The 54,746-nt window shown below is 57.6% G+C and carries 57 protein-coding genes and 9 pseudogenes; 29 read left to right on the top strand and 37 right to left on the bottom strand.

The genetic code is table 11. The annotated features are described in order from the left end of the window. Positions 1-466: 466 nt before the first annotated feature. On the top strand, positions 467-862 hold the full coding sequence (locus tag EYW42_RS18095; protein ID WP_135536851.1) for a DUF7344 domain-containing protein: 396 nt from the start codon (positions 467-469) through the stop codon (positions 860-862). Between the two features lie 336 nt (positions 863-1,198). Here EYW42_RS18095 and EYW42_RS18090 read toward each other — a convergent pair whose 3' ends face one another. From EYW42_RS18090 to EYW42_RS18080, 3 genes and pseudogenes are all read right to left on the bottom strand, one after another. Then, positions 1,199-1,678 (bottom strand): NUDIX hydrolase, encoded by a 480-nt coding sequence (locus EYW42_RS18090; protein ID WP_237561372.1) that lies wholly within the window; start codon positions 1,676-1,678, stop codon positions 1,199-1,201. A gap of 280 nt (positions 1,679-1,958) precedes the next feature. Then, positions 1,959-2,650 (bottom strand): annotated as a pseudogene (locus EYW42_RS18085) (IS5 family transposase); the annotation flags it as partial. Positions 2,651-3,145: 495 nt separating this feature from the next. Then, positions 3,146-3,550 carry a carboxymuconolactone decarboxylase family protein gene (locus tag EYW42_RS18080; RefSeq protein WP_135536849.1) on the bottom strand — a complete coding sequence of 135 codons (405 nt, stop codon included), beginning with the start codon at positions 3,548-3,550 and terminating at the stop codon, positions 3,146-3,148. Between the two features lie 606 nt (positions 3,551-4,156). Between EYW42_RS18080 and EYW42_RS20230 the strand changes: the two are divergent. Beyond that, positions 4,157-4,291: pseudogene (locus EYW42_RS20230) on the top strand (ABC transporter ATP-binding protein); the annotation flags it as partial. Positions 4,292-4,880: 589 nt separating this feature from the next. On the opposite strand, the gene EYW42_RS18070 reads toward EYW42_RS20230, so the two are convergent. Continuing rightward, entirely contained in the window at positions 4,881-6,917 is a 2,037-nt protein-coding gene (locus tag EYW42_RS18070) for a PAS domain-containing sensor histidine kinase (protein ID WP_449271877.1), read from the bottom strand. 932 nt (positions 6,918-7,849) lie between these two features. Further along, on the bottom strand, positions 7,850-8,404 hold the full coding sequence (locus tag EYW42_RS18065; protein WP_135536847.1) for a twin-arginine translocation signal domain-containing protein: 555 nt from the start codon (positions 8,402-8,404) through the stop codon (positions 7,850-7,852). 619 nt (positions 8,405-9,023) lie between these two features. On the opposite strand from EYW42_RS18065, the gene EYW42_RS18060 reads away from it, so the two are divergent. Then, a complete protein-coding gene (locus EYW42_RS18060) occupies positions 9,024-11,612 on the top strand; it encodes a PAS domain-containing sensor histidine kinase (protein ID WP_202613963.1) in 2,589 nt (862 codons plus the stop codon). 210 nt (positions 11,613-11,822) lie between these two features. Here the strand turns inward: EYW42_RS18060 and EYW42_RS18055 are convergent, their stop codons facing one another. Continuing rightward, a complete protein-coding gene (locus tag EYW42_RS18055) occupies positions 11,823-12,257 on the bottom strand; it encodes a hypothetical protein (RefSeq protein ID WP_135536846.1) in 435 nt (144 codons plus the stop codon). A 64-nt stretch (positions 12,258-12,321) separates the two neighbouring features. Between EYW42_RS18055 and EYW42_RS18050 the strand changes: the two genes are divergently transcribed. After that, the gene (locus EYW42_RS18050) at positions 12,322-12,480 is read left to right on the top strand and encodes a copper-binding protein (protein WP_135536845.1); all 159 of its coding nucleotides are present in this window, start codon (positions 12,322-12,324) and stop codon (positions 12,478-12,480) included. 515 nt (positions 12,481-12,995) lie between these two features. On the opposite strand, the gene EYW42_RS18045 is transcribed toward EYW42_RS18050, so the two are convergent. From EYW42_RS18045 to EYW42_RS18025, 5 genes and pseudogenes are all read right to left on the bottom strand, one after another. Then, positions 12,996-13,661, bottom strand: coding sequence for an HD domain-containing protein (locus EYW42_RS18045; RefSeq protein ID WP_135536844.1), 666 nt, complete (start codon positions 13,659-13,661; stop codon positions 12,996-12,998). 1,061 nt (positions 13,662-14,722) lie between these two features. Then, a pseudogene (locus EYW42_RS18040) lies at positions 14,723-15,718 on the bottom strand (DUF6610 family protein). Positions 15,719-16,055: 337 nt separating this feature from the next. Beyond that, positions 16,056-17,471, bottom strand: a complete 1,416-nt coding sequence (locus tag EYW42_RS18035) for an ATP-binding protein (RefSeq protein ID WP_135536843.1) — start codon at positions 17,469-17,471, stop codon at positions 16,056-16,058. Between the two features lie 152 nt (positions 17,472-17,623). Further along, a pseudogene (locus EYW42_RS20225) lies at positions 17,624-17,823 on the bottom strand (hypothetical protein). A gap of 17 nt (positions 17,824-17,840) precedes the next feature. Then, the gene (locus EYW42_RS18025) at positions 17,841-18,656 is read right to left on the bottom strand and encodes a hypothetical protein (RefSeq protein ID WP_135536842.1); all 816 of its coding nucleotides are present in this window, start codon (positions 18,654-18,656) and stop codon (positions 17,841-17,843) included. A gap of 108 nt (positions 18,657-18,764) precedes the next feature. Between EYW42_RS18025 and EYW42_RS18020 the strand changes: the two genes are divergently transcribed. Further along, positions 18,765-19,160: a CopG family ribbon-helix-helix protein gene (locus EYW42_RS18020; protein ID WP_135536841.1), complete on the top strand. Its 396-nt coding sequence runs from the start codon at positions 18,765-18,767 to the stop codon at positions 19,158-19,160. 293 nt (positions 19,161-19,453) lie between these two features. On the opposite strand, the gene EYW42_RS18015 is transcribed toward EYW42_RS18020, so the two are convergent. From EYW42_RS18015 to EYW42_RS20625, 7 genes and pseudogenes are all read right to left on the bottom strand, one after another. After that, on the bottom strand, positions 19,454-19,999 hold the full coding sequence (locus EYW42_RS18015; protein WP_135536840.1) for an HD domain-containing protein: 546 nt from the start codon (positions 19,997-19,999) through the stop codon (positions 19,454-19,456). A 196-nt stretch (positions 20,000-20,195) separates the two neighbouring features. Further along, entirely contained in the window at positions 20,196-20,417 is a 222-nt protein-coding gene (locus EYW42_RS18010) for a DUF7389 domain-containing protein (protein ID WP_135536839.1), read from the bottom strand. Positions 20,418-20,440: 23 nt separating this feature from the next. Continuing rightward, on the bottom strand, positions 20,441-20,638 hold the full coding sequence (locus EYW42_RS20015) for a hypothetical protein (protein WP_135536838.1): 198 nt from the start codon (positions 20,636-20,638) through the stop codon (positions 20,441-20,443). An 89-nt stretch (positions 20,639-20,727) separates the two neighbouring features. Next, a complete protein-coding gene (locus EYW42_RS18000; protein ID WP_135536837.1) occupies positions 20,728-21,261 on the bottom strand; it encodes a hypothetical protein in 534 nt (177 codons plus the stop codon). Between the two features lie 25 nt (positions 21,262-21,286). After that, positions 21,287-22,030, bottom strand: coding sequence for a DsbA family protein (locus EYW42_RS17995; RefSeq protein ID WP_135536836.1), 744 nt, complete (start codon positions 22,028-22,030; stop codon positions 21,287-21,289). 69 nt (positions 22,031-22,099) lie between these two features. Continuing rightward, the gene (locus EYW42_RS17990) at positions 22,100-23,365 is read right to left on the bottom strand and encodes an MFS transporter (protein ID WP_135536835.1); all 1,266 of its coding nucleotides are present in this window, start codon (positions 23,363-23,365) and stop codon (positions 22,100-22,102) included. A 20-nt stretch (positions 23,366-23,385) separates the two neighbouring features. Beyond that, positions 23,386-24,215: pseudogene (locus tag EYW42_RS20625) on the bottom strand (MBL fold metallo-hydrolase); the annotation flags it as partial. A gap of 105 nt (positions 24,216-24,320) precedes the next feature. Here EYW42_RS20625 and EYW42_RS20620 point away from each other — a divergent pair. Further along, positions 24,321-24,770 (top strand): pyridoxamine 5'-phosphate oxidase family protein, encoded by a 450-nt coding sequence (locus EYW42_RS20620; RefSeq protein ID WP_135536834.1) that lies wholly within the window; start codon positions 24,321-24,323, stop codon positions 24,768-24,770. 73 nt (positions 24,771-24,843) lie between these two features. Here the strand turns inward: EYW42_RS20620 and EYW42_RS20615 are convergent, their stop codons facing one another. Beyond that, a complete protein-coding gene (locus EYW42_RS20615; protein WP_135536833.1) occupies positions 24,844-24,963 on the bottom strand; it encodes a universal stress protein in 120 nt (39 codons plus the stop codon). Positions 24,964-25,113: 150 nt separating this feature from the next. Here EYW42_RS20615 and EYW42_RS17970 point away from each other — a divergent pair, with 150 nt between their 5' ends. From EYW42_RS17970 to EYW42_RS17930, 9 genes and pseudogenes are all read left to right on the top strand, one after another. Then, the gene (locus EYW42_RS17970) at positions 25,114-25,881 is read left to right on the top strand and encodes an SDR family oxidoreductase (protein ID WP_135536832.1); all 768 of its coding nucleotides are present in this window, start codon (positions 25,114-25,116) and stop codon (positions 25,879-25,881) included. A gap of 236 nt (positions 25,882-26,117) precedes the next feature. Further along, positions 26,118-27,470 (top strand): FAD-dependent oxidoreductase, encoded by a 1,353-nt coding sequence (locus EYW42_RS17965; protein WP_135536831.1) that lies wholly within the window; start codon positions 26,118-26,120, stop codon positions 27,468-27,470. After that, positions 27,467-28,714: a M20 family metallopeptidase gene (locus EYW42_RS17960; protein WP_135536830.1), complete on the top strand. Its 1,248-nt coding sequence runs from the start codon at positions 27,467-27,469 to the stop codon at positions 28,712-28,714. Before EYW42_RS17965 ends, EYW42_RS17960 begins: the two co-directional genes overlap by 4 nt. Before the next feature lie 89 nt (positions 28,715-28,803). Continuing rightward, positions 28,804-29,028, top strand: coding sequence for a YgaP family membrane protein (locus EYW42_RS17955; protein WP_135536829.1), 225 nt, complete (start codon positions 28,804-28,806; stop codon positions 29,026-29,028). A gap of 2 nt (positions 29,029-29,030) precedes the next feature. Continuing rightward, positions 29,031-29,624, top strand: a complete 594-nt coding sequence (locus EYW42_RS17950; RefSeq protein ID WP_135536828.1) for a class I SAM-dependent methyltransferase — start codon at positions 29,031-29,033, stop codon at positions 29,622-29,624. 146 nt (positions 29,625-29,770) lie between these two features. After that, positions 29,771-30,049: pseudogene (locus tag EYW42_RS17945) on the top strand (NAD(P)/FAD-dependent oxidoreductase); the annotation flags it as partial. A 2-nt stretch (positions 30,050-30,051) separates the two neighbouring features. Then, a pseudogene (locus tag EYW42_RS20610) lies at positions 30,052-30,502 on the top strand (DUF1641 domain-containing protein). A gap of 64 nt (positions 30,503-30,566) precedes the next feature. Beyond that, entirely contained in the window at positions 30,567-30,905 is a 339-nt protein-coding gene (locus EYW42_RS17935; protein WP_202613961.1) for a thioredoxin family protein, read from the top strand. 15 nt (positions 30,906-30,920) lie between these two features. After that, positions 30,921-32,039: an aminotransferase class V-fold PLP-dependent enzyme gene (locus tag EYW42_RS17930; protein ID WP_135536827.1), complete on the top strand. Its 1,119-nt coding sequence runs from the start codon at positions 30,921-30,923 to the stop codon at positions 32,037-32,039. A 124-nt stretch (positions 32,040-32,163) separates the two neighbouring features. Here EYW42_RS17930 and EYW42_RS17925 read toward each other — a convergent pair whose 3' ends face one another. Genes EYW42_RS17925 through EYW42_RS17915 form a run of 3 tightly spaced genes read right to left on the bottom strand, consistent with a single transcriptional unit; the run spans position 32,164 to position 33,212 of the window. After that, the gene (locus EYW42_RS17925) at positions 32,164-32,385 is read right to left on the bottom strand and encodes a HalOD1 output domain-containing protein (RefSeq protein WP_135536826.1); all 222 of its coding nucleotides are present in this window, start codon (positions 32,383-32,385) and stop codon (positions 32,164-32,166) included. A 6-nt stretch (positions 32,386-32,391) separates the two neighbouring features. Continuing rightward, positions 32,392-32,964, bottom strand: a complete 573-nt coding sequence (locus EYW42_RS17920; protein ID WP_135536825.1) for a DsrE/DsrF/DrsH-like family protein — start codon at positions 32,962-32,964, stop codon at positions 32,392-32,394. A gap of 2 nt (positions 32,965-32,966) precedes the next feature. Then, complete coding sequence (locus tag EYW42_RS17915; RefSeq protein ID WP_135536824.1) at positions 32,967-33,212, bottom strand: sulfurtransferase TusA family protein; 246 nt, start codon at positions 33,210-33,212, stop codon at positions 32,967-32,969. 249 nt (positions 33,213-33,461) lie between these two features. Between EYW42_RS17915 and EYW42_RS17910 the strand changes: the two genes are divergently transcribed. From EYW42_RS17910 to EYW42_RS17895, 4 genes are read left to right on the top strand one after another with little or no spacing between them, the layout of a single operon-like run. Continuing rightward, positions 33,462-34,655, top strand: coding sequence for an MBL fold metallo-hydrolase (locus tag EYW42_RS17910; protein ID WP_135536823.1), 1,194 nt, complete (start codon positions 33,462-33,464; stop codon positions 34,653-34,655). 8 nt (positions 34,656-34,663) lie between these two features. Beyond that, on the top strand, positions 34,664-35,221 hold the full coding sequence (locus EYW42_RS17905; RefSeq protein WP_135536822.1) for a YeeE/YedE family protein: 558 nt from the start codon (positions 34,664-34,666) through the stop codon (positions 35,219-35,221). After that, positions 35,218-35,676 carry a YeeE/YedE family protein gene (locus EYW42_RS17900; protein WP_135536821.1) on the top strand — a complete coding sequence of 153 codons (459 nt, stop codon included), beginning with the start codon at positions 35,218-35,220 and terminating at the stop codon, positions 35,674-35,676. Before EYW42_RS17905 ends, EYW42_RS17900 begins: the two co-directional genes overlap by 4 nt. A gap of 9 nt (positions 35,677-35,685) precedes the next feature. After that, complete coding sequence (locus EYW42_RS17895) at positions 35,686-36,861, top strand: inorganic phosphate transporter (RefSeq protein WP_135536820.1); 1,176 nt, start codon at positions 35,686-35,688, stop codon at positions 36,859-36,861. Positions 36,862-37,023: 162 nt separating this feature from the next. Here EYW42_RS17895 and EYW42_RS17890 read toward each other — a convergent pair whose 3' ends face one another. Further along, complete coding sequence (locus tag EYW42_RS17890; RefSeq protein ID WP_135536819.1) at positions 37,024-37,869, bottom strand: universal stress protein; 846 nt, start codon at positions 37,867-37,869, stop codon at positions 37,024-37,026. 262 nt (positions 37,870-38,131) lie between these two features. Here EYW42_RS17890 and EYW42_RS20735 point away from each other — a divergent pair, with 262 nt between their 5' ends. From EYW42_RS20735 to EYW42_RS20470, 6 genes are all read left to right on the top strand, one after another. Continuing rightward, on the top strand, positions 38,132-38,296 hold the full coding sequence (locus EYW42_RS20735) for a DUF7512 family protein (protein WP_164471069.1): 165 nt from the start codon (positions 38,132-38,134) through the stop codon (positions 38,294-38,296). Then, the gene (locus tag EYW42_RS17885; RefSeq protein WP_135536818.1) at positions 38,286-39,341 is read left to right on the top strand and encodes a sulfite exporter TauE/SafE family protein; all 1,056 of its coding nucleotides are present in this window, start codon (positions 38,286-38,288) and stop codon (positions 39,339-39,341) included. The genes EYW42_RS20735 and EYW42_RS17885 overlap by 11 nt, the downstream gene beginning before the upstream one ends. A 182-nt stretch (positions 39,342-39,523) precedes the next feature. Then, complete coding sequence (locus EYW42_RS17880; protein WP_135536817.1) at positions 39,524-39,928, top strand: helix-turn-helix domain-containing protein; 405 nt, start codon at positions 39,524-39,526, stop codon at positions 39,926-39,928. Between the two features lie 158 nt (positions 39,929-40,086). Continuing rightward, positions 40,087-40,446 carry a thioredoxin gene (trxA, locus tag EYW42_RS17875; RefSeq protein WP_135536816.1) on the top strand — a complete coding sequence of 120 codons (360 nt, stop codon included), beginning with the start codon at positions 40,087-40,089 and terminating at the stop codon, positions 40,444-40,446. Next, positions 40,447-41,493 (top strand): NAD(P)/FAD-dependent oxidoreductase, encoded by a 1,047-nt coding sequence (locus EYW42_RS17870; protein ID WP_135536815.1) that lies wholly within the window; start codon positions 40,447-40,449, stop codon positions 41,491-41,493. Beyond that, complete coding sequence (locus EYW42_RS20470) at positions 41,490-41,834, top strand: SHOCT domain-containing protein (RefSeq protein WP_135536814.1); 345 nt, start codon at positions 41,490-41,492, stop codon at positions 41,832-41,834. The genes EYW42_RS17870 and EYW42_RS20470 overlap by 4 nt, the downstream gene beginning before the upstream one ends. Before the next feature lie 424 nt (positions 41,835-42,258). On the opposite strand, the gene EYW42_RS17860 is transcribed toward EYW42_RS20470, so the two are convergent. The 7 genes and pseudogenes from EYW42_RS17860 to EYW42_RS17830 form a co-directional block, all read right to left on the bottom strand. Then, positions 42,259-42,651: a winged helix-turn-helix transcriptional regulator gene (locus EYW42_RS17860; RefSeq protein WP_135536813.1), complete on the bottom strand. Its 393-nt coding sequence runs from the start codon at positions 42,649-42,651 to the stop codon at positions 42,259-42,261. A gap of 204 nt (positions 42,652-42,855) precedes the next feature. Next, positions 42,856-44,295, bottom strand: coding sequence for a pyridoxal phosphate-dependent decarboxylase family protein (locus tag EYW42_RS17855; RefSeq protein ID WP_135536812.1), 1,440 nt, complete (start codon positions 44,293-44,295; stop codon positions 42,856-42,858). 46 nt (positions 44,296-44,341) lie between these two features. Continuing rightward, positions 44,342-45,295 (bottom strand): glutathione S-transferase family protein, encoded by a 954-nt coding sequence (locus EYW42_RS17850; RefSeq protein WP_135536811.1) that lies wholly within the window; start codon positions 45,293-45,295, stop codon positions 44,342-44,344. A gap of 44 nt (positions 45,296-45,339) precedes the next feature. Further along, positions 45,340-45,744, bottom strand: a complete 405-nt coding sequence (locus EYW42_RS17845; RefSeq protein ID WP_135536810.1) for a VOC family protein — start codon at positions 45,742-45,744, stop codon at positions 45,340-45,342. A 206-nt stretch (positions 45,745-45,950) separates the two neighbouring features. Next, positions 45,951-46,104 (bottom strand): annotated as a pseudogene (locus EYW42_RS20605) (transcription initiation factor IIB family protein); the annotation flags it as partial. Between the two features lie 83 nt (positions 46,105-46,187). Next, positions 46,188-46,367, bottom strand: a pseudogene (locus EYW42_RS20730) (SPW repeat domain-containing protein); the annotation flags it as partial. A gap of 151 nt (positions 46,368-46,518) precedes the next feature. Next, positions 46,519-46,866 carry a four-helix bundle copper-binding protein gene (locus tag EYW42_RS17830; protein ID WP_135536809.1) on the bottom strand — a complete coding sequence of 116 codons (348 nt, stop codon included), beginning with the start codon at positions 46,864-46,866 and terminating at the stop codon, positions 46,519-46,521. A gap of 255 nt (positions 46,867-47,121) precedes the next feature. On the opposite strand from EYW42_RS17830, the gene EYW42_RS17825 reads away from it, so the two are divergent. Both EYW42_RS17825 and EYW42_RS20210 read left to right on the top strand, forming a co-directional pair. Next, the gene (locus EYW42_RS17825) at positions 47,122-47,424 is read left to right on the top strand and encodes a hypothetical protein (RefSeq protein ID WP_135536808.1); all 303 of its coding nucleotides are present in this window, start codon (positions 47,122-47,124) and stop codon (positions 47,422-47,424) included. A gap of 6 nt (positions 47,425-47,430) precedes the next feature. Further along, positions 47,431-48,003 (top strand): helix-turn-helix domain-containing protein, encoded by a 573-nt coding sequence (locus EYW42_RS20210; RefSeq protein ID WP_135536807.1) that lies wholly within the window; start codon positions 47,431-47,433, stop codon positions 48,001-48,003. Between the two features lie 14 nt (positions 48,004-48,017). On the opposite strand, the gene EYW42_RS17815 is transcribed toward EYW42_RS20210, so the two are convergent. Together EYW42_RS17815 and EYW42_RS17810 are read right to left on the bottom strand one after the other, a co-directional pair. Next, entirely contained in the window at positions 48,018-48,467 is a 450-nt protein-coding gene (locus tag EYW42_RS17815; RefSeq protein WP_135536806.1) for a universal stress protein, read from the bottom strand. A gap of 360 nt (positions 48,468-48,827) precedes the next feature. After that, positions 48,828-50,219: a permease gene (locus EYW42_RS17810; protein WP_135536805.1), complete on the bottom strand. Its 1,392-nt coding sequence runs from the start codon at positions 50,217-50,219 to the stop codon at positions 48,828-48,830. A gap of 180 nt (positions 50,220-50,399) precedes the next feature. Here EYW42_RS17810 and EYW42_RS17805 point away from each other — a divergent pair, with 180 nt between their 5' ends. Together EYW42_RS17805 and EYW42_RS17800 are read left to right on the top strand one after the other, a co-directional pair. Beyond that, on the top strand, positions 50,400-50,771 hold the full coding sequence (locus tag EYW42_RS17805) for an SHOCT domain-containing protein (protein WP_135536804.1): 372 nt from the start codon (positions 50,400-50,402) through the stop codon (positions 50,769-50,771). Between the two features lie 23 nt (positions 50,772-50,794). Next, positions 50,795-51,433: a hypothetical protein gene (locus EYW42_RS17800; protein ID WP_135536803.1), complete on the top strand. Its 639-nt coding sequence runs from the start codon at positions 50,795-50,797 to the stop codon at positions 51,431-51,433. Between the two features lie 10 nt (positions 51,434-51,443). Here the strand turns inward: EYW42_RS17800 and EYW42_RS17795 are convergent, their stop codons facing one another. The 5 genes from EYW42_RS17795 to EYW42_RS17775 form a co-directional block, all read right to left on the bottom strand. Next, positions 51,444-52,691 (bottom strand): tyrosine-type recombinase/integrase, encoded by a 1,248-nt coding sequence (locus EYW42_RS17795; protein ID WP_135536802.1) that lies wholly within the window; start codon positions 52,689-52,691, stop codon positions 51,444-51,446. Further along, a complete protein-coding gene (locus EYW42_RS17790) occupies positions 52,688-53,146 on the bottom strand; it encodes a hypothetical protein (RefSeq protein WP_135536801.1) in 459 nt (152 codons plus the stop codon). The genes EYW42_RS17795 and EYW42_RS17790 overlap by 4 nt, the downstream gene beginning before the upstream one ends. Before the next feature lie 3 nt (positions 53,147-53,149). Next, a complete protein-coding gene (locus tag EYW42_RS17785) occupies positions 53,150-53,689 on the bottom strand; it encodes a DUF7342 family protein (RefSeq protein WP_135536800.1) in 540 nt (179 codons plus the stop codon). Between the two features lie 481 nt (positions 53,690-54,170). Continuing rightward, positions 54,171-54,479: a hypothetical protein gene (locus EYW42_RS17780; protein ID WP_135536799.1), complete on the bottom strand. Its 309-nt coding sequence runs from the start codon at positions 54,477-54,479 to the stop codon at positions 54,171-54,173. Between the two features lie 148 nt (positions 54,480-54,627). Beyond that, positions 54,628-54,746: integrase core domain-containing protein (locus EYW42_RS17775; RefSeq protein WP_161972926.1), on the bottom strand; the 119-nt coding region annotated here is incomplete at its 5' end.

The following is a 54,746-nucleotide window of genomic DNA, read 5'->3' as shown; positions in this document are numbered from 1 at the left end:
TTGTAGAATCACACATAACGGTGGACAGAGGAGAAAGTGGTATCTCTCCTATTGTGAGTGTCGGGAGATTGACAAGGTAATCACCAAATCTGAAACTGTATAGGATATATGAATAGACAAATTTCCTGATGATACTGGTACTCAGTGAACAACGTCGGGCTCTATATTTTTCTACTTACTTCCACCAGTGCGAGAGTGGACGAACGACTCCTATCTCGTTTCAGTCGGAACTTCCGTCTCGTTTGGCCACGATACCGGTAATGATCAGCGTTTAATCCTGTGCAACCCGCCGAACGCAGTGAAGTCCCCCCTTGACGCACCAGCGTACTTGCGAACGATGTCTCGAGCGTGCAGTACGAATTCTAGGGGAACGAGATGTGCACTAGTAATCGGTGAAAATGACTTACAAAACGACTCAAGATAGTTTGGCAATGAGGTTATCCTCGTAACGCCCTTCTGGAGAATTATGTCGAAAGTACTCTCCAGTAAGGATAAAGAACAATCCAATACTGTCGCATACGGTCTTGATCCGGAGTTAGATGCCATTTTCCGTTTACTGTCGAGTCAGCGTCGTCGCTACGTCCTCCATAGCTTGAAGGAATATGAGGATCCTCTGACGCTGGCTGATCTCGCTAAAGAAGTCGGTATCCGAGAAACTGACGGAGCCAGCTCGGACGTGTCTGTTGAGGAAGTGAAGCGGATTTCGATTTCTCTCTACCACACGCACATCCCGAAATTGCGGGACGCAAACATCGTTCAATACGACCAAGAAACAGAGATTGTGACGCTTTCAGACAAGGGTGTACGGTGGGAGGAGTACGAGGAACGGCTTCAGGTCAAAAACCCGGACCCCGCTGAGTAACCAAGTGGTACGTCGCAGTTGACTCGACCAGCAGCGAGATCCATGTACGTAGTGATTACGCAGGAAGCCGTAGAGGGGGAACACGGGATGTTACCATCTGTTAGTTAGGCTCTGTTGAAATCCTATTTTCGGGATACTTTCCCGATGAATCAGCCGTTAGGTAGGACTGCGAACTGACCGCTGTAGTTTCTGTCAGTTTAAGGTAATTTTCATATCGTTGTGCAAGATACAGAGGCTCTATTTAGCACAGGAATTTACTATTCAGCTGGCAGATGGGTGTGCGTCTGGCTGCTGGTCTCGGAACAAGAATTCGACAGTGGGTGAACGTCCAAGGGGTCATCTCCGATATGGCCGTGTTCGCACCTCTTCGTAAAGGACATTTGCTGGCGGACTCGAAAACCAGTCTACTTGTGCGATTTCTCCTTCACGTGGTCGTGGATTTCCAGCCGTATATTCACCGGAAAAAATAACGATTGGTTCAAAGACTGGAGGGTTGTCCCCTGTCCCAGAGCGGATCTCGACGACATGAACCTCCAGAACGTCGGTTAGTCGGCATTCGACACCGGCCTCTTCTCTCACTTCCCGCATCGCCGCCTCCTCAAACGATTCGCCGATTTCCGCCTTTCCCCCAGGATCTCCCCACCCTTCGTCACCCTCGTTACGAACTAGTAAGACCTCTCCATTATTATTCTGGAGCCATACGCCCGCGCCACCAATACTTCCGTCTTCCGCCCGTTCAACAGTGGCTTGGTACTGTGACGGCGAGACGGTCCATGTCTTCTCAACAACCTCAAACTCACCGTACTCGTCTTTCAACGAACGTATAGTAGCGTCTGCACCACTTCTACTCCGGTCACTAAGTGATGTCATCGGTCACCATGCAAAAGACACAGAACGGTGCCCGTTACAAGCATTTCCCTTTGCAGAGAATATCGCTACAGAGGTTGGAAGCAAAGACGCTGAACTGAGCGAATTAAGCGATGTGGCTTTCCTTATAATTTTGACCGGCTTGCGCCCTGTATTTAGCACGCTGTTCTTGACAGGTGTTGGGAAGATCGTTGATCGATGTGATATCTCAGTACTCTGTATCTAACGTTCAGAGTGTCTTGTCGATGTTATAGGTGAGACAGCCAACAGCGAGTTCACGGAACTGTTTCCACCAGTGTCGTGAGCGGACGAATGCGCCGTATTTTCGTTTGAGCCGTGAGTTCACGGTCTCATTCTGACTACGTTGACCGTAGAGATCGACGTCCAGTCGAGCGTTCCACGCCTTGTGAAGCGACGAAAACTCGCGGTGTTTGATGAGCGGACGAACACCTAACCACGAGCTAACGCACGAACCTTCTGGTCGTCGTATCCTTTCTCGCCAAGGAGAACCGCTACTTCGCCGGTATTCCGCTTGATGAGCGACGGCGCAATCTTTGAGTCGTGCTTTCGTGTCGTCGTTACGTGTACGTCGATAATCGCGTTCGACCTCGTGTCCACCAGAAGTATCACCTTCAACTGCTGAATAGTTAGCTTCGTTCGCTTCGTGTAGTGTTTCGAGGCGTGACTCCGGTCAAACCCTGAAGCGTCGATCCCAACGATACCGTTAGTCGGGAGAAGCGTGTCCGAGAGGTTAAGAAGAACACGCCAGACAGCCATATCGAGTCGGTTGAACACTTTGCACAACGTTGAGGGTAACGGGAGTTCGTCCAAGTTGATGGCTCTCCGAACGCGGGGCATCTCGATGAGTTCGTCGAGAAGCGTCCGATACGTCGTGTTCTTCCGAACTTTGAGACAGAGTATGGTGATGTACCTGAAAGACATACGCGGGAAGAGCCGAGCAGCGCGGACTGCAACCCTGTGAAGCGTGTGTAAACCGACTCCATGATAGATGAGACGGTGTGTAGAAGGACTGGTATAGACAGTAATTATAAATACTGCTCATAGCCGCATTTCGGACAATACATGATCTCCTGCTTGATCAGGAGGTGACCTAGATTACATTCACCACAGGGGCCTCCAATCGAGATCCCAGTCTCTCGTGCGAGCGCGTTTACGGTGTTTTCTAACCTGTCTATCTGTAGTTCATTTCTCTCGAGACGGTCTGCCATCTCTTGAAGTCGCAGTACTTCTTGGCACCGCCGATCCTCTTCTGGTGATGAAGGATATGGGTTCACACAAGAGATAGCCGGTCATGGAGAATAAACACGAGTTCGAATTCACTGATGTACTTACACGATTTAGACCGTGATAGAACCTCAACGGGATTCGATACAATAAAAAAATGAAACGGTACGATCAGTCAGCGCCAGCTGCTGCCGCCTCCTGTTCTTCGATGTAGTCAACGATCTCGGTCGTTTCCTCCCTGAACTCGTCGAGGTCGGTTTCTGCACCGTGGAGAATCGTCGAGAAGTACCGAACGGTAGCAGCGACGTTCATGGCTTCGGTAAGACCGTCCTCTGTCACCCCTTCTAGTCTCGCCTCTTCCTTATGGAAGTGTATACAGTAGGGACATCCCATTGCAGTTGCGGCTGCAACCGAAGCAAGCGCTTTCTCTCGGTTTGGTAGTTCTGTCTCTCCGAACTCAAGGTCACGTACGATTCCCCAACTGTGGTCAGCGGTGGGCTCCGAGAGCGCCTCGAGCCAGTTTGGAACTTGCCCGAGGTACTCTTCTATCTCTCCTTTTGTTTTGTCTGATACCATTGTCGACTCCCGGATTTCCTGAACGTGTCCGCAATACCCCGTGTGCACCACAGAACGACTGAAATCCACCTACAGATACATCATGAACAATGATAGTAGTATCTCATGTAGTCGCGAATAAGGTGGCGTGGGATTAGCAGAACCCGGACTGAAGAAAACTGATCGTGCAACTCTGGCAAGTTGGCATACATATGAAAGATCACTATAATGTCATATGCTTTGGGGTGTGTATACTATTTGACTGCCGTCCGGGGATCGTACAGGTGTCACGGATTACGAGAAAGTCCCCGTGCAGCGACATCCATGCAAAGCATATAATTGGGGCGAGTGGTACTCAGTAGAAGATGTCAAGCCCTCTGCTCCGACGCACGATACGCCGGTGCTCAGCAGTACTCGTGATTTCCAGTACGCTATTTCTTCTCCTCTTTGAACATTATCTCTCTATCCAAGGGATCCCTACGAATCCGGCTATTCACTATATCGCACTGTTCCTTTTCAGTGGGGCAGCATTCTACCCCCTGGGGAGTGTCGGACGATCTATTCTTCCCACTGACTGACTTTCGTTTCCGGAAAAGGGTTCTCAGTATCCATTCACCGCTTTGCTGAATTTCAACGCTTTCTATTGAGACGAACGACCTGACCAAACGCTTCGGCGACGACATCGCCGCCGTCAAAGACCTCGATCTCACGGTCACGTCCGGCGAGGTATTCAGCTTCCTTTGCCCGAGCGGTGCTGGGAAGTTGAACCCTACAGTTCGGACCGTCAAGGAGAGATCACACGCACAGGGGTGGGTATCGAACGACTAGCAAACACTAGCCTGCCGCCGGCTAGTGAACCTATCAAGGCGGTCGAGTACGTCCAAGAACGGGAGGAAGAGCGCGAGACAGAGAGTGGACCGTCCACCGACCAGTGACGACAGCAGATCGCATGGTAGGATCTGATGCGGACGTTGACCGATACCCCACCGCTGACAACCGAGCCGGGTCTCGTTCGGCATCCTGCGGCCATCAGAGGTGTTCTTGCTATCGGAGCTGGCGGTTATCTGCGGTCGAAACCCTGCGTCTTCTTAGGTGCCCAACCATCAAACGAATGGAGTAGAAGCAAACAGAACGCGACCGTGAGGCGAGGCATACTCATCGGCTTATGTGATAGCAGTGATTAAAGAAGCGGAGTAGCTCGGTTCATACAGGAGATAAGCGTATCGGCAGGAGTGTCGATCTATTTGAACTCTGTTAAGAATGGGATGCTGAATATAGAGGACGTGGTAAGCATGTTAGCTTTGCTTCTTTCGTCCTGTATAATTATAAGTAAAATATTTGGTTGTTCTCCTCACGTGTTTGGTTGGGTTGCAGCGGGAAGCGTGAAGTAAAACGTCGAACCATCGCCGGGCTCAGAATCGACCCAGATTTCGCCACCGTGGCGCTCGATGATCCGCTGACTAAGTGCGAGTCCGATACCCGTTCCCTCATACTCGTCGTAGGTATGGAGACGCTGGAACACTTCGAACACGCGGTCGGTGTCGTCCGGGTCGATACCAATGCCCTCGTCGCTGACTGAGACGATCCACTCCTCGCCGTCACGTTCGGCTTCGACGCGGATGCGCGGACGATCGTCGCCCGAGTACTCGATAGCGTTGTCTAAGAGGTTCTGAAACACTTGCCGTAGCTGAGCGATGTCTCCCTCAACCTGGGGGAGAGATTCCGACATGATCTCGGTGTCAGTCTCCGCGATTTTCACCTGCAAATTGTCACAGACCTCGGTGAGCACTTCGTCGAGATCGGTCGATTCCAACGGCTTCCCCTGCGTCTCTACCCGTGAATACGCGAGCAGCCCCTCGATCATGTTTCGCATCCGATCGGCACCGTCGACCGCGAACTCGATGAACTCCTCCGCGTCCTCGTCAAGTTCATCGGCGTAGCGTTGTTCGAGCAGTTGCAGGTAACTTGTGACCATCCGCAGGGGTTCCTCCAGGTCGTGGGACGCAGCATACGCGAACTGCTCCAGACGCTCGTTCGATTCCTCGAGTTTCTGCTGATACTCTTTGCGATCGGTGATCTCGTGTACGTAGATCGATAGCCCTGACTCAGAGGGATACACGTTGTAATTGAGCCACGCATCGACTTCTTCATCGTACAACTCGAAGCTGGTTGGTTCTTGTCTCTCCACCGCCTCACGGAACTCGTTCGAGAGCTGCCCGTCGTTTCGATCGGGGAAGACCTCCCAGAAAGACCGTTCCGCTAATTCGTCCTCCGACTTCTGAAATAGTTCCGCTGCAAACTCGTTGTAGTGCGTGAACTTCCAGTCTTCGTCGAGCGCAAAGAACGCATCAGAGATGCGCCCGAGGATATTCCCTAATTCAGTCTCCAGTTCCGTCTTGCGTTGTTCGAGTTGTTGTTGACGCTGTTTTTGATCGGTGATATCCTCGATAGAGATAACGATTCGGTCAGTCTCAGAGAGACCGTCCTCAAGCGGGACCGCGTTTATCGAGAGCCATTCGTGATCAACCCCAGCCTGATCGATACGACACTGGAAGTCGTAGACCGACTGTCCGGTCTTGAAGACCTCTTTCCATGGTCTGTCGTCGCCGGGAATGGGAGTGTCCTCTGAGTCGTACAGGTCCCTGGATGTTATCGATAGGTCGCCAAGGTCGGTCTCATTGATCTTGAGGAGGTCGAGTGCCTCTTTGTTGGCTCGCGTGAACACTTCGTTCGCGTCGAGCACGCAGATGCCGACCGGGATCGTTTCGAAGATCTGCTCGATGAGGTCTCGTTCTCGCTGGAGTTGGAGTTCGTACTCCCGCTGTTCGGTCATGTCACGGGTCACTTTCGTGAAGCCCTGGAGTGTGCCATCGATGTCCCGGATGGCAGTGATTACGACGTTCGCCCAGAACCGCGAACCGTCCGCGCGGACCCGCCACCCCTCGTCCTCGACGCGGCCCCGCTCGGTGGCCTTCTCGAGGTTCGTCTCCGGGACTCCCTCTGCCCTGTCTTCCTCGGTGTAGAACGTTGAGAAGTGCTGGCCGACGATCTCGTCTTCGGAATATCCTTTGATTCGCTTGGCACCCTGGTTCCAACTGCCGATGGTACCGTCGGGATCGAGCATAAAAATCGCGTAGTCCTTGACTGCACTCACGAACGCGCCGAACTCCTGCAATTTGGCCTGTTGATCATCTTCCTGAGTCCCGTCAGATGGCTGCCACCAAATGCGAGTTCCGCTCTCAGGTTCCTTGGTCTGTAACTTCCCACGGTCTGCGAATGCTGTCAACTGCTGCTCTGCAATCTGTTCTGGACACTCCCACCTCTCGGCAACCTCAGCTGTAGTGAACGGCGTACCCGATGTATCTCCGTTCGAGAATAGACGATTAATATCCTCTATAGAAATATCTGACTCTGATCGATTAGGGTCCATAGTGTCCGTGTCGACGTTGACTCGTAAACGGGTGACGGTCGGTGACCTGTTCTGTTAGAATAGCCGGGTATGGCATTGTCTTCGTGTGACGATGTGTAGCTCGGCTATACCTATCGGCTTATTCGAGACAGCAGTGACTGAAGAAATGGAGTGGATCGGTTCATACAGGGGAATTAGCAATCATACCACGGTTCAATCGTGTTATCTGGGTGCAGCGTGAGTCCGATATCTTTCAGTTCGCATTCGAAATCGGCCGGCAAATCAGGATCGTACTGCCACGTCTGGGAGACGCCATCTGCGGTGAACGCATGCACTCTCGAGGGGGTCGTTTCGATAGTACCGCGTGACATCATCTTTCTGGAACCGAGAGTGAACACGCGACTGAAAAGCGTCCCGTCCTCACTATCTATCACACGGACCGCGATCTCCGCCGTCGAAGAAGTCCTATTCTCGACAATCACCTCGCTGGATTCCTTGGCCTTATTGGAATCGTTCCCGGGGAGAACGTCACTACAGCCAGCAGTCGAAACGGAAGTCACGGCCCCAAGAGTAGCAAGAAACCGTCGTCGAGACGGTCGTTTGTCTTGGAGAGAAGCTAGTAGGCGATCGGAGGCCATGCTAACTGAGTATGTAATCGCCGGAATAATATTATCGAACCACGCACGCTGAGCGTTAGCTACGAAGACATACTAACCAGTTAACAAACTCCGTTATAGTTACGCGCAGTCTAGGAATAATCAATAGGAACAGTGCAACATGCAGCATGAAAAGCTTCTGAAATACCTCTCAGCCGATCGGGAGTACTGGAACTCTTTCCCCTTCTAAATCACACAAGAACTGCAGAGGCGAATTCCCAGAGAAGAGAAAATAGGTCTCCTCAGGGATACCGACTAGTCTATCGTCATATCATCATCATTATTCCACCAGTCATCGACGTCGAGGATACCGTCCTCCTCCTCCTCGTTCACTGGGCTGACTTGGACGGTGATCAGTTCCGGATTATCGCCGAACGGCGTCCACTCCTTGTTCATCTCGAAGAGTTGGGGCTGATTCTGATCGTCATCGGCGTCGGTGACGAATCCTCGGTTACCATCGAAGCTCCCGAGGTTTGCCTCGTGGGCGGCCCAAAGCGGCACTACTTCACCCGTGTTCTGCCACCGAATCATCCGGGTGTTATACTCTGAGAAGAAACTATCCTGGATGTCGCCATAATTTGGCGTCCAATTGACAACGTCGGACACTATCGCGAACTTCGCTTCCGGATGGAAGTTACTTGCCTGTATCAGGGCTTTCCAATTATCGTCGAGACCACCACTACCTTCTTGGGCGCTTACGGTGCCAGACGCGGCCAGACCTGCGCCGGCCGTTGCCACTGCGCTCTTTTTCATAAACGAACGCCGCGTTTCGTCATCTACTATCCGCTCAAGCAGATTGTCATTGGTCATACTGAGTTCCCCCTCCGCAGGCGTTTGTTGCAAAGATACGCAGAAAAAGGGATCGTCCGTTTCGGCGGAAATAGTATATATTCCATCACTAGAACAGAAGGTAGAGCGGATTTCCTCCTCGGTTTCTCCTCCATTGTCCGCTTTAACTGTACATTAACTGATTGAGACACCCGTTACGGCAGTGAGTTCCGGGAAACGTGATGCCACGACCCCTTTGCTGTCCAACAAAGGATCTGGTCTGCAAGCGGAAGGAAATGCATTTTTCTCATATTACCATATTCCTTTCGCCCTGCAACACACGTAAGGCAATTCTATCAGCGATACTGGTGCCTAAGACGAGGGCACTGAATCCTGACATGCTCGTCCCGTTCTCAGTTCCGTTTCATTCACATCCGACTCTCCCTCACCGGTAGGACCGCCTCCACTCAACTCCTCGCCGCGGCCGACCTGTGGGGGTCGGAGCGGTCCAGAACAGGAGACTATTTGACACGACCTCCCGAAGCGCCGCCGGACTATAAACACCGTCACGTTTCTCGAGTCGATTCTCAGACGCTTTCATTGAATCCTCTTGAACCCTGTTGGCGCTGGTAGATCCCCGCCACTTTGATCAGGACAGGGAATGCCGATAATTACGTGGATATACTATTATGATAAAATATTCAACCGGGATTCACCGTATGTGTCTTGTTTGGAAGCCAGGGAAATATACCTGGTATTACATTACTTCCACCAAGTGCTTAATAGCTCGTGGTTTAAAGGGAGACCAATGGAACCATCGGATCCGTCCCCAGATATCACTGTAGATGATATTCGGGGATTTTTTAGCCAATTAAACCAGCCGACATCCCCGATATCGATCACGGAGGTCACCGAGTTCCTTGATTGTACACCGCAGACGGCACAGCAGTACCTAGAGGAACTCACGGAACGGGATGAATTACGAACCAAACAAATCGATGGGTCAACCCGAGTTTGGTGGGCTGCTGGGGAAAGTAGTATTGGTCGTGAAGATGCAGACAACAAGCAGTTCGGAGAATTCGTGAGAGCGGTCAAGGATTACGCTATCTTCATGCTTGACCCCGACGGCAGCGTCGCCAGCTGGAACCAGGGGGCAAAGCGAATCAAAGGCTATTCAGAGGACGAGATCGTCGGCGAGCACTTCTCCACGTTTTACACTGAGGACGATATCGAAAACGATGTCCCAGAGACGAACCTCGAAACCGCCGCAGAGGAGGGACGCATCGAAGACGAAGGCTGGCGGATTAAGAAAGATGGTTCGCGGTTCTGGGCGAACGTCGTAATCACCGCCATCCGCGACGCCGACGGCACGCTCCAGGGATTCACCAAAGTCACGCGGGATATGACCGAACGACGTGAGTACGAGCAACAACTTGAAGAACAGGCTGAGTGGCTCGAACGCCAGCGGGACGAACTCGAAAAGGAACTCGACGACATCTTCGAGCGAATTGACGATGCCTTCTACGCCCTCGACGACGAATTCCGCTACGAATACGTTAACGAGCACGCCGAAGAGCACCTCGGCGAGCAGGCGGGGAACCTCATCGGGCAGAAGCCGTGGGAAGTGCTTGACGTCGACGAGTCGGACCCGATTTTCGAGCGGTTCGAAGAGGCATTCGCAACGCAGGGACCGATTCGGTTCGAACGCTACTCGGAGCCGCTCGGCATGTGGGCGATGGTCAGGATCTATCCCTCTGAGTCCGGTCTCTCAGTGTACTTCGAGGATATCACCCAGCGCAAAGAGCGCAAACGGGAACTCGAACGGGTGTACGATCTCCTGGAGCAGGCGGAACGCATTGCGGGCCTTGGCGGGTGGGAGATTGATCCGGACACGCGCGACGTGTTCTGGACTGACCACCTCTTCGATATTTTGGAGGTCACCTCCGACGAAGAACCGCATCTGAACGAAGCCCTTGAAGTGTACCACGACGAGGACCAACCGATCGTCGAACGTGCTGTCGAAGCGGCGCTTCGATCCGGCGAGTCTTTCGACATTGAAAGCCGGTTCCAAACGACCAGCGGTGAGGTGCGCTGGCTCCGAATCATCGGTGAGCCCGACATCGAGGACGGAGAGGTCGTTTCGCTCCGCGGAGCCGTCCAAGACATCACCGAGCAGAAAGAGCGCGAAGAGGAACTCCAACGTGTCCGGAATCGGATGGAGTTTGCCCTCAACGCCACGGATGCGATCGTCTGGGACTGGAACGTCGACGAGGATCAGACGTCGTTCTATCCCTCGGCTGAGTCGTTATATGGGACCGCAATCGAGGACTGGGATGATTTCCTCGAAATCGTCCATCCCGACGATCGAGAACAGGTCGAAGAGGGGATCAAGGAATCACTGGAAACTGACGAGCCGAATTCCGATGAGATCCGCATCGATCGGAACGGGGAAAAGCGGTGGATCGAAGCCCCGGGTCGGCCAATCCAAGACGAGGACGGATCGACGAGGATGGTCGGCGTGGCTCGGGACATCACTGAACGGAAGACATTCGAGCGCAAGTTACAGGAGTCGAACGAGCGCCTCGAACAGTTCGCGTATGCGGCCTCTCATGATCTCCAAGAGCCACTCCGGATGGTGTCGAGCTATTTGCAGTTGCTCGAAGACCGCTACGGTGACGAACTCGACGACGACGGTCGAGAGTTCATCGAATTCGCTGTGGATGGTGCCGACAGAATGCGAGAGATGATCGATGCTTTGCTCGAATACTCCCGGGTTGAAACTGAGGGTGACCCCTTCGAACCAGTTATTCTAGATACCGTCCTTGAAGAGGTCTTAGCTGATCTCCAGTTACAGATCGAAGAATGTGATGCTGAAATTACGGTTGAGGAGTTGCCTACAGTCGAGGGCGACGATAGCCAACTCCGACAAGTGTTTCAGAACCTACTGAAGAATGCGATCGAATATAGCGGTGATGCTCCGCCTCGAATTCACGTCTCGGCCGAACGATCGGGCGAAGAGTGGATCGTATCGGTTAGCGACGAGGGAATCGGAATCGACCCCGATGACCAAGACCGTATTTTCGAGATCTTCCAATCCCTTCACACTCGTGACGAGCACGCCGGAATGGGCATTGGGCTCGCACTGTGCAAGCGAATCGTAGAGCGGCATGACGGCGAGATTTGGGTCGACTCGGAGCCGGATGCTGGGACGACGTTTTGGTTCTCACTACCCGCAACGGACACTACGTGACCTGCTACATCGCACCATTGCGAATCAACCACCCCGCGAGAACGATATTCGTCCACGCATCAAACCGTGTGTCTCGACTCGATCGAAAATACGGTCCATTCACGAAGCTGGTGGCAGCAGTTTCGTGAACTCGCTCTCGAGTGTATTGTAAGAACCTCTACCAGTTACTCTGACGTGGAGTTCAAAGAACGTCGAGATCAGCCCAATCAGTTACTCATCAGTGCAGTGGTATTCGATTTCCATCGAGTCGATTGCGTCGCTTTGGTCGTTTTCAGCGAGTAGTGTGAGGCGGCCATGGTGTGGTGGTGAGCCAATAGTGAGACGGTATTCACGAGCATCGGTTGTGGGGATTTCGTTTAGGAGATCGCCTTCAGAGTTCTCGAGTAGAACTGACTCGATAGGGGATGTATCACCAGATTCCTGCAACGAAATTAGCAGCACAACTGAATCATCGGATATCATAGCACTCGCTTGCTGTAAGACATCTCCGTCACCGTGTTCGAGAGCGGTCGTCGTACAGTCGGGGGAATCAGAATTGGCATCACCTGAACACCCTGCAAGCCCAATCGCTCCAATCACTGCACTGGATGTGAGGATTTTTCGACGTGACAACGCTTCGCTGGAGGGCGTATGGTCGGGGACCATACTGCGACGTTGACAATTTAAAATGATAAAGTTTCTGATTGACTTGTTTGTACTCGTCGTGAGTATGGCCTTTCTCTTTACACAGAGAATGCGCCTCGACGGGGTGAGTCGCATTGAAACCGACCACGAGGGCGACACGGTCGACGTGGTCGTTGACGATGACGTGTCCGACGGGGCCCTGACTGCTGCGGTCGAAGCGACCGGCTACGACGTCGCGGCATAATCGGCTTCCGTCTGTCTATCTCCGTTTCCACTCCCCACGTTTTCAACGGCGAACTCTGAGTTAACGGCCTTGCCCGAGCGGAGTTGTCCGGAACTTCGTGTTTTGTATCCTCATACATTTTTCAGCGTACTCGATAGGATCTCACATACACCCGGGCCCCCGGGGTTGTCCGCAATCCGTTATCGGTAGGTGATTTCATCGACGATGTCATGCCAGTGACAGGCGTTGCTGTAGTTCTAGCATTAACGAGGATGAATGGTTGCTTAGACATCTGCTGGAAGGATAGCAGACTTACCCAACAGATTGAGTGGATCGGGGATATATTGGTTAAGCGCCGTTAGAAATCCATCTCTTGAGGAAGCTCGCCGGTGGAGTCATGGTCTCGCTCCGTTGAATGAATCGGAGTTGGCTTCGTGTCGACATCGATCACCGCGGCGCAGAAACAACTTTTCCGGCTCTGATGAAATACTCACCAGATGACAAGTCTTCACCCGGTTGTAGTCAATACAGCTATTTTACTGCTCTGCATCCGCGTTGGTTTCGAGAGCAAACTGTTCAAAGAAGGATTCCATAAAGTTCCACCGGGATTCTCCAAGACGTCGGCCTTGTTCGGTATATAGCGCATCAAGTCGCTCGCGTGCCCAGTCACGTAAGAGCTCGATGTCCGGTAATTCAGTGCGGTATTCGCCGAGCGTGGTTGGGTCATCGATAACGGCATACTGATCGCCAGTACGCTCCGAGCGTTCACCGACGATACAGGCGAGTCGGATGAGTCCGACTGCACCAGTCGCATCAAGCTTATCAGCATCGAAGAGAAGCTTTGCTTCGATCGTTTCAGGGTCAGGAGAGCTTGCGCGGATGCTGTGTGCTCGGAGACAGTGCTCAATTGCGGTGATCTGGTCAGGCCTCACGTCTTCAGCCTCAAGCAGGCTTATGGCTTCGTTAGCTGCCCATTTGTCGTGGTCATCAATCTCCCCGACACGTTCGAGTGGCCGTCCGATATCGTGAAACCACGCAGCTGCGGCTAGTACGTTTCGGTCAACATCCTTGGGATGCTTGTCCGCAAGATGTTGCGAAATATCGTGTACTCGTTTTGCATGGAAAATATCGTGTGCAGGGAAGGCGGCCTCGTAATACGAGCGCGATAATTCTCGAGCAAGTGGACCTAGTTCGGAGGGCATATTCTCAAAACTCACTGCAGCCCGCTTATCCATTATGGACTACACGTCTGTCCGAACAGCAGGTTCAGTGCTAACCGAGGTTCTATCTGTTCAAAAAGCGAGCGACCAGCGGATCGACATCCACTCCAGAACTTGGAGCGTCCGCTCGCTGGTGTCACGTCGACATCACGGCGGCACCTTGCCGGACTTTACACTATTCGTTGGGAGCCACCGCGATCTCGTGGAGGAATCAATGGAAGACTCCATCGATAACCTTGCAGACCTACCTAACGGCTGTTACAGCGCCAGAAGTATCGAACTAATATGATTTCAACAGAGCCAGTGCGAGTGACTTCCTCGATAAAATTTGTGAGCTAATTAGAAACATCAATATCTAATTATAGCCAAAAGAATTAATTGGCCATTCTTCCAAGATTTATTCGTGAATCGAAGGTCGCTAATATTAGGGGGTGCAGCCGCGGGTGCCTCAATAGTAACTGCGATGGCCCTTGATCCCGGTTGGAACGACACTTCCAATACTCAATCCTCTAACGACGAATTGAAGATCAAGAATATTCTCGCCGTAAATGACCACCATCAACCTCATGAGCTAACCTTACAAGTCCATTTTGACGGTACAGAGACAATTGACGAGCAACGCTCCCTTGGAACTTCTCAAGACGATCAATCCGTTGTATTTGAGAATTTGCCAACTCAGCCTAGAAGATATCGGATAGCGGCCTCCCTCCCAGACGGTCAGTCATCACAACTAGTTCCGAAATACTATCCCGATTATGACTGCGTTGGATCGGCGGTGCTGCTGATCGACTCTGGGGGTGATCTTTCCCCATTCCTCGCACACCCCTGTCAGTCCGATTCTACTTCGACCTCAGAGAAGTGACATCTTCTCTCCTCGGGAACGTCTGCTGGGTCTCCCCCGGACGTCTGGGTGTTCGGTAGGTGGATTGGAATCTGATCGATTGAGATGTCTCTCGGATGCTGCTTTGACTCATGTAGAATCACTCTCTTGTAGGCTCTCTTTCGAGCCCTCACCCCTTCCGGGACGAAAAACGACTCGCTGCTTAGGCTGTCGGGAAGTAGACGCTTTGTTCGCCGACTAGCCTTTTCGAGTTGGTTTCGATGCCGATGCGTGAAGTAGCAGTCGTTGCTACAATATCCACAGTTATCTCCCGTATCGTACTCTGCTACGTAGGGCCCTCGTTCGGTTGTCCAGACGTTCACGCCACACTCAGCACACGCTGCACTCTCGATATCACTCGGTGACGGGCCGCGATACTCGAACTCGACGCCGTCTTCCTTCGTCGTCGATTCGGGCCAAACGCCTCGTGCCTGCCAGAATTCTCGAACCTTCGCGAGGCTGCACCGGACGGTTTTTCCGATCGTCATGTGCTCGGCGTCGCGACCACTGTCGTCCCACTCACTAGCCGTCCAGAACTCGCCGAACTGTGCGCCACGGTGAAGCCCATTCCAGTCGAGGCCGATGATATCTGCGGGTGGATCACCCGTTAGCGTGGGACGGGTGAGCTGCTTAATGACGTCCAGTTGTTTCGGCGGACTTCCTCCAAGTATGTGGACGCGACGACCACGCCAATCGCTCAGCTCTGAGAACTTGTGAGCAAGTCGGTCGGCGTATCCCCGGGAGTACCCGACGACGAGGTCATCAGGGATCGCGTGAATCGCGCCACGGCATTTCGGGACGAGGTTCGATTCTGGGTAGCTTCCTTTGATCTCGCGAGCAGCAGCGACGTATCGGTCTACCTCGTCGACTCCGTAGGTATCACCAATCACCCCGACCTGGGGCTCGTGCTAAAAAAGCGCTCGACGTACCGATCAAGGTCTGGATTTCGAAAAGCGTTATCGAGCATCCCGATAGGCAACTCTAACGCTTTGAACGGCTGCTGGTGGTAGGTACAGTCCTCTCGAAACCCGGTGAGGAACCCGAGGCTGAATGCATCTAATGCGAACGGAACTCGATGGAGGAACGCCACGTGGTCAGCCTGCCGAGCAATCGCAATTTCGCTAGCTGCGTTGCTGGTCGTACTCGCAGTGAGTACCATAATGAATCAACGCAGGAACTCGCCCCGCGCCCTCTTCTGGGGGAGAAAAACTGCTACCTGCGGCTAGCCGTTAACCAACACCGGTTGCTACCGTATGGGGTTATGTTGGTTAATCAGGCTGGTTCCCTGTGGGGGTTGCTACGTTGTCGGCTCAGCACGGATACCTCGCAGATCTCACTTCAGTACGGGTGGTAGCTCGGCGCTATCGAGAGTGATCATTATTCGATATGCTGTCGTCTTGTTGGAGTCTTTCATCTGGTTCACCTCTGGGGGTACGTTCGATTTTCCCGCACCCCTTTGGGGGCGAACAACTATCCCCAGCTGTTACCCTCCGGCGTTAATGGGTGGTTCTACTCTCGAGTACAGCAACGATATCGGAGAGATCGAATAGGCGGAGATCATCACGCTCGCCTGCAGCTTCCTCGACGGAGCGTTTGAACCCAGAGCGGCTGAACAAGGCGAATTCATACGTCGGCTCACCACCTCCGGTGGGTGTCCAATCGATTTGCTCCACGTCGTCTTCGAGGTCCGCGAGCACGTCATAGCCGAGGGGAGTGTTGGTGAATTTCGCTTCGCCAGCGATCAGCGTTGACTCGTCAGTTGGTGCGACGACATCTACCTCCTGGCCCTTGTACCACCACTGGCTTGGCATCTGTGTGAGCTGGTAGTCTGCATAGAGCGCCGGCACCGCCTGGTGACAGAGCGATTCGAACGTTTCACTGACGAAGTCGGGCAATTCCGGTTCGATGAGATCCGCGTAGGCGTTCTCGCCGTAGAGTTCGTACTGTCCCCCGCGGCCGTAGAGATACCGGAAGTAAAACCGGAATACGGGATCTCGAATCTGGTACCGAGTCCGCTTGCTACGCGCCGGATCGGCGAGTGCCGGATAATGTTTCTCGATGATCTGGAGGGTGTCTAGCCGGTCGAAGTAGTACGACGTGTTGGTGCTCTCGATGCCGGCTCCCTGAGCGATCTCGTTTCGACTGCGGTTCCCGCTGGCTATCGACTCCAGAACCGAAAAATACGTGTTCACCTCGTTGAGTTCCATCTGGAGGACGGTTTCGGGTTCATCGTGGAGTGGGCCATCCGGGTCACACAGCAGCCGCGTGATGTTTGCTCCGAGGCTCTGTGATGGATCGAGAGGGCTGAGATATCGGGGTGTGCCGCCGAAGACGCCATAGACGAACACCCGTTCTTCGGGATCGTACGTCGGCACGAACTCTTGGATGGAGCGAAACGGCAACTGGGTGAGTTCGAGGCGGCCATTCGGTGTCTGGGATACCCGGCCGTAGAGTGGCGCACCGCCATCGAGGACGTGGGTATGAATCATGCCGATTGCAGAGCCTGTGAGTACGACTGTTGCCTGACTCTCGCCGACAGCTGTATCCCACAGGTGTTGGATGACCGAGGGAAGCCCCTCGTTCGATTCGATGAGGTACGGGAATTCGTCGATGACGATGACGGCGTTTCTGTCGGTGAGGTACGTTAAGAGCGGTTCCCACTCTTCTTTGACGGCCGTGATGTCTGGATAGGTCGTCGCTGCGGCCTCGACGAACCGCCTGAGCTGTGTCGTCGCTGTTCCTTGGACTGCCTGATAGTACACGGCATCGTCGCGGTCGGCAATCGATCGGCGGACGAGTTCGCTCTTGCCGATCTGGCGGCGGCCATAGATGATTGCGAGTTCTGCAGTGTCACTCTCATAGAGGGTCTGCAACCGATCGAGTTCCTCGATACGATCGACGAACTGGTCCATACCTCCAGGTCGTGCGGGAGATACATATGTGCTCCGAAGTTAGGAACCAGACTATAATAGTCTGAACTATAATATTCTACTCCCTAATACGACGGATCTCTAATTCGATCCTTCATCTACTAAGGCTCCGACAGACATCCCCGAATGTTCCGTCAGACGTCCTGTGAGCGGATTTCGCTGGCCCGCTTTCAAGCGGGTGGAGGATCTGGATGCACTGCTGATTCGCGTTCTCGTAGGCGACGCAGGCTCGGAGCGTCTCCATGTCGTGAATCGTCGCAATACCAGCGTTGATGAGTTGGGTGTTTGGTGGTTTCGAGGGAGCAGACTGAATGTCTGCCTGCGGAATAGCGATCTTCTTACCGGGAACGGTCAGAACAATCCGATGATAAATCCGAGGCCCATAATGATGAGTACGGCCGCAGAGAACGCCGGCAGGTACGGGGTGTACCGTTCGAGTTTCTCTTCGTAATGCTGATAGCCGGTGATCAACAGCATCGTCAGCCCGACGATGCCGATGATGACGGTGATTGCGTAGGCACTCATCAGTTCGAGACAGTAGTTCGACCCGGTACACAGCGCGATGATCTCGAACTCTTCCTCGTGGGCGAACCCAAGTACGAACGCGAACCATGCGATGCCGAAGAGCCCACGTTCCGCAGCCTGATTTGCGTCGTCGGGTGAATGAGAGTGACCTCCCACGAACGGAACCACGCCCTTCACTCGGGTGAGAAGGCCACTTTCTCCGTGGGTATGCGAATGATCGTGCTCGTGCGAGTGGTCGTGATCGTGGTCGTGGTTATGTTCGTGGTCCTCACCGTGGGTGCCGTGTGAGTGACCGTGGACGTATTCGCGGATTCCGAGCGCGATCAGCAACACGCCAGCGACGAGACTAACCGGCCCACCAATGAAGATCGTCGTCAAGAACAGATCGATCGGGATCGGTTCGTTGACCTGTGTGAGATTGAAGTATCCCTTCGCATAGAAAAACACCGCCACCATCGCTATACTACTGATGAGGTGGCCCAGGCCGAGAATGAAACTCGCCGCAAACCCGTAGACCCACTTGTTCGTCTGATCGAGAGCATACGATGCGGCCACGGGCCAGCCGTGGCCCGGCTCGATTCCGTGGACTGCACCGAGGAGAACTGCCCCGATTAGGAGCCCGAGCGCTTCACCGTGTAACATCGTAGAAGATACTCGACTAACGAGGTGCATAACGGTTGTTAATACCGAACCCGGGGATTCGTCATACGGGTCGGGGGACTATTGTGGACTGGCGGCGAGGTAGAACGTATGCGAACAAGTTTCAACATTCCTGACGAGGTCGTCGCAGAGTTCGATCGCGTCTGGCAGGACGAGGGACTCGAGAATCGCTCCCGAGCCGTTCGGGAGGCGATGCTCGAATATATCGAGGCCCACTCTCGGCTCGAGAACACGTCTGGCGAGATCGTCGCACTCGTTGGATTCGATTATCGACACCACAACGTTATCCAGGAACTCCACGCCGTCCAACACGACTACCAAGACGTGATTCTCAACACGAGCCACACACACCAAGGGGAGTGGTGTCTCGAGTCGCTCTTCTGTCGCGGATCAGCTGAGCGGGTTCGTGACCTCACCTACCGACTCCGGGACTTCGACGGCGTCCGGCGTGTGAAGGTTATGGTCATTCGAGACGAAACGGCGTAGCAGCCGGCACATGCTTCTCACGACTGTATCGCTACGTCCGATTGCCTGGCATTACCGCCGACTACGCGCTCGTTTCCCTGCATTGTCTGCGGGTTTATCTCGACACGTCCTAGCGGATGACGATTGACCTGCTCAAGGAGATCAACCACGCCAGACTGAGAATGTCAGAGAGTCGTTCGTGCACCCTCGTTTTGCGTCGTGTGGCGAATAGGCTGAACGCTCAGTACAGAACAGCAACTCAACACTCCTGACTCGATTGTCAGCCGGAACACATTCCGGAGTTAAGCCAAACATCAACTTTCAATGCTTTTCTCCACCCGTTCCTTCACAATGGGGAACTTGTCATTGAGTTCCTGATAGATGTCTTCCTCTCCGATATATGGTTCAGATTTATCGATGAAATATTCCATTTTTTCGATCAGGTTCTTTTGTAGTTCTTCCGAGTCTCCCAAACCGTAGTAATCACTGTTATCTAGGATATCCGCAGCTTTTACAGCCACCCCACTTCTTCCCAGTTCAAAGCATCTTTCATAGATATCGTAGTGTTTTTCGAGATAGTCGTCAATATTCTCGTCGAAACTAGTGGCTTCCACGATATTTGCAACGTCTTTTCCGAACTGCGAACGAATCTCATCAGAAGTCGCATCTGTATCCTCTAATAGGTCATGGAGAAAGCCAGAAATGACGATGTGCTTTTCGTAATCTCTGTCGTAAAGATCCATTCCTACTCTTGTACTGTGGAGTATCACCGGTTTCGGATTATCTCCCGAAGATTCGAACGAATGCACTAGATATTGAATAGCTCGTTCGATCTCTTCATCTTCTGTTGGATCTCTCATTGTTATATTCAGAGAGCGGATCGCTATAAATTCATTTTGACTCGACCTGCCTGAAATACCTTTGCTGACCGACCCGACAACCTCGGGTTCACTCTTTGTCCTCGTGAGATTCGCACATATACTGAACAGATGAGCCAGTCAAAACGAGTCGAAATTTATGTCCTGGCAAATCGTTCTCTGGCACCTTCTAGACTGCTTACTTGTCTTCCTCCTCGGGTTGGATTTGGCGGGTGTCCTCGGCGAGTACATGGATGTCTGTTCGAAGTGTCTCCATGTCTTCCCGGGCGTCTTCGCTTTCACCTTGGCCTTGATCTTCATCTCGTGTCCCGGTTCCGCGTTTGAGCTTCACGGTCAGCGAGACACCGAGGTCAGTGTGCTCGACGAACTCCGTTGATGACGGCTGCTTGTGTTCGGACATGTATGGCTCTCGGTGATTGTTACTCAGCTGGACGATTCAACCGCTTCCTCGGCCGGTTCACGAAGGGCGGCGTCGATGTCACTGCCGGTGAGTCGCCAGCGCCGATCGGGACCCGTGCAGTCCAGTTGACTCACGATCTCATTCTTGAACTCGGTGTACTGAGCTAGAGCCCCGACGGCAACGCCCACACTCTTGAGCAATCGGCTTCGGAACGTGCTCATCACTCACACCTCTCTCGTTAGTCTGTCGCCAGGAGCTGTTCTGCGCGGTTCGTACGCATTCATGGTCCGTGGCGTGATATTGTGCATGGTTAGATAGTGCAGGTTCGCGGGTCACCGGTTTGCCCGAGGAAGTATGCGAGCAGGACGATACCGCCGAGACGGAGGAGGTTCCCATCGAAAGGAAGCATCGCCATCGCACTGACGAAGCCGAGCGCGCCGAGGACGCCCGCGCCACAGCTCGCACAGCCCGCGGCGAGCAGGCCGGGGATGATGCCGACGATTGTGGACGCACTCTGACGGCGGGCACGTCGAACGAGTGTGACGGTACTGACCAGTGCAACGCCGGTCAGGAGCGCGTACGCGGTGACGAGTCCGAGGCCGAGCCACCCCGTACTCAGGTACGTCTCTCGGGTGAGCGTCGCGACGGCGAACCCGAGATCGGTGACGTCTCTCGACAGCACCTGCATCGAGAACTGCGGGAACGTGCTCAACACCAGAACGACGTAGGTGAGACTTGTGGCTATTCCAGCCATCAGCAGTCGCCGATTCGACGTGAGCGGGTACGCGAGTGCGTCGCGGAGGTCACGGCTCCACGCACGCACGTCGGATAGTCGATCGTTCATCGTTGTCCCCGGTTTCGTGGGTCGGTCACGCTTCACGCACCTGGTCGAGTGCGTCCGCGAAGTTCTCGTACGGGTGGGCGCCGATCAACTTCCCGGCCGCACCGCTCTCTCGGTTATAGATGACGAATCCGGGCGTCCCCTGGATACCGGCCGAGAGTGCGACATCGACGTCGGCGTCGAGGTTCCTCCGAATTGCCTCACCCCGGGACTCCCTGCACTCCTCGACGCTATCCAGGTTGACCCCTGACGTCTGTTCGGTGATCTCCCGGAACGTCTCCTCGTCGGCCCAGTCGTTGCCGCCGGCTACCTGTGCATCGAAGGCGGCGCCGTTCCAGTTCCAGAACGCCATCGGGTCGGACTCGGCGACCTGCGCCCAGACGCAGCGCCCCCACACAGCCGCTGGTTCGGAGTACTCGCCGATGTTAGGGTAGCCAAGCATCACGAGCCTAGCGTCCCCGGTGTCGAGGTAGTTACGTCCGATCTCCGGGAGCGTTTTCGTCTCGAACTCCTTACAGAACGGACAGAGATAGTCCGTCCAGTAGTAGATGTCGAGGGGCGCGTCGCGCTCGCCAACGATCGGCCGGCCGGTGAGGTCGACGCCGTTGCCGAAGTCAGTTGTCTTATCGCTCGTGTAGAACGACGCGGGCCGGTAGTCATCCTCGGAGCCACCTGAATCGGTCGCCAGATAGGCGACGCCGCCTCCGAACGCGAGTGTCACGCTACCGGCAAGGAGTGCTCGCCGTGTTACGCTCTTGTCCTCTTCATCCATTGGTATACAATAGTACCTGTAGTCGTCTGAAGGATGTTTTGGTCATCACCCGACGTGTCCCTTCTCGGCTCAGCCGTCGCGGGACGGCGCCGTCACCTGCGGGTCATCCCTCGCGTTCGCCCTGAGTTCGAGGTGGGTCTCTCGCATCCAGACGAGCGTGATGGTGCCCGAGACGAACATCGCCGCGGCCACGACGTAGAACGCGGCGGTCGTCGAGATGAGGGTGGCGGTCACGCCGATGAGGATGGCGCCGAAGCCGTAGCCGGCATCGCGCCACATCCGGTAGACGCCGAGTCCGGTTGCCCGCCATGATGGGTGGGCAGCGTCGCCGACGACCGTGATGAGGTTCGGGTAGAGCAGCGCCATGCCGACGCCTGTGATGCCTGCGGTCAGGAGCCAGTCCGAGTAGCCGTCGGCCAGCACCGTCGCGAACACGCTTGCTCCGGCGACGAACATCCCCACGGCAATGGGTGGCCGCCGGCCGATGTCGTCCGCGAGTTTCCCGGTGTAGAGCTGTAGGATGCCCCAGACGCTGCCGTAGACGCAGACCACGGCACCCACTTGGGCAACCGACAGACCGACGCTCGTCAGGTAGAGCGGGTATGCGATCCAAACGAGTGCATCGACGAACTTTTCGACGCTCCCTGCCTGCGCTGCGGCGAACAGCGTTCTATCGCCCCACGTCGCGCGTTTCAGGACCGACCGGAACGGCAGATCGGCGTCTGCGTCCTCGGCCTCTGCTTCCACGTACGGGAGTGTCTCCTCGACGAGGAGAATCGAGGCGACGAGTGCGAACACGATGACGGCTGCGAGGAAGTAGAACGGCGCTGGACGGAGGCCGTACTGTGCGGCGATGATGTCGGTGACCCACGCGCCGACCGCGACGCCACCGTAGCCGAAGGCTTCGTCGAGACCGACGGCGAAACCCCGCGTGTCGCTACCCGCGAGGTCGATCTTCGCGTTCACGCTCATGCTCCACGCCAATCCTTGGTGAATACCGAGGAGCACGTTTCCGGCGGTCACCCACCACCAATTCGGCGCGTAGATAAGCACGATGGGAATCGGGAGCGCGGCGAGCCATCCGGCGATGAGAATCGGTTTACGGCCGTAGGTCTCCGACCATTTCCCGCCATAGAGGTTGAGCAACGCTTTGACGAAGCCGAAGCTGACCACGAACGATCCGATGACCAGCCTCGACTCGACGCCGAGTACATCCCGTCCCAGGACGGGGACAACGTTTCGCTCGGCTCCGATGGTCAACCCGACCGCGAATACAGTGAGTAGTTGAAGTGCAAACTGCGGCCAATTCCGTCGAATGCCCTGCGCGTACGCCATCGGGAAAACGTCCTCGGTCGTTAGTTGGCCGCGCAGTTGTTCGGCCCGAGTTCAAGCGACTCAACGTCTTCGCCGGGCTGTTCTTTGCCCCAATTGATCTGCTTGATCTCGTTGTAGTTTGCGGGTTCGTCGGCGAGGCTCTCCACGATGGTTTCGACGAATGCGTCTTCGTCGCCGTCTTCGACGTAGCTGAGGAGTTCGTTGGTCGTCTCCGCCTTCAGATCGCCGAGTTCCGTCGCGAGCGGTCGAACCTCCTCGTCGCTGAAGCGCTCGGGAAGGACGACCGTCCCGCCGTCGAGGTCGATCAGATCCTCGAGGCTATCAAACAGTTGGCTCGCAGCCTCGCGACGGCAGCCTCTGAACTGTCTTCGAGGTCTGGACGGCCGACACTTCGGAGGAACAGCGTATCCCCGGAAAGGAGGGCGTCGCTATACTCGAAGGAGACACTGCCTGGCGTGTGGCCGGGCGTGTTCCGGATGTCGAGTTCGCGGTCGCCGACCGGGATCGTGTCGCCGTCCGTGATCTCGCTCATGCGGTCCAATTCACCGGCGTCCTCTCCGTGGAGATAGTAGGGAACGTCGAGGTCGCCGGCGAGACGCCGGGCTCCAGAGACGTGATCGGCGTGTGCGTGCGTGTCAGCGACGCCGATGATCTCGAGATCGCGCTCGTCAGCGGCGTTCAAGTACTAGTCAACGTACTGTGTCGGGTCGACGACGATGGCTTCGCCGCCGCCGTGAACGAGATAGGAGATACAGCCCGTACCGGGACGGACGATCTAGATGACGCCGTCGACCGCGTTGATGTTGTACTGGCAGTGGACGCGACCCCAGCCGTTCATTCCGTTATCGATGGTTTTTCGTTCTCGGCGAATACGCAACGAGTTGTACGTCGAAGATCCACTGGTCCGTATTATTTCAGGGGGGAACTTATCCCGACGTCCCTCGTAGTATCCACCATGAGTGATACAGAACCGACAGCGATGGACGCCGAAGAGCGCAACGCGTTCCTCGGTACCGGCGGTACCGGCGTCATCTCCTTTCCAAGTTCGGACGACGAATCGCCGCGTTCCGTCCCCGTCTCCTACGGCTACGATAAGTCCGATACGACCTTTTACTTCAGGCTCGCCGTCGGCCCCGATAGTGACAAGGGAGATGTAGCCGGCAGTCACGTTACGTTCGTGGTCTACGGACAACAAGACGAGAACTGGCAGAGCGTCATCGCCAAAGGGCAATTGAAAGAGACCACCGAAGCGTCGGTCGCAACGGATTCGCTCGAAGGCCTTCGACAGGTCCATATCCCGCTCGTGGACATCTTCGGTCGCCCCGTGAAGGACGTTCCATTCGAGTTCTATCGACTTGTCCCCGACGAGATGACCACCAGAAAGGAGTCTAGCACTGCAATGTGACCTACCTGGCCTACTTCGTTCCACCCAGGAGGGTGTCCTCTTGAATCAATAAATCGTCATTCGTCCAACGAAATCATGTCTTTTGATCGGCTGTTGGTTCAACGTGAACAGGGACAGCAGCGTGCGTGACGACGTAGTTCGTGACGCTCCCCAGCAGACGTTGGGGGAGACCACCACAACCGCGAGTCCTCATAACGACAAAACGGATAGAACCCCTCGACGACGGTGAACGGTCACTCTCGACCCGGGAGAACCCCGAAGACAGGAAATTTATGTGAGTACTCGGGAACCGGCCGCCTGAATTTAACCTCTCTCGTCGCCAATTGTACTACGGTGTTCCAACATGGCGTTACTCGACGGCCAGACAGACGTCATAACCGGCGGAAGTTCAGGGATCGGCCGCGGCATCGCCCGTGAGTTCGCTAACCACGGGGCGCACTCCATCATTGTCGCAGACATTCAACAAGAGCCAAAGGAAGGGGGGACCCCTACGCACGAACAGATCGAACAGGAGACAGACACGCGGTCGACGTTCGTAAACTGTGACGTCACGAACAGAACGGACCTCGAAACGGCAGTAGACACCGCCGACGAGTTCGGTGGTATCGACGTAATGGTCAACAACGCCGGGATCTGGCACCCCGATGACTTCCTCGAAGTCACCGAAGAGGACTATGGACAGTTGATGACTGTCAATCTCGAAGGAGCCTACTTCGGCTCCCAGATCGCCGCTCAACGAATGGTCGAACACGACGGGGGAACCATCATCAACATCTCGAGCATCGCTGGCCTCTTCGGAAACGGGAACTGGCCGACCTATTCTGCGTCAAAGGGTGGGTTGACTATGCTCACCTACTCGCTAGCACACAGGCTGGCTGACGATGGGGTCAGGGTGAATGCTATCCACCCGGGCAGTATCGAGACGAAAATCACCGGCGATCAGGATATCAGTCCGGAACAGGTCGAAGCAATGCTCGAGGAGATCCCTCTCGGACGATACGGACAGCCCGAGGAGATCGGCGGGGCCGCAGTATTTCTCGCGAGTGAACTGGCGAGTTACGTGACTGGTGAGTCACTTGTCGTCGACGGGGGCTGGACCAGCTGGCGGTAAAACCGCTCTAACGAGAGAATGAAGAGGCCGTGACTCGCGTTTCATTCTTCATCACCCCAGTTCTCGCTCCAGGTGCTCGCGAACGACCCAGCGGATATCGGCTACGCGGTCACCGCTCTCACGCGTGAAGTGTACTCTCTCTCTCCGAGTAATATCGCTCTGAGCAACCGGAGAGAATATAGCAATATTGTGAATCCCACAAAATACTTTTGACGCTACCGCATCAACTCTGAGATATGAGCGACACGTTCGTGGTCGTCGGTGGTGACGCCGCGGGGATGAGCGCCGCAAGTAAGGCCAAGCGCGAAGACCCGGAGCTGGATGTCGTCGTCTTCGAGAAGGGAGAGTGGGTATCCTACGCTGCCTGCGGGATGCCTTACCACGTCAAAGGCGAGGTCGAGGACCTGGAGGCTCTCGTTGCCGTGACGCCCGAGGAGTTCCGCGAGGAGCGCGATATCGACCTCCGAACCGGCCACGAGGTAGTCGGCATCGACCCCGAGGGCGAAACCATCACCGTCGAGGGGGACGGCGAGACGCTCGACCAGCCCTACGACCACCTCCTCGTCGCGACGGGTGCGACCGCCATCGAACCGCCGTTCGACGGGCTCGGCCTCGACGGCGTGTTCACGATCCACGACATGGACGAGGCCGACGCCATTGAGAACTACATCACCGAACACTCGCCGGACTCCGCAGCCATCGTCGGCGGCGGGTACGTCGGCATCGAGATGGCCGAAGCTCTGTCCACGCGCGGTGTCGACGTCCACCTCTACGAGATGCTGCCACACGTCCTCCAACCGTTCGGTGTCGCGGTGGCCGAGGTCGTCGAGGACCACCTCCGCGAGCAGGGAGTTGAACTACACCTCGACACTGCCGTGTCAGGCTTCGAGGGTGCCGACCGGGTCGAGCGCGTCACGCTCGACGACGAGTCCTATCCCGCCGACGTCGCCATCGTCGGCGTCGGTGTCGAACCGAACACCGACTTGGCGGAAGATGCCGGCATCGAACTGGGCAAGACCGGAGCCATCGCGACCGACGAGTACGGTCGGACGAACTACGAGAACATCTACGCCGCGGGCGACTGCGCGGAGGCACGCCACGTCGTAACCGGCGAGCCGGACCACGTGCCGCTGGCGCTGACCGCCAACCGCGCCGGCCGCGCAATCGGCCAGACTGTCGTCGGCGAGCCGGAGCCGGTCGGCGAGATCGCCGGAACGGCCATCGTCAAGGCGTTCGACCTGGGTGCCGCTCGAACCGGAATCGTCGACGAGCAGCGGGCGCGGGATGCCGGCTTCGACCCGGTCCTGATCACGATATCGGCACCGACGCGGGCCCACTACTACCCCGGTGGTTCGGAACTTACCGTCACGCTGCTGGCCGACCGGGAGTCCGGCCGGCTGCTGGGCGGGAGCGTCGTCGGCCGGGAAGGCGCAAAGCGTATCGACACGGTCGCGACGGCGCTCACGGCCGGTATGACGGTGACCGAGCTTCGGAACGCCGACCTGGCGTACGCGCCACCGTTCAGCCCCGTCTGGGACCCGATACTCACGGCGGCGAAAGTCCTCGACGGGAAGATAGCGGGCGAATGAGCGACGCTACGCCACCCGAGTACGTGCGAGCACACCGAGAGGAACTGGTCGCGCTCACCCTCGACCTCCTCGCAATAGATACGTCGAACCCGCCCGGCGACACGCGTGAAATGGTCGCCGCAATCGACCAATTCCTTGACCCGCTTCCGGTCGACGTGGAGCGTTTTGCAGTCGATCCAGCAAAGCCGAATCTGCTCGTTCGACTACCGGGTGAGTCTGACCACACACTGCTATATAATGGCCACCTCGATACGGTCCCCTTCGACGCAGATGCCTGGTCCCACGATCCACTTGGCAAGCGCGTCGATGAACACGTCTACGGACGCGGTGCAACCGACATGAAAGGTGCCGTGGCGTCGATGCTGTTCGCAATTCAGGCTTTCGCTGCCACCGACACTGATCCACCAGTCGACCTCCAATTCGCGTTCGTGAGCGACGAGGAAGTGGGTGGTGACGCTGGCTTGCCAGCGTTACTTGACGCTGGAAAGCTCGACGCTGACGCATGCGTGATTGGCGAGCCGACCTGCGAGGAAGGCCGCCACTCCGTCACAATCGCGGACCGGGGCAGCATTTGGCTGACGCTCGAAGCCAGCGGTGAGGGGGCCCACGGCTCCCGGCCGGTACTCGGCGTCAACGCCATCGACCGGCTCTACGACGCCATTGGGACTATGCGCGAACGGTTTGGCACCCAGCGACTCGAGATCAACGCCGACGTGGCACCGATCGTCGAGGAGTCAGTCGAATACTACGCCCCCTCTATGGGTGAGGCCGCCGCTCGAGAGCTGTTCTGGTACCCATCGATCAATCTCGGCGTCCTCGAGGGTGGGGATGCGATAAATACTGTCCCGCAGTCTGCGCACGCCGAAGTTGACGTACGACTGACCGCAGGTGTCCACACGCCCGATGTGCTCGCGAAGATTCGGGAGTGCGTCGCCGACTGCGAAGGTATCACGATAGCCGACGTCTCCTGGAGCGTCGGTACCGCCGAAGCACCCGCCAGCCCCCTCGTCGAAGCCGTCGCGTCGACCGCGGAGGAGGCCACGGGTGATCGCGTCTTCAGGCGGAGCGCTACGGGTGGTGGTGACGCCAAGAAACTCCGGAATGCGGACATCCCGACCGTCGAGTTCGCGCTAGGAACCGACACCGTCCACGCGCCGGATGAGTACGTTCCGGTAGACGTACTCGTCGACAACGCCGTCGTCTATGCTCAGCTACCAGGACAGTGGCAGTTCCAGTTCGGTTAGTAACGCCTCCAGGCTGGCGCTTGTGCCAGACTGCTTGGGCGGTGAGAGGAAGCCATTGGGAAAGACTTAGGCATTAGTATAGTGTATTTGTGGGTATGAAGAACAATATTGGTGCGGCAGACAGACGAATCCGGATCGGTATCGGGCTGGGTTTGGCTGCTGTCGGAGTGGCCTCACTCGCGGGGCTGCTTGGAGTTGGGACGGTGGTCGGCACAGTGCTGACGCTGCTGGGTCTCGTTCTCGCCGGGACTGGGTTCGTTCGAGTCTGTCTCCTGTACCGCCTGCTGGGAGTGGACACGTCGGGGTCCCGCTAGGGATGGAACGCTTCCAGAATACCGGCCAGCCCGACTGGGACTGGTGGAGCAAACTCTGGCCGACACCCGGCGCGACACTCCGGGAACTCGGCGTCGAGTCCGGCGAGTCGGTCGCCGAAGTCGGCTGTGGAAGCGGCTACTTTGCGCTTCCAGCCGCTCGAATTGTCGACCCTGAGCCCGTTTACGCTATCGACTTGGATGCGTCACTGCTCGATGAACTCGACGACTTAGCCGAACAGCAAGACATCGAGAACGTGGTTCCGATTCCCGGTGACGCCCGGAACCTGACTGGCGTCCTCCCCGACTCAGTCAGCACGCTCGTCGTGGCAAACACGTTCCACGGCGTCGACGACCAGTCGGGGTTGGTCGAGCAAGCGTTCCGGGTGATCGAACCTGGCGGAAGCCTGGTCATCGTCAACTGGCATGATCGCCCGCGTGAAACGACGACTGTCGGGACTGAACCTCGGGGACCCCCGACGGAACTTCGGATGACGCCGAGAGAAACTGAATATGCCGTACTTCCAGCCGCACCGTTCACGCTCGACCGGCAGGTCGAGTTGCCGCCGTACCACTACGCGCTAGTATTCGAGCGGTAAACGCCCTACTCTACGATTTCAATATCACTCCTTTGTCGCCCATTCTCGATCCACATATTTTTACAATCTTGCAATTCACATACAATACTATAATTAGACAGTTCTAACTGCCGCCTGTGAGCTCTATGACTGACATCGAGCATAACGACACCACCGACACCGGCGTCCCCAATGCGGGCAGCGTCGCCCATTACTAGGCCGGCATCGTCGGACAGCGCCTCACCAGCGAGATTCGCGGCCGTCCGGCGACGGCGACCTACGACGGGAAGACGCTGTGCTTCATCGAAACGGAAATGGATGCGGCGTCGTTCGTCGAGTTCGACTACGAGAATCCCCCGTCGCCCGCGCCGCCTTCGGAGAAACTCCACTGGTCGAAACTGGCGTACAACGAGTCCTACTGGCTGACTGCACGAGGATTGCTCTGACCATGTCTGAACCGCAGAACCCTGAGCCGTTCGAGTTGGAGGCGGCGATTGAACGAAACTCCGAGGCGGTCGCCGAGTTCGACAGCACCTCGACGCCATCAACGAACTACTGGATGTGCTCTCGCTTGGCGAGAGCGCGCTCGACGACGAAATGGTCACGTCGCTGGCCGGCACCGGTACCGCACTCGGTGAGGTCGCGCAGACGGCATCCGACGACGACACCCGTGATGGCATCGAGACGCTGCTGGAGAGTATCGGTGAAGCGGAGCGGACATCACCCGAACAGGTCGGACCGTCGGCCTGCTTCGCGGATTACGTGATCAAGATGTCAAGCACGGGCTGGGCTACCTGCTAGCGCTTGCCGGCGCGATCGGTCGTGAGCATATCGCCGGAGAAACGCTTGCTAGCGGCCTCCGATTCGCTCTCTCCTCACTTGGGCCGACGGAAAAATGACCGCCTCATTTATATTGTATAGTGGTCCCAAGACTATTAAACATTCAATGCGTAGTGTCTGGTAATGGCAACACAGACAACAAAGACGGACGGTGTGGTTTCGCTCGGCGATGACGACATTGAAACAGTCGTCGAAGACAGCAGCGTCGCGCTCGTGGAGTTCTACACGGAGTGGTGTGGCACCTGCAAACGAATGAAGCCGGTTCTCGAAGCACTCGCAGAAGACACTGACGCGACGATCCTAACGATCGACATCGAATCGAATCTCGAAACGGCGATCGAATTCGGTGCCCAGAGCACGCCCACGTTCGTCCTGTTCGTCGACGGGCAACCGGTGAAACAGCTCCGCGGCGGACAGAACGAGCAGACACTCCGCGACCTGATCGCGGAGTATAGTGACTAACTCACCGAGAACGAGATGAACTCGAGAGACCTTCGCGCCGACACGCCCGCCCTGCACGAGGACGTCTACCTGAATTTCGGCGCTCACGGGCCGAGTCCGCAGTACGTCGTCGAGGCGGCCGACGAGTTCGTACGATCACACGAGTTCGAGACGAGCACGCGAAACGACCCCTACGAGGTGGCGTTCGACACCTATGACCGCGTGCGGGAGCGCGTCGCCACCTTTGTTGGTGCGGACGCCGACGAGATCGCGCTCACGGAGAGCACGACGGCGGGCATCAACGCCGTCGCGACCGCGATCGACTGGGAGCCCGGTGACGTCGTCGTTCGAACCGACCTCGAGCACCCAGCAGGAACGCTTCCGTGGCAACGTTTGGAACAGGAGGGCGTCGAAGTTCGTGTCGTCGAGACTGAGGACGGCCGCGTCGATCTCGATGCCTTCGCCGAGGCCGTCGATGACGCACAGGTGGCGTGTTTCAGTGCAGTGACGTGGACCCACGGCACCCAGTTGCCCGTCGCCGACCTCGTTGACATCGCTCACGAGGCTGGCGCGTTCGCGCTCGTCGACGCTGTGCAGGTGCCGGGACAGCTCCCGATGGACGTTGGTGAGTGGGATGCGGACGCCGTCGCGGCGGCCGGACACAAGTGGCTGCTGGGGCTGTGGGGCGGCGGCTTCCTCTACGTCGACGGCCAGGCCGCTGACTCCCTCCAGCCCACCACAGTTGGGTACCGAAGCGTCGAAATGCCGACTGCAGATCCCTACGAGTTCGCAGCCGGTGCCCGGCGCTTCGAGGTCGGATCAGCAAACCCGGCTCCACACGTCGCCCTGGCCGAGGCCATGGAGGTGATCGACGAGGTCGGCGTCAAGCGTATCGCCGACCGGAGTCAGGAATTGGCCGGCCAGCTGATTGATGGTATCCCCGAGGAGCGGCTTCTCAGCCCCGAAGATCCCGAGTCGGGACTCGTGACGATCGACGTGGACGACCCCGAAGCGACGGTCGACCGACTCGCGTCAGAGGGAATCGTCGTTCGCGCTCTGCCGAAACCGAACGCCGTCCGCGCGTCGGTCCACGCGGTCAACACCCGTGAGGAGGTTGAACGGCTGCTGGATGCCCTGGAACCGGAGTGGACCTGACGTGACCACCGTTCTCCGCTTCTCTCGCTACGATTGTCTCTCAGAGTCTACTCGTAGAAATCGGACGGAGCTGCTGGCGTGGCCGTCGGCGGGATAGCGCTATCGGAGAGAAATTTTGTCTGCTTCAGTTGACCTGTACGCGACCGCTGTCGTCGACGACGACGTCGTGACCACGATACGCGAATCGAACTTCGAGGTCAGACGCCGTCGAATCCTCGACCACCCTTTCTACTGCATCCGGATCGACGACCTCGGCTAGCGGCGGATCGAGTGTGACCGGCTCGACGCCCTCCTCCTCCGCGACGGCATTGACAATCTGGGGAATCAGGTTCTCGAATTTGTTCATTGGAGTTTAGACGAGGAGCTGGATGTCGGCATCGGCCATGTCTTGGAGGGCGGTCGCCGCGCCGACGCCCGTGGTGACACCGTCATAGAAGTCGTCCTCATCGTAGTCCATCAGGTCGATGGTCATCTGGCACGCCTGGAACTCCACGCCCATGTCCAGGCTCGTCTCCAGCAGTTCCTCGATGGTCGCGGTGTCGTTGTCCGCGATTTTTCGCTCCATCATCTTCGTCGTCACGCGGTCCATGCCCGGGAGCGCGGCGACGGCGTTCGGCACGGGCATGTTGGGGTTGCCGATGGAGCTGAGCTTGAGGCTCTTCGAGCGCTCCTCGTGGAGGATATCCAGTCCCCAGAAGGTGTGGAAGACGGTCACGTCGTAGCCGAATGCGGCCGCGGTGCTGGCGAGGATGAGCGGCGGGTACGCCATGTCGAGCGTGCCTTTCGTCGCGATGATGCTCATCTTCTTGGGGCCGTCGTCGTCGGTGGCCTCGGCGAGCGCGTCCTCGAGTTCGTCGACGCGCGCGGCCAGTTCCGCACGCGAGGGCGCGTCGTCGGCCGACGCGTCGGGTGTGTCCGTACTCATCGTTACTCCGTCTTGCGGACGTAGTGTTTGTACACGTCGTCGCCTTCCTCTTGGTCGACAAGTTCGACGCCCTCGGTGCCGGACGCCCAGCCGTCGATGTCGCTCATGCTTCCGGGGTCGGTCGCCAGCACTTCGAGGATCTCACCTTCCGCGAGGTCGTCGATGGCGGACTTCGTCTTCACAACTGGCATGGGACACGATGCGCCTTTCACGTCGAGCGTCTCCGTGATGTCGAATTCAGCACTCATTGGTTATCTGCTCCGTGAGTCTGTATTGGAGCTACCGCACAATACCTCCTACCCGAGTAAAAGGTTGTCGATCTTTGTGGATACTACCAACTACTACTAGTCCTAATTCAGGCGTTGAACTGGATTTATGACCTATTCAGACGGTGTAATTCCGTTACGGTGCAGAGGCACCCATAATAGTATTGTTCGTAGAAGGAACTACTATGCAAATGCTTTTGTGCGTCTACCCGGTAGAAGCGACTGCACAACATGAACGCCGACGACTTCCCGACTCCGGACGTCGACGTGGAATCCGTCGACCCGGAAACGCTGAAAGACCGTATCGACGCCGGCGAGGACGTCTTGCTCCTCGACGCGCGTATGCAATCGGACTACGAGGAGTGGCACATCGACGGCGAGAACGTCACGTCGATCAACGTCCCGTACTTCGAGTTCCTTGAGGACGACATCGACGAGGACGTCCTCGCCAAGGTCCCCGACGACCGCGAAGTGACTGTCCTGTGTGCGAAGGGCGGCGCCAGCGAGTTCGTCGCTGGCACGCTCGCCGAGCATGGCTACGACGTGAACCATCTCGAGGACGGCATGAACGGCTGGGCCAGCATCTATGAGGCCGTCGAGGTCGAGCGCTACGACGGCGCCGGCACGCTGCTGCAGTACCAGCGGCCCTCCTCGGGCTGTCTCGGTTACCTGCTGTACGATGATGGCGAGGCGGCGATCATCGACCCGCTGCGGGCGTTTACCGACCGGTACCTCGACGACGCTGACGATCTCGGTGTCGGCCTGAAGTACGCTCTCGACACGCACGTCCACGCCGACCACATCTCTGGCGTCCGCGACCTCGACGACGAGGACGTCGAGGGTATCATCCCTGAGGCCGCTGTCGACCGCGGTGTCACCTACGCTGACGAACTGACCACGGCCGCGGACGGCGACACCTTCCAGGTCGGCGACGCCACCATCGAAGCAGTCTACACGCCGGGGCACACGACTGGGATGACCTCGTACCTCGTCGACGACAGCCTGCTCGCGACCGGCGACGGGCTGTTCGTCGAGAGCGTCGCCCGACCCGACCTCGAGGAAGGCGACGAGGGCGCGCCCGAGGCAGCCAGCATGCTCTACGAGTCCCTGCAAGAGCGCGTGCTGACGCTGCCCGACGACACGCTCGTCGGTGGCGCTCACTTCAGCGACGCTGCGGAGCCGGCCGACGACGGCACCTACACCGCACCCGTCGGCGAACTCGTCGCGGAGATGGACGCGCTCACGATGGACGAGGACGAGTTCGTCGACCTGATCCTCTCGGACATGCCGCCGCGGCCGGCCAACTACGAGGACATCATCGCGACGAACCTCGGCCAGAACGCCGTCGGCGACGAGGAGGCGTTCACGCTGGAACTCGGGCCGAACAACTGCGCAGCCAGCCAGGACTCCCTCGCGGGTGACTAACGACGGCGATGGTCACTGACCCAGTACTGCTCCAAGCGACTGCCGACCTGTTCCCCAATGGGATCAGTCGGTACGCCGTTGGCGGGCTACTCGTCGGCCTCGGGACCGTCCTGATCTACATCGGGACGGGAATCCCAGCCGGGGCGAGTACGTTCCTGGAGTCGACGCTGTCGTACGCCTCGGACCAATCTCGCTTCCAGCAGTACGTCGGCTCGCGCGACTGGCGGCTCGTGTTCACAGCCGGCATCATCTTGGGCGGGCTGGCGTTCGCGGCGACGTTCCAGTCCGGTCTGGTCACGAGCCCGCTGTACCAGCCCGGAACGACCGGCAAGCTGTACGATATCGGCGGCGTGACGCTCTGGATCACCGACGTCCAGCCGTGGCGGCTGTTCGTCGGCGGCATCCTGGTCGGAATCGGCACCCGAATCGGCAAGGGCTGTACGTCAGGGCACGGCGTCTGTGGCGTCGGATCGGCGTCGAAGACGTCGCTGGTCGGCGTGTTAACGTTCCTGACCGTCGCAATCGGAACCGCGCAGGTCGTCGCCGCGCTGGGTGTGAGCCCATGAGCGACCGCCACCCGCTGTTCAAGCCGCTGATCTTCGTCGGCGGCATCGTGTTCGGGTTCGGGCTCGGGTTCAGCCACATGGCGCGACCGGAAGTGGTGCTGAACTTCCTCCAGTTTGAGGACCTCGGGCTCCCGTTCGTGATGTTCGGGGCGGCAATCGTCTCAGGCATCGCCTTCGCGGTGATGCCGCGACTCCTCGACCGCGCCCCCCTCACGGGCGACCCCTACGAACGCCGTCTGAAGCCGTTCGACCGGAACGTCCTGGTCGGCGGCGCCGTCTTCGGCGTCGGCTGGGGGCTGTCCGGCATCTGTCCGGGCGCCGCCTACGCCAGCCTCGGTGTCGGCAACGTCACCATCCTTTGGGCGCTCGCGGGGATGTTCGTCGGCGCGTACGCCCAAGGGTACTGGCGGAGCCGCAGCCAGGCACGTGACACCGCCGCGACGGGCACAGACTAACCCACGTCTATGGACCCCGCTCTCATCTCCCTCTTCGCCGGCGCAGCGCTCGCGAGCCTCTTCATGGCCTGGGTCATCGGTGCCGGGTCCAGCGGCGCCACGCCGTTCGCGCCCGCCGTCGGCGCGAACGCAGTCTCGACGATGCGGGCGGCGTTCGTCGTCGGCATCTTCGGGTTCGCTGGCGCCGTCACGCAGGGCGGAAACGTCTCCGAAGCCATCGGGAGCGGCCTCATCGGCGGTATCAGTCTCCCGGTCGCCGGCGTCATCCTCGTGCTCGTGTTGGGCGCGGGACTGATGGCGGTCGGCATCACGACCGGCTACCCGATAGCGACCGCGTTCACCGTGACCGGTGCCGTCATCGGCGTCGGACTCGCGCTTGGCGGGACGCCGGTCTGGTCGAAGTACCGGCAAATCGCCGCCGTCTGGGTGTTGACGCCGTTCGTCGGTGGTGGTATCGCGTTCACCATCGCGAGCCTCCTCCCGCGTCCCGACGTCCCCGAACGGTACAGCATCCCCGTCCTCGCTGGCCTTGTCGGGGCCGTCCTCATGAACGTCCAGTTCAGCTTCCTCGGTGAGGGGAACACGGCAGGAACTGTCCGCGACCTCGGACAGCAAGTGCTGTCAGCCGACGGATTCGTGTCGGCGTTTGGGATTACCGGTTTCGCAGCACTGGCGGTCGCGGCCGTCGTCTGGTGGGACGTTAGTCGCGACGAGCGCGGCGGCCTGCGGCGCGTGCTGTTCGCGCTCGGGTCGCTCGTGGCGTTCTCCGCGGGCGGCAGCCAGGTCGGGCTCGCTGTCGGGCCGCTGCTCCCACTGCTCGACGAGGTGGGGATGGTGTCGACGCTCGCCGTGCTCGTCGGCGGCGGCCTCGGAATGCTCGTCGGCTCTTGGACGGGCGCGCCGCGGATGATTAAATCGCTCGCGCAGGACTACTCGTCGCTCGGGCCGCGGCGCTCCATCTCGGCGCTCGTTCCGTCGTTCCTGATCGCACAGCTGGCAGTCCTGCTCGGTGTCCCGGTCTCGTTCAACGAGATCGTCGTCAGCGCCATCATCGGAAGCGGTGCCGCCGTTGGTGGTCGGGAAGCTGTGGATACCAGAAAGATTCTCCTGACAGTCGGGGCGTGGGCAGGATCGTTCCTTCTCTCGTTCGCGCTCGCGTACGGAGCCGCGTTCCTCCTACTGTAACCCACAACTGAATCTGCTGAGCGCAAGCACCAATGACTACGACAACTGAACTCGAAGACTGAATGCTCCGTGGGAGCCCTGTCTCGTGGGACTCCCATGCGACCTAAGAGCTAGCATGGGCTGCCAACGCCCAACGATATCGCAGCTCTGGTGCTGTCCCTCTCAGACTGCCCGGGGTGGCGGAACGAGGAAGACGTTTCCCGTCGCCTGTGCGACGATCTCCTCCGAAACGCTGCCCAACAGGAGCCGCCGGATACGGCTTCTCCCTTTCGATCCGACGAGGACCGTCGACGGCGTTACCTCTGCTTCGACGGCGAGGATTTCGTTGGCTGGATCGCCTTGCCGGACCTCGATCCGCGTCTCGATACCCCAGTTTTCGAGCGTGCTCGCCCGCTCGGCCAGTCGTTCCCGTGGGCCGCCATCGGCGTCGGCGCCCTCGTCTTTTGGCGACCGAACGTGAACGAGTGTTGCCTCCTCGGTCGCGTGACGGAGGTACGAGAAGGCGTCGAACGCTCGGTTGGCGTTCTCAGAAAAGTCCGTCGCGAAGAGAACACGCTGAAAGAGGTGTTCCCGGAGAACGTTGGGGTCGTCGGTCCCCCGCTCGACGCGGTTGACCAACAACGGAACGACAGTCGTCCGCGCGAGGTTGCGGGCGGTCGAGCCGATGATCCGGTTCTCGAGCGGGCTCTGGCCCCGAGAGCTGACGACCGCGAGGTCAGCGTGGACGGTTTCAGCGATGCCGTTGATACGGCGATAGGGGGTTCCACGGACGACGTGGGTCTCGACGTCGAATCCGGCGGCCTCGATCACCGTCTGATACTGGTCGAGTGCTCGTCGACGTTGCTCCTCGAAATTCACGCCGGGCATTCCGGAGTGGACGTTCGCCGGAACGACCGTCACGAGGTGGATCGTATCGACGCCAATACGGCCCAAGCACTCGAGACAGGTTTCGTTCTCTATTGCGGCCTCACTTGCAGCCGACAGGTCGGTCGCGCACAGGGCCCTCATAGCGACACTTTTGTCGAGTGTCCACAATATTGTTTTGTTCGGCTTTGTAGGATTAGTCGACAACGGCATCTCCGCTGAGCAGTTTCGTGCGCTGCCAGCGTCTATATGTTTCTTATAAGTTACCGATACTCTAAGAGATGTTACCGGAATATAGTATTGTATAGTAGTCCCAAAAACGTTATAAGAACGAGGCGGATAAGTGCTACTGAGCAGAAATGTGCAAACAGCGAATTTCCGTGTTCGAAACTCCGAGGGAGACCCGATGGCAGGATTAGAGATTCCCACATGGGATCCCGAGACAGCCTTGCTTATCGGCACGATACTACTGGAAGCGATCGTGCTATACGTGGGCTACGGTGGCCTCGAACGGCTCTTCGGGCCCTATCTGATGAAGCTCTTGGTCGGAGGTGAAGCCAATGCTCGATAGTCTCCTTGACGGCCTCGGGATCTTGGGAACCAGTCCTGAGATGCTTGCACTGTTCGTCGGGTTCGGCCTTGTCGTCGGGGTCCTGTTCGGGTTCTTCGGCATGGGCGGGTCGTTCCTCGTCACCCCTGCACTGCTGATGCTAGACTACCCGGCGCCCGTCGCAGTGGGGAGCGGAATGGCGTTCGTCTTCGGGACGGCCGTCATCGCGACCCTGAAGCACCACGACCTCGGGCAGGTCGACTACAAACTCGGCGCCATCATGATTACTGGGACGACAATCGGTATTGAGGCCGGCCGTGCCAGTGTCTATTACCTCGAGTCGTTAGGACTCGCTGGCGGTATCATCAGCGTCGCCTACGTGGTCCTGCTCGGCGGTGTCGGGGCGATGGTGACTCGTGACGCGTTGAAGAGTAATAGCGGTGGTATCGATCACGAGGCTGCTAACAAGGACCTCGACGAGTACGAGATCCCAGAAATCGCCAAAACCATTCAACAGACCGTTCGGATACCACCGATGGTGTCGCTCCGCGGCGACGTCCGTGTCTCCGTGTGGGTTATCACGGCCGTCGCCTTCGCGACTGGTCTTCTGTCCGGCTTCCTCGGCGTCGGTGGCGGCTTCATCCGGATGCCGGCGATGATCTATGCGATCGGGGTCCCGGTGCCCGTCGCCGTCGGCACTGACCTGTTCGAGATCGTCTTCTCCGGCGGTCTCGGAAGTTACCTCTACGGACAGGGCGGCGGCGTGAACCTCGGTATCGTCGCCCCGCTGTTGTTCGGGAGCGCACTCGGTGCGCGTATCGGCTCTGCTGCGACCGCCGTCGTCGACGCTGACGGCATCAAGATCTACTTCGGCGGGATGCTCCTGATCGGTGCCGTCGCCGTGGGTATCGGAGAGATCGGCTCCTACGTCGGCAGCCCGACGCTCGAGTTGCTCGGACTGGTACTGGTTATCGGCGCGGCGGTCGTCGTCGCCTTCGCGATTCTGTACACGACGATTTCGTCGCTTCGTCAGAAGCGTCATCAGGGAACCTCGGTTACCGACTAATCTGTTTTTGCGCCAACCTGCTGGCCGGTCGGGTTGATTTGGTTGTTGACTCCCTGGATATCCCCAGAGTGACGAGTAGCTGTTTACACCTTTTTCTGTTTACCTCTCTTGGTTCACCGCGAAATTGTGCGAACTGCGCAAAAGTCTTTTAATGGCTCAGTACGTACGTAGTTTCGATAACAATGCCAGATTCGATGTCTGAACAGCTCCGTCGGGACATGGTGTGCGAAGGGCTGCTGGAGTGTTTCCACGGTCTCAAAGAACTCGATAAGGAGTGCTTCCAGGCGCTCGTCGAGTCCGAAGAACCGCTGACTGTCGACGAAATCGCCGACGCAGTCGACCGTGAGCGCTCGACGGCCTACCGTGCCGTCCAACGGCTGCTGCAGACCGGTTTCATCGAGAAAGACCAGATCAACTACGACCAGGGTGGCTACTACCACGTCTACTCGCCGACTGACCCCTCCAAGATCGCCGATGACATGCAACGCCTGCTCAACGACTGGTACGCGAAGATGGGGCAGCTCATCCAGGAGTTCGAAACCAAGTACGAACAGACCGAAACTGCGGCTCCTGCAGCCGAAAGCTAACGCCTTACCTCTCTATCTCTGGTCCTAAGACTCATCTCGGGAGCAGAATTTTGCGCGATCTCGGGTTCCGATCGGTATTTCGGCAGACAGTCTGTCTTGAATAGTATTGTATATTTTTCCCAAAACTCTTAATTAGCGCTGGTGCATACGTACTGTTGATGGCAACTGATACTGCATCCGACGCTGGCACCGCGTCCACGAACGAACCGCTCCACGTCGACGGTCAGTCCCAACTCGATGACATTGTTGCAGAGAACGACGTCGTCCTCACGGACTTCTACGCCGACTGGTGTGGGCCGTGCCAGATGCTCGAACCGATCGTCGAGACGCTCGCCGCCGAGACCGACGCGACTGTGGCGAAAGTCGACGTTGATGCCAACCAGCAACTCGCCACCGCCTACGGTGTCCGGGGGGTTCCCACCCTCGTCCTGTTCGCCGGCGGCGAACAGGTCAAGGAAATTGTCGGTCTCCAGGCTGAGGACCAACTCCGAACGCTCATCGAGACCTACACCGAATAAATGACCGAGGACATCCACGACCTCGTCATTGCTGGGTCGGGCGTCGCCGGTCTCTCGGCGGCGGTCTACGCCGCGCGTGCCGATCTCGACCCACTCGTCCTCGAGGGCGACGAACCGGGCGGGCAGCTCACACTGACGACCGATGTCGAGAATTACCTCGGGTTCCCCGACGGCGTCGGCGGCATGGATCTGATCCAACGCGGGAAGGAGCAGGCCGAGCAGTTCGGCGCGGAGTTCCGACACGGCCGCATCGAGGACGCGGATGTGGACGACCAACTCCTCGAGCTGTCGCTGTCGATCGGGGACACGATCTACACACGGTCGCTGATCGTCGCGACCGGCGCGAGCGCGCGTTGGGTCGGCGCCGAAAACGAGAACGAACTGATGGGGCACGGGCTGTCGACGTGTGCGACCTGTGACGGCGCGTTCCACCGCGGCGACGACGTTCTCGTCGTTGGTGGCGGCGACAGCGCGATGGAGGAAGCGTTGTTCCTCGCGAAATTCGCCGACTCGGTGACGGTCGTTCACCGCCGCGAAGAGCTGCGAGCATCGGAGATCATGGCCGACCGTGCTCGCGACCACAAGGATGTCCAGTTCCGCTGGAACACGGAGCTCGAAGCAATCCACGGCTCGCAAGAGGAGGGCGTTACCGGCGCCACGCTCGTCTCCCATCCCGAGGGATATCCCAGAAAGAAAGCCGAGTCCGGTGTCGACGTCGAACGAGAGACAGTCGACGTTGGGGGCGTGTTCTACGCCGTCGGCCACACACCGAACACGCAGTTCCTCGACGGCACCGGCGTCGAACGGGACGAGAACGGCTACATCTTCACGCGAAACGACGCCGCTGGTCGGCCCACAGCCCGGACGGCCGTCGAAGGAGTGTTCGCAGCTGGCGACGTTGCTGACCCGCGCTACCGACAGGCGATCACGTCCGCCGGCACCGGAAGTATGGCTGCCCTCGATGCCGAGGAATTCCTTGAGGCGCTTCAGGACTCGAGTGACTCGGCCGCTCCAGCGACAGTCACAAAGGAACAATCTGTTCCATGACCTCCAAGTTCACTACCACCATCGTTCGTAGTACTGTTGGCTCCGTCCTATTGATCGCATTTACCGGGATTGCCAGCGTACAGTCCGGCGGTGGTCACTCTGGTGGAATGGGTGGGATGGGCGGCGGGATGAGTGGCTTCGGCTGGTGGCCCCTCATTTGGTCGCTAATCTTACTGAGTGTGGTGCTCATCGTCGGCTATACAGTCTACGCACACGGACGTACACCGGCTACTGAGCGATCTGACACGGACACTGCACTGTCGACGCTACGCTCCCGGTACGCTCGTGGAGAGATCTCCGAGGAGGAATTCGAAGAGCGTCGTCACCGACTTGAGGAATAACTGATGAGCAACTACCAGACCAGATCCGGTTCTTGTTTTGGATTGCTGAGCACACGATGCATTAGCCCTGTTTGAACTCTTGCTCCATCGGAAGCTCCTCACTGCTCGCCGGCGCGGAAAGACTTCCCATCGAGACTGGCGTCGAGCTTGCAGGTGCTCGCTGCCTTAACCAACGAACCTCGACAACACTCGCAGGGTGTTGGTTAATCGATGGCCAGCACTGGCGCTACTCGAGACTGGGGCCGTAGCGAACCGAGCCACACACCCGGCACTCCCAGATCGGTTGCCGCGGTCTCGCCAGTGGATTCGCTCAGCGCCATCGCTGGAACCAGCCACACCGCGTCGGGAAGTGAGGGCCATTGATCGCCAATCAAGGCGGCCTCGGAAAACTTGCGGTCGCCCCCCCACGCCCTCGAGGAGTAGACTAAACGTCAGGCGATTCAGTCGGGTTTGTGTCCGGCTCACCGACCCACTCTGCATTCCACTCGTCGATTGCAGCGAACACTGGCTCGAGTGCCGCACCTTTCTCAGTCAGGCTGTAGTGGGTCGCGACGGGTGGGCCTTCCTCGACACGGCGATCGACGATCCTGTCCTCTTCGAGTGATTCGAGGACTCGCGAAAGTGTGTACGAACTCGCTCCGGATGCTCGTTTCAACTCGTTAAATCGATGGTCGCCATCGAACAGGTTGTACAGAATCCGAAGACGCCACTTGGTCCCGAACTGATCAAGTGATTGGACACCTGCACATGCGTTTGGCGTGAGTTCGCGAACCTCTCGGAGATTGTCATCGATCTCCTCGTCGGGCGCTGGAACCATACCAGCTATACGGTAGTCCTCCGATGTAAGCGTTTGTCTTGGGTCGTCTTGTGCCGCTCAGATACTGATGAGCGTACCGGCTGTGCAAGTGATTTACGTTTTTATAGTCGCTGGTAGCGCGACTTCTATATTTAGATGAGCGCAACCGGGAATGGCTGAATCGGGAAGTAAGTTGGTATCGCTCATGAGGTCATCTCCAGTAGGCTACGGACGTTCAGCCTCTAGGAACGAACCAATTCCGTCGAACAGTCGATCAAGCGTCGTTTTGTCTGTGAACGGGTTCAATAGGACGACTCGGAGCCACCGTGTGTCCCGATAGGTCGGTAGCGAGACAAAGACGTCCTGTTTGGAGAGCAGGTAGCGCTGGAGCCGTCCGTTGAGTGCATCTCGATCGTCCGGTGGACACCAATCGGGCGCGGCACGGAAACAGATGATGTTCATCTCTGGCTCGCTGGCCAGTTCCAGCGCATTCTGGTCAGTGACGCGGTCGCGAATCACAGCCGTCAGGCGATAGCTTTCGTCGATCAACTGTCCGAGTCCCTCACGACCGAGATGCTGGAAGGTAAGCCAAAGTTTCAGAACCTCCGCCCGCCGGGTCCCTTGGACGCTCAGTTCACCGAGGTTCGGAATCGCATCGTCGCCGCGCATATACGGCGCCCCAACCCTGAAATCCTGCTGCAAGATGTCCAAATCGGCGAACAACGTCATCGCGCATGTCTTCGCAACATAACACCATTTCTGCGGGTTGAACGTCACTGAGTCGGCCTCCTCGATTCCATCAAGTCGGTCCCGTTCGGCTTCAGAGAAGACGAGGGCCCCGCCGTAGGCCGCGTCGACGTGGAACCACAGGGCATGCTCATCGACTACATCACGAATCGCCGGGAGCGGATCAATGTTCCCAGTCGTGGTTGTGCCAGCGGTCGCGACGACACAGAACGGCGCGCGACCGTTTTGTTCGGCCTGTTCGACTGCCTGATTCAGCGCGCTCGGCTTCATTCGAGAGTTCGCGTCCGTTTCGACGGCGATGACGGCGTCGGTTCCGAGCCCCAGTAGCATTGCGGCTTTCTGTAGGGAGGTGTGTGCCACCTGTGATGCGAACAACACTGGCTCACCATCCAGTCCGGCGATCCCACCCTCGTGAACATCGAATGCCTTGTTCCGAGCGACTGAGAGGGCATGTAGGTTCGCGAGTGACCCCCCACTGGCGAGGACTCCGCCGGCGTTGGGGCCGAGGCCGAATTCGCTGGCGATGGTCTCGGTCAACTGAACCTCGAGTTCCGAGAATACTGGCGACATTTCCACGCTCAACATATTGTTGTTGACCGCCGATGCGACGAGGTCACCCAGTATCGACACCGTAGTCGGCATCGTATCCATATGACCGATATATCCCGGATGTGCGGGATTCATCGATCCCGCAACGATCGTCTCGAGGGCATCGAGAACGTCGGTCTGGGAGCGTGGTGATTCTGGGATCGCCCCCATAGGGGCGGTCGACTCGGCAGGTAACGGCGACCGTTTTTCGGCCGCTCCGAGCTGTTCGAGGAGCTGATCGAGTACGTCCTCGGTGAGATCCCGGATGGCTTCGGCGTTATCCCCACGCGGATCGATGAATCCCGTTTCGGGCGAGTTGGAACGGTTCATATGAGCGCTTCTCTCTCTGGTAACTTAGGGACTCGTTGGACCGATGTCACTCACTCCCTATTCGTTTGCGACCGTGAGGCATCGTAAAATCGATATTCGGTCCGACTGGGACGAATCCAGTCGGGTTGATGTCCGTATGACTCCGGTAGTAGTGTTTCTTGATGTGATCGAGGTTAACCGTCTTTGAGACGCCGTCGTGTTGATAAATGTCGCGCGTGTATCCCCAGAGGGTGGAGTCGTCAACGAGACGCCGAACGTTACATTTGAAGTGTGTGTAGTAGACGGGGTCGAACCGGACGAGCGCGGGGAACAGTCGAAGGTCCGCGATGGTGAGCGACTCGCCGACGAGAAATCGCTGGTCGGCAAGGACCTCCCCCCAGTAGTCGAGGGCGTCGAACATCGTCTCGACCGCTTGCTGGTAGGTGTCCTGTGAGTCCGCGAAGCCGGCGGTGTACGCCCCCTGAAGGATCGGTTCGTATATTTTCTCGACGACCGCGTCGATTTGGTCGCGCTTCCCTGCTGGATACAGGTCGTACTCGTCGCTCTGGTCTGCGAAGCCCGTCGCGAGCGTATCCATGATCTCGATGGACTCGTTATTGACGATAGTCTCTGTCTCGCGGTCCCAGAGAACTGGCGTAGTAACGCCACCTGTGTACTCTGGGTCGGCTGCCGTGTACACTTCGTGGAGGTAGTCCGAGCCATGGATGGAATCCGGCGTACAGCCGGGTTTGTCGGGAGTGAACTGCCAGCCCTCCTCACCTCGGTACGGGTCGACGATGTCCATCGAGATGACATCCTCGAGGCCCAGTAGCTTCCGCACTAAGACAACGCCGTGGGCCCATGGACAGGCCCGGGAGATGTACAGGTGATAGCGTCCCGATTCCGGGGTATATGGTGAGTCAGGAGAGATGCGCTCTCGGAACCCGTCGTCACTCCGCTCCTGGTCGTTTTCAGTCAGTTCGTCAGATGTCTTCCAGTGGCCGTCGATGAGGCGTCCCATGTGTGCTGAACTATGTTCTGTTGATGGTCGTGGGCGTGAGGCGATTACGCTGTCTCTGATACGGGTTCTTTGAATTCGATGAGGTAGCCGAACGGATCTCGAACGTAGATTGCTGGGGCTTCGCCGGTTGCCCCGTCAGGCGTGCCTTCTCGCTCGATAATGACGCCGGCGTCCTCGAGTTCTTGCTTGACGTCTTCGATGTCCTCGTCTAGAATGATTGCGAGGTGGTCGAAGTTCTCTCGCTCGGGGTGGACGAACTCCTCGGTCGGTCTAACGTGGATGATTGTGTCTGGTGCGAGCCGAAAGTGGAAAATCGGCGTGTCGCCCTCCTCGTAGTCCTCGAACCCTTCGAGTGGAAATCCGAGATGACCCTGATAGAATTCGATTGCGTGCTCTATCTCGTCCTCCGGAATCTTGAGGTGAACGTGGTCGATGCGTCGTGCGTCCATTGTTCTGGATTGATATAGAATCGTCTATCGAATATAGTTCAGGCAATCTGTGTCTGATTAGGTTACACGAGGCTAACCACCCACCATCGACGAGAAGCAAAACGGTTGTCGACCCGAAAATCACGAATATTCTTCTCGGCGCATCAGTACTTTCCAGTTCATTCACCAATGAGCCCACTCTCCTTGGAGAGGACAGCGGGCAGCGGTCATTTCAATATCCCGGTCAGCGTATCGCGGTGCGTCCGAATTGTCGCCTTCGAGGCGTTTGCCACGTCCGCGGCCTCGGATTGCGTCCGGACACTCGAGGTCCGAGGCGAGTCGCGGTACGAACATGCTGGGGGAGACGGGGTCGGCAGGGATCCTCTGGTCACATCGATTGACGGATATCCGACCCGCAGATCGGAAAGTTGTGCTGCGGACGCGTTGTATCCAGCCAATGCCGTTACGAGCACGCCAACCAACATGTCGTTCCATCGGGCTTGACCGGATACGCCCAAGACAAACGGGACGAAGAGAAGCAAGACTCCAAGAAAGGTGAGAGCGCCTGCTATCCACTTACTCGGCATTCCCTGTTCCCGCTCGCACGAGTAGTTGTGGCCGGCGAGAAGCGAGAGATAACCACCGACAACAACGTCTCCAGGTGCTGATCAGCGACGCCTCCAGTATAAACGGAGCGGCCATGAGCCAGGCTCCAAGTAGTCCGATGGCTATCGTTATCCAACGAGTAGGGGACGTCATTCAAAGAAAAGGAATCAGGTTTCCGACTAGGTCTGTTCAGGAAGCCATCTCGCGACAGGTTTCAGCGCAGTCGCGGAGGACCTCAGCACAGACCTGGCAGTGTTCGGCATCGTGGCGCTCACATTCCTCGGCACAGTCCTCGCACGCGTCAGCGCAGGCCGTCGCGAGCTGCTGGCTGTAGTTCGAATTACGCGCCATGAATCGGGCGTGCAACGTCGTCATGTCAGCGACGTCCCGGCAGAGACGAGCGCACTCCTCCATCTCTGAGTCGCCGAGACACTCGTCGGCGCACCACTCGCACGCCTGGGCAGCTGCAAGGCAATTGTCAATGCACTCGGCCATCAGGTCATTCTCGCTAACGTGCGGGATCTCGGTCAAAGCCATAGCAGTATAGACTCCGACCCCATCGGACTTTGTTATCCACTCCCCGATCCGGAACGGAAGATTAGTGAGATAGGGGATAATGCCAGATTTATTCAGAATACTAAGCCGCGAAACCGAGGAGGACAAGCCGGAGGACGCCAATCTATCTAGTAATTTCTACATAGAGACGTCCTCAGGAGCGCTCTTGAATGAAGAGGGAGAGATGATCTCATCTTCCGCAGTTGGACTCAAGGGACTTAGGCCCGTACTTCAGATATGGTCGACACGACTTTCCACACGTTGAGTGCTCTCTTTGCACTCGTGAGCGGAACTGCAGCGGGGCTTCTTTCTCTCCTATTCTGGCGCGTACTCCGCGAATCCCCGTTCGGGACGGTTATTGCGCTTCTCTCTGGGACGATGACCGCTATGATCATTTACCACGTCGTTTTGTTTCTCGTCGAACCAAACATCCTACTTCTTGACACGCTCCGGAGTGCCCTCTATACAGTCATTGCAATCTTCCTCTGGCTCGTGATTGTGACTCACCAACAAATCGACAGCAGCGCGGCCGAGAGGTGAGATCCAATGGTTGACAGTTCCGTATTTGCCTATTATAATCTTGCAATTGGGCTCGTTACCGGTCTCGGCGTTTGTTACTTTCTGTTCTTCAAGCAGACTGTCGTTGAGTATCAGCAGTATCTGCTGTTCACGGTGGCAGGGCTGATGGTATTCCTCGTCGGCGGACCAGTGGTGGAACTGTTCTTCCCGTCTTTCGTCCACTGGATACATGGAGCCGCTGCACTACCGGTCATTCTCGGACTGTACGATCCCGTCGAGAAAGACCTGCGTCGTGATGCCTGGGCAGACGTGCTCCTCCAGAAGCCCATCCAGATCAGAGAGCAAGCAGACTGGATGTTGCCGATCGACGACGCCATCCTCGAACTCTTCAACTCGAAAGAGCTGGTTCTTACTCCCGCGATTATCGCATACAACATTGAGTACAGTCGTGGGGAGGTGAATCGCCGTCTACGCACGTTAGAGAAGCGCGGATTCGTCACGAAGGTCGAACGTGGAAAATATAGGATAACGGCCCTTGGAAAACAGTACGTGACCGGAACGATCGATAGTGGCCCGCTCACACCTGCCGATGAACGGTAGCGATCGGTCGTTTCCTACTCGCTGACTTCAGTTTTCACGACGGTTGCCGGACGAGTCGTCAATCGGAGGACGCGGTCGGTAACACTTCCGAGCAGCGCACGATACTCGTCCGGCCGGCGTTTGGTACCGAGTACGAGGATATCCGCGTCGCAGTCGCCTACGTGGTCAACGATGGTCTCAGCGGGGCGGCCATGTTGCATCGTCGTCTCGACGTCGACACCCATTTCCGATGCTCGACGTCGGAGTTCCGAAAGCGTCTCCTCGCCGTGTTCTTCGAGGCCGTGTTCAGGGCCTTCGGCTTCGTTGACGTACTCGTCGCCGCTGTATGCGGTCACGACGTCCTCGTCGACGACGTAGAGCACGTGAAGGACTGAGTCGTGGGCGGCGGCGAGTTCAAGTGCGTGCGTTTCAGCCTCTTCAGACGCGACAGTACCATCGGTTGACAGTAGAATTCGGTCGTACATTCAGTCGGAATTCAAAGGAAGTAACAATAAATCTACCTCCCTTATCCACCGGCGGGGACTCACCGTACACCATTTCCCCCACTCGTCTATTCAGATTCGCACTTCAAGCCCGAAGGGCCACCGAAAATACACTTCCCTCTCTCATCAGAGGGGGAAATTATCTTTGACTGACTGGAACGCAAGTCTGGCGAGTAAGTGCGCGGGACCCCGCTTGGGTAGGCCGAGGGCAACGCTCATCACGCCCGGTTGCTCCAGCTGGAGGGGGAGTGATGAGTCGGAGCGTTCTTTCGCGGCCTACTCTTGGAGAAGCTATACTGGCGAACAGCAGAGTTCCTCCTGCCGACTGGACCCGAGTTCGAATTAATCGTCGTGGTTATGGCCTTCCATTACCATCAGGTGGCCGGTGGCGTATTCGTCAGGGTTCTCTTCGAAGGTTTCCTTGCAGGTCTGTGAGCAGAAGTAGTACGTCTCGCCGTCGTGGGTCGCCGCTGGTTCGCTGTCGTCAGTCCGCATCCCACAGACGGGGTCACGGTACTGGCCGGGCGCACCCAGGCCGCGACGATAGACGTACAGGAGAAAGCCCGAAAGCGCGAAGGCGATGATGTTGAGATAGAACGTGTAATTGAGTTCGAAGTACGTCTGCTCGGTCGCCGTCTCGCCACCTGCCAGATCTGGAACGATCCCCAGGGCGTCGAACAGCAGTTCCATGAGGAAGCCGGTGAACGCCATCGTGACGAAGAAGACGCCGAGGATGTACAACATGATCTTCCAGCCGTAGTACTTCCGGTAGATGTTCAGGACGGGAATCGTGATGAGGTCGGCGTAGACGAACGCGATGACGCCCGCGAAACTGATGCCGCCGCCCCAGAGCGCAACGGCGAACGGGACGTTGCCCATGCTGCCGACGAAACTGAGGACGGCGATGGCGACGCCCATAATCGCGTTCTCGGCAGTCACGAGAAGCCCGTCGCCCTGAATGAACAGGGTATTCCACACCCACTGGGGAACGAAGACGATGACGAACCCCGAGATCAGGAAACCGGCGATGACGTCTTTCCAGATCATCGACCACTCCTTACGGTACTGGTTCCCGACCTTGTACCAGCCACCCCACGAGAGCAGCTCTTCGCGCCACCCGCCACGGCTCGATGTCTCCTGGCGGTAGGTCTCCATACACCCCTTCGAACAGAACTTCAGCGTCTCACCGCCATCGGTGGTGAGCGTGTACTCGTCTTTGCCTGCCATCCCGCAGGTCGGGTCCTCAGTGACGCCCGACTTGTGATCGCGCTCGTTGAGCGTCTCTCGTACCTCGTCGAAGAGATTCTCCGGAAGCGTGAGATGAACGATGACGGCCATTACGGCAATGAGAATGAGCCCGCCGAGTAACTCTGCGACGAGGAACTCCCAGCCGAGCAGAATTAGAATCATCAACCCGAGTTCGACGATGAGATTCGTCGACGCGAACATGAACGCGAGGAAGTTCACCGCGTGCGCTCCCTTCTTGAACAGCCCTTTTCCGATGGCGACAGCGCCGAAACTGCAGCCACTACTGGCCGCGCCGAACGCAGTCGCCTTGGTGAGTCCGCTTAGGTCCCCGTTGCCCAGCACCTGTGCCATTCGCTCTTTTGAGACGTAGACCTGGACGAGACTCGTGATCGTAAGCCCCATGATGATCGCCCAGGCTGCCGTCCAGAGGAAGCCTAAACCGATACGTAGAGCTTCGAAGATACCATCAATCATTGTCGTCACCATGGTATCATTTCGAAGGGATCATCTATTGCAGTTTTCCTTCAGATAGTTCGAGTCAGATCCGGGGTAAGTAGGAATTCAAAAGAATAGCGGCGGATGAAACATACAGATCAAAAGCACAACCGCATTGAATAGTTAGTGCGTAGTATTAGTTGAAACCCACACTCACGGAGGGATCACAATATGCCTACAAGCTCAGACGAGACGCGACTTGTTACACTTCTCCTCGTTATCATCGGCCCCGTCATCATTTTACCCATGTTCTTCATGGGCTTCGGGATGATGGGGTTCGGTCCAATGATGGGCGGGATGTGGGGAGGTCACATGTGGGGCGACGGGACGATGCCTGGCTGGATGTTCGTCGTCGGCATCGTAATGCAGCTCCTGTTCCTTGCCGCCCTCGTCGGTGGTGGGTACCTCATCTATCGCGGGATTACTGGGGATGCGAGTGACTCAGACCAAGCACTCGAAGAGCTTCGGCTCGCCTACGCCCGCGGAGACTTGACCGACGAAGAATACGAACAGCGCCGCGAAGCACTCGAACGAGACACCTGATCACGACCAGACAAAGTTGAACTATGCCCGGTTTCTCCGATCACCGTCAACAGTTGACCCGTCCGCAACTTCCAGCATGGCTTGACCGATACACGACGCTCGGACTGTACGGGCTTCTCGTCGGGACGGGTCTCTGTTTGGTCGCGTTCCTCACGAATCCAGTTCCCGATCCCTCCTTTCCGTGGGCGACGCTTCCTGAGTCACTACGGCTGCCGATTGCACAGCCTCGGATCGAACACTGGCCGGTGACCTACACTATTGGTATCTGGCTGTGGGTCTTCTGCTTTCCCGCGCTCTTCCTCGCTGGATACCAGCGATACGGCGACCTAGATCGTGGGGCAGCACTGTGGCTCGTTGAGTTGCCGACCGTCGCGATGCTGGGTTGGACCACGTATTGCCGGTTCTTATGGCCGAAACTCCATCCACCGACCTGGAACGCCCCGGCCTACACGTTCGTCTGCTGGCTGTACTGTTCGACCTACGACTCCATTTGGAGCAACGCAGCGTTCCTGATTGCGCTTCTCGGCGCCGTCACCACGATTATGATCCTGCAGCGAACACGCAGAACCAAGTACGCACTCATCGGGTTCGGCATACTGGCCCTCCCTCTCGGCCTCCCTGCCCTCTACGAGGGAGCCCGACGAGCAAGAACTGAGGGCTGACTTCGGTCGTTCAGCCCTGGGATCGTGGTTCGATTTCGTCAAGTGCCTCTGTCGCCACATCTCCAAGTTCACCAGCTTCAATATGTGAGTACCGCTCACGAACCATCTCCTCCGAGTTGTCGAGATATCGAGCTGCCACCGTATACCCGAACGCGCGGACAAGCACCTCGCCCATCCCTCGTCGACCGCCGTGCGGAGCAAGATAGTCGTGTTTCGGATGGTCGATATCGATCTCTGCGGCCTCCGAGAGGCGTTGGAGAATTGACCGCGCGCCGTCCGTCGTAATCGACGGCGGCCGGATATCCTCATCGAGCGCCAGCAGGAGGTCGCGAGCGTACTCTTCACGACGCTCAGTAATTGCTTCTGGGCGTTCCCCTCGGTCGGCGAGCTCATCCTGGACTAGACCCGCAAGCGTCCGTTGGTCGTACGTCGGAAACACCGGCCAGCGCTCCGTCGGCGGGTCCATCAGCTTCCAGTAGCTTCGCAGCGGCGAGATCACTGGGTCGGGGAGACTGGCGGCGTCCCACTGCTGTTTCTTCCGGTAGACGTCCATACTCCCCTCATCGAGCGAGAGGTCCTCCCAGCGGACGCCACGTCGGCGCGGGTCGTTCGGATCCCGGAGGAGTTCACCGACACGAACGGCCGTGTACGCGAGAACGAACACTAGCGCCCGGTCACGAGCAGCCTTCAGCGCCGCGTAGCGCGCTCGTTGCTTGTCGAGGGAGTCAGTCTCCTCCGAGAGTGTGGTGTACGCCTCCACGGCGTCGCGGGCCCGCTCCTCGACGTGGCGGGTGAGGGCGTGGCGCTGCTCGGACGTCCAGGCCTGCTGGTCGCCGGGCTTGCGGCCGTCGTCTTCCGGGAGCGGTGCCATCGCACTTGCCCGCTGGGCGTAATGGGCTTCGAGATATCCCTCGTTGACGCACCAGCCACACCACGCAGAGATATAGCGGTAATAGGTTTGTACGGTATTCTGCTTGAGTCCACGGTCACCAGCGAGATGCCGGGCGTACTCGCGGAAGACACGTTCGTCGAGATCCTCGAAGGTGGGTTCGCGATCGACGTCTTCGGGGACGACCCCGGTCCAGTCGTCGCCGCGGTCGCCGGCGGCCCACTCGGCGAACCGCTCGAGTTCGCGTGCAGCGTTCCGTCGATAGTTTCCGCCGTCGCCACCGCGGCCTTTCCCCTTGTCCTGGAGATAGCGCTCGAAGGAACTCGCGAGTGACTGATCAGAACGGTTTCGAGGTGTGCTGGGAGTCATGATTCTTCGTTCCCGTATTGGTAGGTGGGACGGACGTCCTCGAGAAGCGCTTCGATGATTTCCCAAAGGATCAGGGAGGGGGTCTCGTGCTCGAATGAAATCCCCCAGCGGTCCTCCGTATCGGCGGTTGAGTACTGAAAATGCGCCTGTCCGAGATCAGGATGGTCCTCGTCTTGGTGCCAGCCGGCGTGAAAGCCAGTGTTCGAGTCCGTGTAGTTGATACGGAACCAATCGTCTGGATCCTGTCGATACCACTTGACAGTCAGTTCCGATGACTCAGGGCCCGTCGGGGGATCAAGGCGAGCCGGATCGATAATCGCTCGCAGCTGCTTGGCCTCGATATCGTCAGGAACGTACTCGACGGCCGTGACCTGTGGAACACGGTCGAGGACATCACGCTTTAGCTGAGCATAGAGGTTCGTGTTCGGATCACCACCTGGATGCGGAACAGACATCCGTTAGCTGTTGGCCTCGGCAGGCTCTGTCGTCGGCGCGAGAAAGTCCCATTCGCGGATGGCGAAGCCGACGATCTGGATACGCCGTTGAAGGTGCTCCCACTCGCGGGCGATCTCACGGCGACGGTCTTCCTCGTCAGCGTCAAGAGATTCGTCAGTGAGCGTTCCGCGAAGTTGGTTCGGTGACTCGACGTCGAATTCGTCCTCCCAGTCGCGGATCTGCGTCTTCATATCGGCGAGACGGTCCGTGAGTTCCTCGACAGTGTGCCCGCTGTCCCGAAGACGCATCGCCTCCTGCATCGCCTGACGGCGATAATCAGGGTAGTACGTGGTGTGTATACCGCTCTCGTTCCGGTGGAGGATCCCGTCGTCGACGAGCCGCTCGAGAACGCGCTTCGTTGGCTCGTGTGACCATCCCGCTTCAGAGGCGATCCAGTTTGCCGTTCGCGGCTCCGACAGCTGTCGGGCGACCATCCGCGCGCGGTCTTCACCCGTGGTCTGACGGTTCATCAGGCTCTCGGAGTTCGATCCGTCTTCGGTCATACAACATCGTTCCGGCTGTGTCTTAATATAGGTTGAGGTTATTAGTCCTATATCGGATCCTTTTCTTCGGTATCGCCCTGAGCTCAGCTGAGGATACCCAGAAAGATATCGAACCCCGTTCTTGGCGGCTCTACCTGAGGGAAGCGGCGTCGTGAGGCGGTTATAGCATTCGTGCTTCACCGACGGCGGCGGGGTACTTCAAAGTGGTCGTGATTACGAGCATAATCAGGACCACTCGAAGTATTCGGACGATCGCCAGAATTATGGATTTTAGAGGCTTCTGGGGCCGGATTATCGCACTAAATGAACTCGTATATCATTTACCGCGATACAAAATCCCAGGGTGTGGAGTTGAAACTACATCCAGCATAGAGGAGATGTAATGCGCGATTCCAGCTGAATTGGTCAGCAGGAACTTCCTCGGACCAGCGTTCGAAGGTCGTCAGAGGAACGAATAGTTTCTGACCCCTCGTTCTTGACATCATCTGTCGATTGCGACCATCGCGGCGTTCGCACCGAGAACTGAGGCATTCATTATCTGCAGATAGTCCGAATAGAAGCCGGCGTTCTTGAAGAAGCAAAACGATCGCTGTCCCAGGTAGCTGTGGATATGGACGCCGTACACACGGAGCTGTTCGTTGAGGAGGAATTCTGCTGACTCAAGCTGGAAGAACTCCGAACTCTGGAAGCCTGTATCGACGATGACTACGAGGAGGCCAAAGCATCGCTCATTCGCTTCGAAGGATTGGAGTCGGTGACGCTCCTGCCCGGACACGGTAACCCCTGTCATGGAGATATCGACACGTCACTCTCTCTTGTACGCTAACATGTGAAGGATGTAGCTACCGGGCGTAGAAAACAATGCATAAGAGTGATCAACAGCTATATATATATATATATATATAATTGCATTTCCATATGGAGTGGTTAGGCACTGTCTAGTTTAGCACCTCTGCTGGCGTCTGTCCGTTGAGTGACTGGTGCGGTCGCTGCGTGTTATAATAGTGTACGAACTGTTCAAGCCACTCTCTGACGCTCGCCCGACTGCCGACCCACG

Source organism: Halostella pelagica (genome assembly GCF_004762015.1).
In the GTDB taxonomy this organism is placed as follows: domain Archaea; phylum Halobacteriota; class Halobacteria; order Halobacteriales; family Natronoarchaeaceae; genus Halostella; species Halostella pelagica.
The sequence above is the reverse complement of the archived record's forward strand: the minus strand, read 5'-3'. Positions and strand labels throughout refer to the sequence as shown.

Excerpts from the sequence above, each read along its gene's own strand:
- EYW42_RS18095 (WP_135536851.1), top strand. The coding sequence starts at position 467 with ATGTCGAAAGTACTCTCCAGTAAGGATAAAGAACAATCCAATACTGTC.
- EYW42_RS18080 (WP_135536849.1), bottom strand. The coding sequence starts at position 3,550 with ATGGTATCAGACAAAACAAAAGGAGAGATAGAAGAGTACCTCGGGCAA.
- EYW42_RS18065 (WP_135536847.1), bottom strand. The coding sequence starts at position 8,404 with ATGACCAATGACAATCTGCTTGAGCGGATAGTAGATGACGAAACGCGG.
- EYW42_RS18060 (WP_202613963.1), top strand. The coding sequence starts at position 9,024 with ATGCCGATAATTACGTGGATATACTATTATGATAAAATATTCAACCGG.
- EYW42_RS18055 (WP_135536846.1), bottom strand. The coding sequence starts at position 12,257 with ATGGTCCCCGACCATACGCCCTCCAGCGAAGCGTTGTCACGTCGAAAA.
- EYW42_RS18050 (WP_135536845.1), top strand. The coding sequence starts at position 12,322 with ATGGCCTTTCTCTTTACACAGAGAATGCGCCTCGACGGGGTGAGTCGC.
- EYW42_RS18045 (WP_135536844.1), bottom strand. The coding sequence starts at position 13,661 with ATGCCCTCCGAACTAGGTCCACTTGCTCGAGAATTATCGCGCTCGTAT.
- EYW42_RS18035 (WP_135536843.1), bottom strand. The coding sequence starts at position 17,471 with ATGGACCAGTTCGTCGATCGTATCGAGGAACTCGATCGGTTGCAGACC.
- EYW42_RS18025 (WP_135536842.1), bottom strand. The coding sequence starts at position 18,656 with ATGTTACACGGTGAAGCGCTCGGGCTCCTAATCGGGGCAGTTCTCCTC.
- EYW42_RS18020 (WP_135536841.1), top strand. The coding sequence starts at position 18,765 with ATGCGAACAAGTTTCAACATTCCTGACGAGGTCGTCGCAGAGTTCGAT.
- EYW42_RS18015 (WP_135536840.1), bottom strand. The coding sequence starts at position 19,999 with ATGAGAGATCCAACAGAAGATGAAGAGATCGAACGAGCTATTCAATAT.
- EYW42_RS18010 (WP_135536839.1), bottom strand. The coding sequence starts at position 20,417 with ATGTCCGAACACAAGCAGCCGTCATCAACGGAGTTCGTCGAGCACACT.
- EYW42_RS20015 (WP_135536838.1), bottom strand. The coding sequence starts at position 20,638 with ATGAGCACGTTCCGAAGCCGATTGCTCAAGAGTGTGGGCGTTGCCGTC.
- EYW42_RS18000 (WP_135536837.1), bottom strand. The coding sequence starts at position 21,261 with ATGAACGATCGACTATCCGACGTGCGTGCGTGGAGCCGTGACCTCCGC.
- EYW42_RS17995 (WP_135536836.1), bottom strand. The coding sequence starts at position 22,030 with ATGGATGAAGAGGACAAGAGCGTAACACGGCGAGCACTCCTTGCCGGT.
- EYW42_RS17990 (WP_135536835.1), bottom strand. The coding sequence starts at position 23,365 with ATGGCGTACGCGCAGGGCATTCGACGGAATTGGCCGCAGTTTGCACTT.
- EYW42_RS20620 (WP_135536834.1), top strand. The coding sequence starts at position 24,321 with ATGAGTGATACAGAACCGACAGCGATGGACGCCGAAGAGCGCAACGCG.
- EYW42_RS20615 (WP_135536833.1), bottom strand. The coding sequence starts at position 24,963 with ATGAGGACTCGCGGTTGTGGTGGTCTCCCCCAACGTCTGCTGGGGAGC.
- EYW42_RS17970 (WP_135536832.1), top strand. The coding sequence starts at position 25,114 with ATGGCGTTACTCGACGGCCAGACAGACGTCATAACCGGCGGAAGTTCA.
- EYW42_RS17965 (WP_135536831.1), top strand. The coding sequence starts at position 26,118 with ATGAGCGACACGTTCGTGGTCGTCGGTGGTGACGCCGCGGGGATGAGC.
- EYW42_RS17960 (WP_135536830.1), top strand. The coding sequence starts at position 27,467 with ATGAGCGACGCTACGCCACCCGAGTACGTGCGAGCACACCGAGAGGAA.
- EYW42_RS17950 (WP_135536828.1), top strand. The coding sequence starts at position 29,031 with ATGGAACGCTTCCAGAATACCGGCCAGCCCGACTGGGACTGGTGGAGC.
- EYW42_RS17935 (WP_202613961.1), top strand. The coding sequence starts at position 30,567 with ATGGCAACACAGACAACAAAGACGGACGGTGTGGTTTCGCTCGGCGAT.
- EYW42_RS17930 (WP_135536827.1), top strand. The coding sequence starts at position 30,921 with ATGAACTCGAGAGACCTTCGCGCCGACACGCCCGCCCTGCACGAGGAC.
- EYW42_RS17925 (WP_135536826.1), bottom strand. The coding sequence starts at position 32,385 with ATGAACAAATTCGAGAACCTGATTCCCCAGATTGTCAATGCCGTCGCG.
- EYW42_RS17920 (WP_135536825.1), bottom strand. The coding sequence starts at position 32,964 with ATGAGTACGGACACACCCGACGCGTCGGCCGACGACGCGCCCTCGCGT.
- EYW42_RS17915 (WP_135536824.1), bottom strand. The coding sequence starts at position 33,212 with ATGAGTGCTGAATTCGACATCACGGAGACGCTCGACGTGAAAGGCGCA.
- EYW42_RS17910 (WP_135536823.1), top strand. The coding sequence starts at position 33,462 with ATGAACGCCGACGACTTCCCGACTCCGGACGTCGACGTGGAATCCGTC.
- EYW42_RS17905 (WP_135536822.1), top strand. The coding sequence starts at position 34,664 with ATGGTCACTGACCCAGTACTGCTCCAAGCGACTGCCGACCTGTTCCCC.
- EYW42_RS17900 (WP_135536821.1), top strand. The coding sequence starts at position 35,218 with ATGAGCGACCGCCACCCGCTGTTCAAGCCGCTGATCTTCGTCGGCGGC.
- EYW42_RS17895 (WP_135536820.1), top strand. The coding sequence starts at position 35,686 with ATGGACCCCGCTCTCATCTCCCTCTTCGCCGGCGCAGCGCTCGCGAGC.
- EYW42_RS17890 (WP_135536819.1), bottom strand. The coding sequence starts at position 37,869 with ATGAGGGCCCTGTGCGCGACCGACCTGTCGGCTGCAAGTGAGGCCGCA.
- EYW42_RS20735 (WP_164471069.1), top strand. The coding sequence starts at position 38,132 with ATGGCAGGATTAGAGATTCCCACATGGGATCCCGAGACAGCCTTGCTT.
- EYW42_RS17885 (WP_135536818.1), top strand. The coding sequence starts at position 38,286 with ATGCTCGATAGTCTCCTTGACGGCCTCGGGATCTTGGGAACCAGTCCT.
- EYW42_RS17880 (WP_135536817.1), top strand. The coding sequence starts at position 39,524 with ATGCCAGATTCGATGTCTGAACAGCTCCGTCGGGACATGGTGTGCGAA.
- trxA (WP_135536816.1), top strand. The coding sequence starts at position 40,087 with ATGGCAACTGATACTGCATCCGACGCTGGCACCGCGTCCACGAACGAA.
- EYW42_RS17870 (WP_135536815.1), top strand. The coding sequence starts at position 40,447 with ATGACCGAGGACATCCACGACCTCGTCATTGCTGGGTCGGGCGTCGCC.
- EYW42_RS20470 (WP_135536814.1), top strand. The coding sequence starts at position 41,490 with ATGACCTCCAAGTTCACTACCACCATCGTTCGTAGTACTGTTGGCTCC.
- EYW42_RS17860 (WP_135536813.1), bottom strand. The coding sequence starts at position 42,651 with ATGGTTCCAGCGCCCGACGAGGAGATCGATGACAATCTCCGAGAGGTT.
- EYW42_RS17855 (WP_135536812.1), bottom strand. The coding sequence starts at position 44,295 with ATGAACCGTTCCAACTCGCCCGAAACGGGATTCATCGATCCGCGTGGG.
- EYW42_RS17850 (WP_135536811.1), bottom strand. The coding sequence starts at position 45,295 with ATGGGACGCCTCATCGACGGCCACTGGAAGACATCTGACGAACTGACT.
- EYW42_RS17845 (WP_135536810.1), bottom strand. The coding sequence starts at position 45,744 with ATGGACGCACGACGCATCGACCACGTTCACCTCAAGATTCCGGAGGAC.
- EYW42_RS17830 (WP_135536809.1), bottom strand. The coding sequence starts at position 46,866 with ATGGCTTTGACCGAGATCCCGCACGTTAGCGAGAATGACCTGATGGCC.
- EYW42_RS17825 (WP_135536808.1), top strand. The coding sequence starts at position 47,122 with ATGGTCGACACGACTTTCCACACGTTGAGTGCTCTCTTTGCACTCGTG.
- EYW42_RS20210 (WP_135536807.1), top strand. The coding sequence starts at position 47,431 with ATGGTTGACAGTTCCGTATTTGCCTATTATAATCTTGCAATTGGGCTC.
- EYW42_RS17815 (WP_135536806.1), bottom strand. The coding sequence starts at position 48,467 with ATGTACGACCGAATTCTACTGTCAACCGATGGTACTGTCGCGTCTGAA.
- EYW42_RS17810 (WP_135536805.1), bottom strand. The coding sequence starts at position 50,219 with ATGGTGACGACAATGATTGATGGTATCTTCGAAGCTCTACGTATCGGT.
- EYW42_RS17805 (WP_135536804.1), top strand. The coding sequence starts at position 50,400 with ATGCCTACAAGCTCAGACGAGACGCGACTTGTTACACTTCTCCTCGTT.
- EYW42_RS17800 (WP_135536803.1), top strand. The coding sequence starts at position 50,795 with ATGCCCGGTTTCTCCGATCACCGTCAACAGTTGACCCGTCCGCAACTT.
- EYW42_RS17795 (WP_135536802.1), bottom strand. The coding sequence starts at position 52,691 with ATGACTCCCAGCACACCTCGAAACCGTTCTGATCAGTCACTCGCGAGT.
- EYW42_RS17790 (WP_135536801.1), bottom strand. The coding sequence starts at position 53,146 with ATGTCTGTTCCGCATCCAGGTGGTGATCCGAACACGAACCTCTATGCT.
- EYW42_RS17785 (WP_135536800.1), bottom strand. The coding sequence starts at position 53,689 with ATGACCGAAGACGGATCGAACTCCGAGAGCCTGATGAACCGTCAGACC.
- EYW42_RS17780 (WP_135536799.1), bottom strand. The coding sequence starts at position 54,479 with ATGACAGGGGTTACCGTGTCCGGGCAGGAGCGTCACCGACTCCAATCC.